The sequence below is a fragment of the cf. Phormidesmis sp. LEGE 11477 genome (assembly GCF_015207105.1).
Taxonomy (GTDB): Bacteria; Cyanobacteriota; Cyanobacteriia; order Phormidesmidales; family Phormidesmidaceae; genus Phormidesmis.
On sequence record NZ_JADEXO010000031.1, the window covers coordinates 1 to 53,725 of the forward strand.

Here is a 53,725-nt window from a genome sequence, read left to right on the forward strand (position 1 = left end):
GAATAGCGTTATTTTCTCTGACGAAAGAGGGCGATATATCAAGCCCTTTATTCCGTCCGGTCAGGCTCGCCGGATTGCGGTCGATGCTACCCTTCGTGCCGCTGCGCCCTATCAAAAAGCTCGCCGCGAACGTCAGCCCGATCGAAAGGTAGTGGTAGAACAAGCAGACATTCGTGCCAAAAGGCTAGCTAGAAAAGCGGGTTCTCTGATCATCTTTGTTGTAGATGCATCGGGTTCAATGGCACTGAACAGGATGCAGAATGCCAAAGGTGCGGTGCTCAGTTTGCTCACTGATGCGTATCAGAACCGCGATCAGGTGGCGCTAATTCCATTTAGAGGCGAGCAGGCGGATGTGCTGCTGCCCCCCACGCGATCGATTACAGCGGCTAAGCGCAGATTAGAGACGATGGCCTGTGGTGGTGGCTCGCCGCTGGCACATGGGCTGATGCAGGCGGTGCGAGTAGGGATGAACGCTCAAAAGTCTGGTGATGTCGGTAGCGTGGTGGTTGTGGCGATTACGGACGGTCGTGGGAATGTGCCGCTAGCTAGATCTTTGGGCGATGAGCCAGATGAAACCGAAGAGAAACCTGATCTCAAAGCAGAGCTGCTAGAAATTGCTGGAAGCATTCGCACAGCGGGCTACCAAATGCTGGTGATTGATACGGAACGGAAGTTTGTGTCTACTGGCTTTGGTAAGGAATTAGCGAAAACAGCCGGAGGCAAGTATTACCAACTGCCCAAGGCGACCGATCAGGCGATCGCATCAATGGCCCGTGGCGCTATGTCCGAAGCCAAGTCATAAAATCAGCCAAGCCATAGAATTTCTAGAACGGTAGGAACTCGCGTCGCTTGGCGGCGTAGTTCTCTGTCGTCTACGCACTTCGCAGTAATAACGCTGAGTCTTTACGTAGTATTTATCACTAAGGTATATACGGAAAGTACTGAGTCAGTATAGTATGAACACTTAGAACTTCAATAATCGAACTCTAATAGTCAAACTCCCATGATTATTAGAGCGATGCTTGTCAGTGTTGCGATCGCGGTGAAGAGTACCCCAGGAAGAGTGTAGCTATGCATAAGGTAAATACACGGGTCACTGATGATAGGCACTCCGCTACAGGCTCAAAGAAGTCAGGCTCAAAGAAGTCAGGCTCAAAGAAATCAGGATCTGCCTTTCATCTAGGCGCTTCGACGGTTAGCAACCTCCTAGGCTCCTTTATCAATCGGGTAGTGGACGAAAATATCACCACTTTATTTCGCCATCAGCCGATGACCAGTGAAGATCGGCTAAATCGGCGAAAGCAAGCGGTGAGAACTTCTTCGGTCGTAGGCAGAGCCTCCCAAAGAGAGTCTCAAAATTCTCAGAATCAAAACTCTCAGAAACAGACTGCTCCTACCGCTGTCCGCTCAGCCAGAACAGCAGCAGCTAAAACTGCACTCACCGAAACCACGCCCGCCGAAACTACCAGACAGCTCGCTGTTCAACGCCTGACTCAGGTCATCAAAACAGAAAAGCCACCAGTCGCGAGTACGGCCTCTCAAGAACGCTCTCTTAGATCCTCTCGTCATCAGACTACTCCACAGCCTTTTCCTAGGGCCCCCCACCCAGACAGAACTACAGCGTCTAAATCTACAACAGCAAAGTCTACAGCGTTCAGAACTACAGCATCTAGATCTACGCCAGCTAGAAATATCTCGGCTAAAGTGACATCAACCCGAACTGCACCCGCCGAAACCAAACCCACCGAAACTACCAGACGGCTGGCTGTTCAACGCCTAACTCAAATTATCGAAGCAGAGAAGCCATCAGCCAAGCGCGTAACCTCTCAAGAACGCTCTCTTAGAACCTCACCGAAGCAGACTGCCCACAAGCGCCCCCATTCGGCCAGAACTACAGCGGCCAGAAATACAGTCGCCAGAAATACAGTAGCCAGAGCTACAGTAGCCAGAGCTATGGCAGCTAAGACCACAGCGGCTAAAACTACGCCAGTTGAAAATACTCGACAGCTCGCCGCTCAGCGTGTGGCTCAAATTGTCAGAGCGGACAGAGCTGAGCTACGCAGGTAAATCCAGCGGCAGGTTCAGCGGCAGATTCAGCCGAACAACTAGAAAACAAAGGCGAGTTAGCGGTGCGTTAGAAATGCGATTCATCCGATTCGATCTGGCCATAGTCTAGCTTGATGATGCGATCCGCAATGTGGAAGTAGTGGTCGTCGTGGCTGATGACAATGATTGTTTTTCCTCGTGTGCTCAGCTCGCCTAATAGCTGGGTGTAGAAGATCTCTCGAAAGACAGGATCTTGGTCGGCAGCCCATTCGTCAAACAGATAGATCGGTCTATCTTCTAGATAAGCGGCTAGCAGAGCAAGTCTTTTTCTTTGCCCCTGCGAAAGCGCGGTGGTTGAAAGCTGCTGATTTTGAATAGAAACTTTCTTCTCTAGCTGTAGCTTCTCTAGATAGATTTGAGCAGTTGATTCGAGCGCGATTTCTTCGGTGCTGATCAACCGTTCAAACAAGTAATAGTCTGAGAAGACCGCTGAGAAAAGCTGACGATACCATTCTCGGTTGCTGTCTACAATCGGTTCATCATCTAGCAAAAGTTTTCCTGATTCAGGGATGTAGAGTCCTGCAATTAGCTTAGCAAGGGTAGATTTACCGCTGCCGTTGCCCCCGACGATGAATATCAGCTCACCTCTTTTGAGCGTCAGATCGATTGGGCCCACTGAGAAAGTGCTATCTGTTAATTCAGCGTGAGTTGTTTCACCGCGATAAGTGTGAACGACGTGTTTAAGCGTCAGGCTTTGCCATGCCGGTAGAGAGTTGTTCTTACGAGGAGAGCTAATTTCAGCCTGCTGCGAGAGCGTCAGCCCCATTTCGGTGACTTTGCGAACAGAGACATTGGCTTCAAGCAAATTAGGCAATCGTCGGAGCAGTCCTTCTATATAGCTGACAACGTATGTCAGCGTCAAAATATAGGCGGGTAGAACCGGGCGGATGGCGGGAACAACCTGTGGCACCCAAAAAATCATGAGGCCGATCAGCGTGAAGAATAAAAGCTGGCCGCTGCTAGTCGATATGGCGGATAGCTTGTAAGCAGTTTTAGTATAGTCGCGGACGATCGCAGCATTCACCTGCAAATCTTCCTCAAAGAAGCGCTGCTGTCTAAGCGTGTTTAGCTTCAGTTCTTTGGTTCCTTCCGTGATCCCTCGAAAGTTTTTGAACAGGCGATCGATCTCTTCGCGGGCAAGTTTCATATAGCGAAACGCCGCCGCGATCAGGATTTGAACAAGGGTGATCGCGGCTACAAAAAAGCCGACTACAATCGCCACTCCCCAGCCAGAAAGGGTTCCTAGATACAGGATGCAGCCGCAGATAACTGCAATATCAATACAGAGAAAAGGTAAGACAAAGATAGAATTTGAGATGATCTGTACGTCTTTAGTGAGAACGGCTAGCAGTTTGCTAGGGCCGAGCCTTTCTAGCTGCTGTAGGGGCGAAGAGAGAATTCGCCGACTGAGCTGCATCCGTAGCTGATAAACAGAATCTTGAGCCAGATCGACTAATAGAAACTGAGAAACTGAGCTGGTGACTAGAGCAAGCAAGGCTATACCGGCAAAGGGAAGGATGAGCGATCGCGGTGTTCCCTGTTCTATGGCCGTATTGATCAAAGCGATCAGCGCCGCGCTGCCAACGCCGCTAAGCAAACCAGAAACAACCGCCACTGTCACCCTGATCCAAGAAGATCGCAGCAGCAGCCAGATAATGTCCATAAGCTAACAAGCTAGTGAGAATGACACCTTCTAAGGATAGAGAAAATACGGAGACTATGGCACCGAGACTATGGCACCGAGATTACGGTATGGAGACTGTAGCTTGGAGACTAGGACAATATGCCAATACTAGAAAGCAGACCCTCGTCAGTTACAACAACGGTGATCGAATGAATATCGCCTGCTGCTGTCTGCGCCCGATAGCGCTGTCGAATGCCGTTAGGATGATCTGCGCGTTCGAGCAGGCTGAGGGACTCAATGGTGTGCGCCCTGGTGTATTGGCGGAACCTGTTTAGCATGGACTGACCGCGTAGCGTTTGCAGGGCGATGAGTCTTTCAGGGGTAGTGGCGATCGCCTGGTCATCGCCGTTCACAAAGGCCAAGATCTGCTCAGTGAGCGCCGGGTCTAGATCCGGGATAGCCGCCGCCTCTTTATCCTCTACAAGATCTGGAAGATATTGCCGGGCAATTTGCTGGGCAATACTATCAGCCAACGCTCCGTCCTTATTCATCAACACAATCACAGAAAGGCTGTCTTCTGGAAATCTCACAATGCTGCTAGCGTATCCCCATAAATTGCCGCCGTGAAAGATCATGTCATGGCCATTGACGGTCTTTAGGAACCAACCAAGCCCGTAGTCAGTCACTCGCCCACTGCTGAGCGTATTGAACTGTTGCATCTGTGCCTGCGACTCAGGCGTCAAGAGCTGACCTTTTTGAAGTGCGATCGCCCAATTTGCCATATCGAGCGCATTAGATGTGATGCTGCCCGCTCCTTGAAACATCGGCATCACCCGATGCAAAGCCGCGTAGTTGACATCGATCGCCTCAAGCTTCTGGTTTCTGGCAGTGGGTTCATAGCCAATCGCTAGATTGCTAGAAACGTAGGAGGCTCGCAACACATCGGTGTGAGTCATCCCTAACGGTTCAAAAATGCGAGCCTGCATGAAAGCCCCAAAAGACTGGCCGCTCACCGTTTCAACGATAGTTGCGGCTAGGTTATAGCCCGTGTTGCTATACATCCAAGCTTCGTCGGGTTGGAAATCTAAAGGCTCTTGGATCGCTTCAGCTAAGAAACTGACGGATGTTGTCAATCTACTGGGCCGTTGCATGTAAACCTTTTCAGAGAGTCCTGCTGTGTGAGCCAGCATTTGCCGTAGCGTTATGGTCTGCCAGGTTTCTGGTAGATCTGAAAGGTAGGTACTGATCGGCGCATCTAGATCGAGCTGGCCTGATTCAACTAGTAGCATCACGGCTGTTGCTGTCAGCGGCTTTGACACAGAAGCAATCGGAAAAATACTGCTAGGACGCACCTTAATTTCTCGTTCACGATCTAACAGGCCATATCCCTTTGTTTTGATTAGCTTTTCGTCATAGATGACGGCTACAGACAGACCCGGAATCTGGTTCTCTCTTATCATCTCTTCAATAAAAGCGTCAACACTTTCATCTTTTTGCTGAAACGCGAGAACTGTGTTGGACGTGGGTATTTCGGTAGACGATGCTTCGGGGCCAAATAGTTCAAGATTTGCCTGAGCCAGTGATGGCTGAATAGCCCACGGCAGCAAGCTGATTGAAAGAGCTGAAAGACCGAGCCGAATGAGTAAAGAGAAAGGGCGTTGCATAAAAAGTCTGTATGGCCTGCTGGTAGGGGCCGTGATTCGCTATGCCTAGATTAGGAGGAGGGCTTCCCTTTGGGCCAGTAGCATTTGTCATCTGCCGTCATGACATCTGTCACGATCTTTGCCTAGTTGCTATCAAACTTGCGATCGCAGTGCAAAATGAGGCAGGGTTCAACGCTATATTCGGTAACGCTATATCCAGTGACGCTATATGGATTCAACATTCACTCCCTCAAGCTTTGTCGTCTCACCGAGCATCCGCAAAATTCTACGCTGGATTGAATGGAGTCTATTGTTTCAATGTGGCGTTAGCAATCTGCTTAGAGCCGATCTCGATTATCTGCCATCCGCTTACCTAAGGGTCAGCTTTTGTTTATTGGCGCTGCTAGCGTTCAGCCTGATACCGCTACCTGTTTCTCACTCTCCTACCCGACGTAGGCTCTATATACTGTCTGGATTCTCCTTACTAATACTGGTTGATATTGCTCAGGTATACCATTCGTCGCTGTTCGATTTAGCCATTATCAAAGCCTGCCTGCTACTGTCTCGTAGAGACGCCATTGCTGCAACGGTAACAGCCGTCGGCCTCAACTTTTTGCAGAGTAGCTGGCGTCTCCCTACCCAGATCGAGAGAATCCGAGCGATTGGGTTAGAACCTTACCTCAATCTTCAGAAGCTTTTGGTTAACTCTTTCGTCGGTACGATTGTTTTCACGCTTTTTGTACTTCTGCTAGGGTTTGTGTTCGTAGCTGAGCAGCGCAGCCGCCACAGAGCAGAACAACTGTCTTTAGAAGTAGAGGCACTAGCGACAAAGCTAGAGCGATCGCGCATTGCTAGAGACATTCACGATTCTCTCGGGCACTCACTCACGACACTAGACATCCAGCTCTCTCTCGCTGAACGCTACAGCCAATTGCCAAACAGCTATCCCAAGCTACAAAAGGCACTAGGCAAATCAAAACAGCTCGCCGCCCAATGCCTGGCCGAAGCCAGACAGTCTTTGCAAACGATGAGAGACACTAGCTTTGACATGACATCCGCGTTGAATACGGTAGGAGAACAGATACGATCTGCTTTCTTGCTCAACCTACAGGTGCAGCTGCCGCCGCTGCCACAACAGCTCAGCTATCAGATCTATCTGATGGCTAAAGAAGGACTGGTAAATATTCAAAAGCACGCCAAAGCGACCAAGGCTAGTTTATCAATCACGGCAGCGGATGGCCAGATTGAGCTGATACTGATAGATGATGGCTGCGGCTTTGAAAGCAGCAGCAGCGTGTCTGGCTATGGTTTGCAGGGTATTCGAGAGCGATCGCAGCTATTAGGTGGCAAAATGGACATCCATAGCCAGCCGGGGAAAGGCACTCAGCTACGAGTCATCGTTCCACTTATCGAAGAAAATACAAGCTGCCTGAACCTATCAAGGTCAGCTTCTCAGCTATGATTCACTTACTATTAGCCGATGACCAAGTTGAGTATCGAAAGGGCCTAGCCGAGCTGCTGGCAATGGAGCCAGATTTGACTATCGTCGGCCAAGCAGAAAATGGACAGCGGGCGATCACACTCACCGGGCAGCATCAACCGGACGTAATTTTGATGGACGTGCGGATGCCCCTGTGTAATGGCGTCGAGGCCACGCGCATCATTCATCAGCGCTACCCTTGGATACGTATCCTGGTACTTTCTACCTTTGATGAAGACGACTATATCTGCCAGTCCTTACAGTTTGGCGCACTTGGCTACTTGCTCAAAAGCACGCCCGTTCCTCAGCTTACCGATGCTATTCGAGTCGTCTCGCAAGGCTGTAGCCAGCTCGGCCCTACGATTGCGCCCAAGGTCTTCTCGCAGCTCAATCCAATTACAGAAACCCAGCGCCGCGCTATCGAAAACGTATTAAGTGAAAGAGAAAGAGAAGTCATTCAGCTACTAGGCAAAGGAAAGAACAACAAAGAGATTGCTCAGACGCTGCACCTCAGTCAGGGAACGGTTCGCAATCATATCAGCCGAATCCTAAGTGGGTTGGAATTACGTGATCGCACTCAAGCTGCGCTTTGGGCACAGAAATATCTATAAAGCTTCCAAAGTTCTATACAGTTTCCAAAGCAATGCTAGGCCAGTTACATCATCACGGCTTTACTCACACAGCTATCAGCGCCTCTATATCAGCCTGAGTGATGATTTCTAGATTGCGTGTGATCTTCTCGATATCCCAATTCCACCAGGCAATTTGTAGCAGCGATCGCACCGTTTGATCGTCAAATCGCTGACGCAGGCACTTCGCTGGATTACCCCCCACAACCGTGTAGGGCTCCACGTCTTTCACAACAACAGATTTCGCCGCGACGATTGCACCATCACCAATCTTCACGCCAGGCATGATGGTTGCCTCGCAGCCAATCCATACGTCGTTACCAACTACCGTGTCCCCTTTGTACGGTAGCTCTCCGGCTTGCGGTGTCACTTTCTCCCAACCGTTGCCAAAAATGTAAAAGGGATAGGCTGAGAATCTATCTAGCTGGTGATTCGCGCCATTCATGATGAATTTTGGACGGCGGGCGATCGCACAGAACTTGCCAATAATCAGCTTGTCACCAATAAAAGGAAAGTGATAAAGAACATTTCGCTCAAAGTTCTCGGAATCTTCTAAATCGTCATAGTAGGTGTAGTCGCCAATGATGATATTAGGATTCGTCACCGTATTTTTGATAAAGCAGATCTGTGGAAACCCTGCCATCGGATGCTTGCTGTCAGCATTCGCTCCATACATCTCATCATTCGCTCTGAAACAGTAATCTAGAGAATAGTATTCTAGATCAGAAAGTTATTTACAGTATGCTCTCGCTATGATGACCTTATCGCAACTCAGATATAGCTATGCAGACGGGAAAACTGAACATACCATTCTTTGAAAAGAATCAGATGGGAAAAGTGACAGCGACGGTTACCGTAACAAATAATATAGACAAAATTCTAGCTGAAAGAGGATTTATCTCATCTGAAGAAGTTAGATCCATCACATTAGAAAACGTTTTAGTTGACACAGGTGCGACTACGCTAAGTTTACCTACTGCCATAGCAGAGAAACTCGGCTTAGCTGTTAAGGGCGAGACGTCTGTCAAGACTTCTGCTGGTCTGATCAAAACTCGTATTTTTAGAGAAACTCATCTAGAAATTAGTGGGCGAAGCAGTACGTTCGACTGTATAGAGTTAACAGAGATTGACATTCCTTTACTTGGCGTTTTACCTATGGAAGCGTTAGGCATTGAACCAGACTTACGAAATCAATGTCTAAGACTGCTGCCAATGGATGAAGATGATACTTATTTTTATGCTATGTGAGATATAGCAAAGCGCGGATGCATTCGCACTTTGCTATGGCACTTTGCGTTGTAGAACAAGGGATGTAGCCTTTCGTGGTGTAGTAAGCAAAGTGCGGAAAGCTATAACTCATACATCTACGCAGTTTGAGCTTTCGACATGAAACCTTTTACTCGACGACAGTCCCTAAACTAAAAAGCCCCAAACTCAAAAGAGTTCAGGGCTTGGATCGAGTCTGTCTAATTAATCAAACAGTTGCCTGATGCAAAGACCTAACGGCGAGGTTCGCGGGGCTTGGCTTTGTTGACACGCAAATCACGACCCATCCACTCAGCGCCGTCTAGCGCTTCGATAGCAGCGTCTTCTTCAGAATCAGAGCTGAGGTCAACGAATGCAAATCCGCGAACGCGCCCAGTCTCACGGTCAGTCGGCAAGGTTACTCGCTTGACAGTCCCGTACTCAGCGAAAACGCCGTTGAGGTCTTCTTGGGTGACATCATAGGAAAGATTCCCTACATAAACGCCCATAATCTTTAATCTCCAAAAAATAGGTGAAAGAACGAAAATTGAAAAAGTTGTTGAATACTTTGTAAGTAAGTAGGCTGTAAGTAAGCAGGCGCAAAGATTCTTGTTCGCACAGTCAATCTTTGGTCTGTAATCTCTAGCCTGTCATCGGCTTGCTATCTTCGACACAGCTACTTTACCTAGACAGAATGCTATCTAGGTAGCGTGCGCCAAAGAACACAACAAACCTCGAACTCAACAGAGCTCAAGGCTTCTCTTTGGTCACTCACGTATTCTCTAGCATGCAGATTCTTAACGACGCGGCTCACGTGGCTTAGCTTTGTTCACGCGCAAGTCACGCCCCATCCACTCAGCACCGTCCAAAGCCTCGATTGCCGCTTGCTCTTCTTCATCAGAAGCAAGATCTACAAAGGCAAAACCTCGTACGCGGCCAGTTTCGCGATCTGTTGGTAGGGTTACACGCTTGACAGTACCATACTCGCCAAAAACAGAGTTAAGGTCGTCTTGGGTGACATCATAGGAAAGGTTTCCTACATAAACGCCCATACAAGTAGTCTCCAAAAATTAAACAGGGTATTGAGAATGATAAGTCGGTCGGAAGCCTGTAAAAATTGAGGAAGATCCCTTTAAACAGAAAAGCAAACCTGTAGCCGATATCGATTTCTTCACCACCATCTTATATCCAATTCAGAGAATAGATCACAGATGCAATGCAAATATCGTCACAAATTGCTAAGTTCACTCTCATGTCCGCCTATCTTAAGGACATAAGCACTACGCCGCTGACCATAATGCTGGCACCTAGAAGGCGAGCCCTGAGTCCTTTTTCTCCAAAGATAAAATAACCGAATAAGACTGATAGTAACGCGCTCATCCGTTTGACCGCAATAACTTGGGCTACTGGCGCTATGGTGAGCGCCAGCATTTGGCAAGTGATGGCGATCGCATTAAACCCGCCTGTCACACCCAACAGCTGCCACTGCGACAGTAAGGGCGTCAGCCCAGCGCTAGAACTGCGCCAAAACACAAAGGGCACCATGCCGCCCGCAATCACTGCGAACAAAGACATCGCCCAAAACAAGGGTGAAGAATTGACAACGCCAATTTTGTCAAAGTTCGAGGTAATGCTCCAGATGAACGCAACGCAGAGCATTAGTCGACTGCCAGGGTTTTGGGCCATAGAGAGTAGCGGTGCCCAGATATTTCGGCGGGCAGGCGTGATATTGAGCACGTAGGAGCCGATCACTAGCAGAACGACCCCGATAGCATCGGCTAGGGTGGGCTGCTCATTGACGATCAGCGGTGAGGTAATCAGTAAGAATAGAGGCGTAAGCGTGACCAGCGGAACGGTGAGGGAAAGATCGGCGATTTTGATAGCGCGGACATAGAGAGTGAAGGCCAGAATATTGAGGCCACCGCCAATGAGAAGGGCCCACCAAAAATTGGGCTGTAAGGCTGGAATACCGCCCGAGAGCCAGAGGATTGGTAGCATTAGCACCACGCCTACAGCCATAAAGCTGAAGAGAACAGAGTACTCGTCTAGGGTTTTCAGGCTTTGCTTGCCAGTGGCATCTTTACAAGCCTCGAAGAAAGCGGTGAGCGAGGCGAAAAGGAACCACATAGTGGAGAACTAAGGATGAGTAATAGCGATCAATTCAAAGCAGTGGATTCAAAGCACGGAGAAAGCCATGCCTGCTAGCAGGATGAAGCCGATGGTAACGTTTTGACGGAATAGATTGCCAAAAACTTTTGGAGACTTGGGGCTGCGGGTGAGCTGGCGGTATTGGCGATACCAGAGATAAGTGGAGATGGCGATCGCGATCCAGTAAAAAAAGCCCAGCGACATGGTAAGGCCGAGCCAGAGGAGCATCAAGGCAGTGCCGATGTAGAACCCGCCGACGGCTTCAGGTGCGCGCGAACCAAAAAATAGGGCGCTGGAGTTGATGCCGAGCTGCCGATCGAATTCGCGATCAGGGATAGCGTAGATAGTGTCGAAACCTAACGTCCAAAAGACAGTAGCAGCCCACAGCAGCCAGGTAGCAAATTCGAGCGTACTGGTAACGGCGCTCCAACTAATCAAGACAGCAAAGCCCCAAGCGATTGAGAGCACGAGCTGTGGCACTGGAAATACTCGTTTGGCCAGGGGGTAGAGCACAATCACAGGCAGGGCAGCGACACAGAGCCAAAAGCTGAGTGGATTGAGATAGAAAGAGAGGCCCCAAGCGCAGATAAAAGAGACAAAAGCAACCGCGATACCTACTTTGACAGAGAGTGCCTTAGCCGCTAGGGGACGGTTACGGGTGCGCTCTACCTGCCCATCTATATCGCGGTCCCAAAGGTCATTGACAACACAGCCCCCGGCGCTGGTGGCCAGCGTCCCTAGCACAATCACACCAATCAAGGGGAGATCTGGCAACCCCCGCTCCGCTAAAAAGATGGCCCACAGCGCCGGAATCATCAGAATCAACCGACCTTCTGGCTTATCCCAGCGTAAAAGGCGAACGATTGACCCCCAGGTGGATTGACCCCAGGTGGATTGAGTAGTGGGATGGCGAGGATCTGGCTGAGGCGCTTTTTGGGCGGTGGGTTTCATATACAAACTTGGCGCAAGTGCAGAGGCCACCTTTCACCATACTTTAGTTTTTTCTTAGCGTCTGAAGGAATTTAATCGCAGCCCACGCGGTCGCTGTGTTTTGGTTCTCTTTACTAAATGAAGACAGACAAGATAGTGCTCCGTTTTGAAAAATGGGTCTTCATAGCGCCGAAAAATGTGATGAGGTCGTCACTTAAGTAGAAAATAAGTGGCGCTTTCAAAATATTTATGGTTAAAATAACCATAAGTCGTTGTAGTTAGCGTTCACGTTAACAAAGACAAATGGATTCTCAAGATAGGACTTCGATGCTAGCTTCTCAGGCTAATTCTTTGAGAACAGCTTTGGCTGCTGAAACAAACCTGGATACGCGGCGAATGCGATCGCACTCCATCGATCTGTCTGCCTCGCAGCTTTCAGTTTTTCCAGACGAGTACGGGCTGCTAAGCGATCTGTACCAGCTAACGATGTCGGCCTGCTATACGGGCGAAGAGATTGCGAACACGCCCGCTAGTTTTGAGCTGTTTACGCGCCGGCTACCAGCCGACTATGGCTATTTGATTGTCATGGGTCTAGAGCAGGGTCTAGACTATTTGCAGAATCTAAGCTTTAGTCCCAAGCAGATTCTAGACTTACAAAAGACGGCGCTTTTTGACGACGCCCCGAATAGCTTTTGGCGTCTGTTAGAAGATTTCCGCTTTGAAGGCGAAGTGTGGGCGATGCCGGAAGGCACGGCGGTTTTTGCTAATGAGCCAATGCTGAGGATAGAGGCACCGCTTTGGCAGGCGCAAATTGCAGAGACTTATCTATTGAATACGCTGAACTATCAGACGCTGATTGGCACGCGGGCCGCTAGGCTGCGTCAAGCGGCTGGGCCAAAGGCAAAGCTATACGAATTTGGCACGCGGCGAGCTTTTAGCCCCCAAGCCTCTCTTTGGGCCGCTAGAGCTGCGATCGCGGGCGGCATAGATGCTACTTCTAATGTCCTAGCCGCGCTGAAGCTAGGCCGCCAACCTGTAGGGACGATGGCACATGCGCTAGTCATGGCAATTTCGGCGCTAGAAGGCGGCGAAGATGAAGCGTTTGAAGCGTTTCATCGCTATTTTCCTGCCGCCCCGCTACTGATAGATACTTACGATACGGTGGCCGCTGCCAAGCGATTGGCTCAAAAAGTTGCTGATGGGCTGTCGTTGAACGGCGTGCGAATAGATTCGGGCGATCTGGTTCAGGTTTGCCAGCAGGTGCGATCGCATCTACCTGATATTCCGATTTTTGCCAGCGGCGATCTCGATGAATACGCCGTCGAACGGCTGCGCGCTGAAGATGCCTGTATTGACGGCTATGGACTAGGGACTAAGCTGGTGACAGGGGCACCTGTTAACGGCGTGTACAAGCTCGTTGAGATCGATGGCATCCCTGTGATGAAAGAATCTCATGGCAAGCTGACCTATCCCGGCTGCAAGCAGGTTTTCCGCCAGTACCAAGACGGGCAGATTATCGGCGATCGCCTGGCTTTGGCCATAGAAAGCACCCAGCAGGGTGAAGTGCCGCTCTTGAAAAGAGTGATGCACGATGGGATGCGAATCTCGGAATCTGAGAGCCTAGATAACATTGCAGCGCGCACCGCCGAAACTATGCAAGCCCTACCTGAGTCCGTTCGCCGCCTACAAACCCCTGAGCCGCTAACAATCGAACTTTCTAGCGGATTAGAAAGTCTGATTCAATCCACCCAAAAGCGATCCCTCTAATTATCCTATTTGTCTACTTCTCTTGGCTTCTCCGGTAGCTGAGCGAAGTTGAAGTTACTTCCTACTCGCCTCTCATGCGCTTCCTCTCGAAATCGCCTCGCATTGCTCTTTTTGGCACCAGCGCCGATCCGCCCCATCTAGGACATCAGAGCATTCTACTTTGGCTGTCAGCTCACTTTGACCAGACAGTTGTCTGGGCTGCTGACAATCCCTACAAAGAAGAACAGTCTCCCATTGGCGATCGCGCTCAAATGCTTCGCCTTTTGACCGATACGCTCTCTGTCTCAGAGACGATCAACAACATCAGCGTTAGCCAACAGTTAAGCGATCGCTATTCTATCAATTCTATTGCCCGCGCCCGCAGAATCTGGCCCAAAGCCAACTTCAGCTTTGTAATCGGCGCAGACCTGTTAGATCAGCTGCCCAAGTGGTATCAGGCCAAAGAAATTTTCAAACAGGTGAATATTCTAGTTTTTCCCCGGCCCGGATATCCGATCAAAGCCTCATCGCTCTTAGCCCTTCGACAGCTAGCCGATGTCGATATCGCTCAGCCAACAGCGCAGTATGATGTTTCATCTAGTACCTATCGCCAAACCCGCTGCGACCACAGCGAACAAACGGCTCATTTTTTCGATGACCTGCCGGCTGTCATCCGCGACTACATCACCGAGCACGACCTTTACCCATGCCTACAACAAACCACCAAAGCCAAGATCTCGACCGGTCGCTAGTCTCGTCTAAGCAGCCTTCTAAGCAGTCAATAGCGTCGATAGAACAGCCATCAAACCCTGCAAAGCTAGCTGATTTCAAAGTGGGTGTAGATACCGTAATCTTTTCAGTAGATACAGTGCAGCATCGTTTGTTGGTTTTGCTGGTGATGCGGCATCAAGCGCCTTTTACTGACTACTGGAGCTTGCCTGGTACGCTAGTCAGAGAAGGGGAATCACTAGAGGACGCCGCCGATCGCGTATTAACAGAAAAGATCCGAGTCAACAATCTCTATCTAGAACAGCTTTTTACCTTTGGGGGGCCGAACCGAGATCCGCGTGAGTCTGAAGCTGCATATAACGTGCGCTATCTTTCGGTGAGCCACTTTGCGCTAGTTCGCTTTGAAGACACCGCGCTGATTGCTGATGGTGTTAGCGGTATTGCCTGGTATCCGCTGGACAGGGTGCCGCAGCTAGCCTTCGATCACAATCAAATTTTGACCTACGGCTATCAGCGACTGCGAAGCAAGCTCGAATACAGCCCAGTTGCGTTTGATGTGTTGCCTGAGATGTTTACCTTAGGGGATGTTTATCAGCTCTATGCAACGGTGCTAGGCGAAGATTTTGCTGACTATTCCAACTTTAGAACGAGACTGTTGAAGTTAAGAGTGTTAAAAGATACCGGCATCAAAACTTCTCGCGGAGCCGGTCGACCGGCGAGTCTCTATCAGTTTGACGCAGAAGCGTTTGAGCCTTTGAAAGATAAGCCTATGGTGTTTCTATAGCTAGCGCCGAATGCCTACTCAAAGAGAGAACTTAAGCCTTTCACGCTATGAGATTCGAACATTCACTATTGCTCTCTCATGATTGCTTCAAAGTAATCTGTTTCTACTTCTAATCCAAACTTATGAAAATTGCGATCGCACAAATCAATCCCACCGTTGGCGATCTCATTGGCAATGCTCAGCGTATTCTTGAAGCTGCGGGGCAAGCGACTGAGCTAGGTGCCGATCTGATGCTCACCCCTGAGCTGTCGCTATGTGGCTATCCTCCTAGAGATTTGCTGATGCGTCCGAGCTTTATCACCAAAATGAAGGCTCAAGTAGAAGCGCTTGCCAAAGCGCTACCTCCAAATCTATCCACGCTCGTCGGCATTGCCGAAGACAATCTGAGTGCGGCTGAGCAAGGGCAAAAGCCCATTTTCAACAGCATGGCGCTCTTACAGCATGGCGAAGTAAAGAAGATCTTTCACAAGCGATTACTGCCAACTTACGATGTCTTTGACGAAGATCGCTATTTCGAGTCGGGAACAAAGGCGAGTAGTTTTGTCTTGCAGGTGAATGACGAGTCTATTCATGTGGGCGTCACTATCTGCGAAGACCTGTGGAACAACGAGACTTTTTGGGGAAAGCGGGCCTATCCAATTAATCCTACTCAAGAGCTAGTCGAAAAGGGCGTTGATTTGGTAGTGAATCTGTCGGCCTCTCCGTACGTGTATGGTAAGCAGACAGTAAGAGAAAACATGATTGCCCACGAGGCTAAGCAGTATCAAAGAGCGATTGTTTATGTCAATCAGGTGGGTGGAAATGACGATTTGATCTTCGATGGGCAAAGTGTTGCCTTTAGTCGTGAAGGACAGTTAATCAGCCGGGCAGCCGCTTTTTCGACGGATCTACAGCTAGTTAACTTTGATGTTGACAGACGAGATTTTCAAACGATAGCGGTTGAGACGCCACTGCTGTCGGCGGATGCAGAAATCTGGGCAGCGCTGGTGCTAGGCGTGAAAGACTATGCGCGTAAGTGTGGCTTCAAAAAAGCGGTCATTGGCCTCAGCGGCGGGATTGATTCTGCGCTGGTGAGTGCGATCGCCGCCGAAGCCCTCGGCCCCGAGAACGTGCTGGGTATCCTCATGCCTTCTCCTTACAGTTCCGAGCATTCTATCAGCGACGCCGAACAGCTCGCCAAGAATGTTGGTATTCCTATCCAGACGATTCCCATTGGCAAGCTGATGTCGGGCTATGATACGACGCTTGATAGTCTGTTTAAAGGTACAGAAAGCGGCGTCACAGAAGAGAATCTACAGTCTCGCATTCGTGGCAATTTATTGATGGCAGTCAGCAACAAGTTTGGACATCTGTTGTTAACCACTGGCAATAAGTCAGAGATGGCCGTTGGCTACTGCACACTCTACGGTGATATGAACGGCGGTTTGGCTGTAATTGCCGATGTGCCAAAGACGCGGGTTTACTCTATCTGCCGCTGGCTAAACCGAGAACAGGAGATTATTCCTGATAACATTATCACGAAGCCACCCAGCGCCGAGCTGAAGCCCGACCAGGTAGATCAAGATTCACTCCCAGACTATGAAATCTTGGATGATATCCTAGAGCGTCTAGTTCAAAAACAACAGTCGGCGGATGATATTGTCGCGGCAGGCCATTCAGCCGCTACCGTCGAAAAGGTTGTTCGCCTAGTCACCCGTTCAGAGTTTAAGCGGAGACAAACGCCACCTGTGCTGAAAGTGACCGACCGGGCGTTTGGCATGGGCTGGCGAATGCCGATTGCTAGCCGATGGTCGCTAGAGCTATCAGCGCAGTCATGACAATCAAAAAAGCCAGGACAATCAAAATAGAGATTCACCCGAGCTGCTGCTCTCTATAGCGTGAGATTTTAGACCAAGTCCCAGGCCCGACCTCCTTCTCAAACTCTTGGATTATCCACGCTTCTGAATCCCCGGCGCTTTTTCTGGCGCTGTTGCATAGATACTCAACAATATCGAGCTGCTCGTCCCAATTTGGCCTAGCGCCGTAGAGAGAGCCAAGGCACCACTCTGTTTTGGGCTCGCGTCCGCACTGATCCATAAAGGTTCTATCTGCCCACCCAGGGCCTCTACCCTGTTTGTAGGCTCGCCGTCGGTGTCCGTGATACAGCTCTATCAAAGTTGGCACATCTTTGATCTGTTGAGCTTGAGCGTTTGAATATATTTCCACCATGTTCTCGGTGTTGACAGGTCGCTCGCTAATCCACTGATGAGCGCAGTCTGGACATTTCACGATAAAAGAAAGAACAATCCTGCCACAGGCAGGGCAGGGCTTGGTCGGTGGTGCGCCGCCGCCGCCAGAAGACGCTTTCCTAGTCGGCAGTGAATAGCTCTCTATATCTTCAGGAAAGCCTAATCGCTGCAAGTTGCCAGCTTGATCAAGAATAATGCCGTACGCCTTGCCGGTTTGAGGCGAGATTCTCATTACCCGTCCTAGCTGCTGAAAATGCATAGCGCTAGACATGGTTGGGCGTAGCATCAGACCCACCTCTACGCTAGGCTCATCAAAGCCAATGCTAATTACGTTGCAGGAGGTCAGCACGCTCAGCTCTCCCGTTTTGAGAGCGTGATACAGCCGCTTACGGTCCTTGATAGAGGTGTTGCCATCGACTGTATCGGCGGTGATACCGGCTTTGCGAAATTCTTCGGCGACGTGGTTGGCATGTTCTATATCTACGCAGAAGGCGATGGTGCGTTTGCCTTTGCCAATGCGAAACCATTCTTGCACAATTTTTTCGACCAGTTCGGTGCGATCGCAAGCATTCTTCAAATCTTTTTCGTCATAGTCACCCCGCGAGGTCTTCACCGCTTCTAGATTCGCCATGCTGTCTCTAGGCATACTGTAATACTTCATCGTCGATAGATAGCCCATCTCTTGCAGCACATTGGGTACAGGCGAAGACACCAAAGTCTCTAAATAATCTCCTAACTGTTCTTTTCCCAACCGCAGCGGCGTTGCCGTCATCACCAAATGAACCGCATTCGCATGAGTCTTAGTCATGACTTTTTTGCCTACCTGACTAAAAAGCGTGATATGCCCTTCATCGTAAAACACCACATCTGCTGGCCACTTTTGCCACCATCTGCGTTTTGCCATCGTTTGGATACTGGCAATCTGAATTGGCGCATCCCGATTCTCTTCCCATCCAGCCTTGATAAAGCCGCACTGCAAACCAAATGCCTTCATCTTTTCGTAAGTCTGACCGACCAGCACATCTAGATGCACCAAAAACATTAGCCGCTTGCCCGCTGCCTCAGCATGGGCACAAATCTGGCCGCTGATAATCGTCTTTCCAGCCCCCGTCCCAGCAATAATGGCGACTCTTTTATGCCCCACATTCAGCTCTTCGTAGAGATCTTTGATCAGCTTTTCCTGATAGGGACGCAGCTTGGGGGGGCTAGAAGGTGTAGGCGCAGCGACGATAGGCTGTGCTTCATAGGTTTGGCTAGGCACAACGACACAGGATTTATAAATAGCTTGTCGTTCAATAGGATATACGCATAGAAGCCCAGTTTGCCAGATATCCAGATGCCAGATGTCGGTCTGCCAGATGCTTCTAGCTGCTAGAAAGACTAATTGCTACAGTCCAAAGTCGCTATGCTATTAGCCTAGACAGCGTTAGGTTTATGTCTGGGAAAATACCTGAGACTATCTTATCGTGCAGACGAAACTGTTGCTTGTGATAGCTATCGGCTTCAAGCTGGCAAACCGTTACGGTAGGATGTTTGGGTTTTCCAATAAACTCAAGCCCCCCCAATCCTCTAAGATCAACTATCCAGTATTCTTTAATTCCTAACACCAAATATTCCTCTACCTTTCGCGCATAGTCATCTTGCCAGTTAGTACTGACAATCTCCGCAACCATTACAATAGAATCACCAGAAGTAACAATAGGTTCTCTGTGCCAAAGCGGCTCTTGTTCGAGCTTTGATTTGTCTAATACGATGACATCTGGTCTTAGAGTGGTTGCCTGAGCAGCTAGCGGCTGGATCAGACAGTTCTTTGGAATTGTCCAATCTTTATTCAAACTGAGTAGCGCAGAGAACCAGTACCCTGAGACTTTCCCTGAAACCTCTTCGTGCGGGCCGGTTGGTTCCAAATCTCTTAGCTCTCCATCAATTAGCTCGTAACGAGGGTCATCTCCGTATTGCAGCAGAAAATCTTCTACGGTGAACGTTCTTACAGAGGCGTATGTCACGATTGCTATCCTGCGACTGTAGCCCAATCATAGCAAGTCGGCTCGCAGTCGTATCGAGTCCACTGATTTAAACAAAGGTGAATGCCTCACTTTGTATCATCAGACCGTTGTTCCCGCGAACGACCGCGATCAGCTCAGCTTCATCTGCTGTGTTTAAAAAGATTCCCTGACCGCCTTTGGTTGCTTTAGGGGCTCTCCCGATAGAATAGTCGCTGGCACTACCGTGAAGCTGAATACGATCGCCTTCATTTGATCGAAAGTCTGAAATAAATGCGTAGTCATCCGTTCCCACCGTGTCAGAGAGCCCATCGTCGTAGAAGACTCCGGCCTGACTTCCTAATACAAACAAATCGCCATGCCCCCCGCCTATTAACGTATCTTTCTCTCCAACGCCGCTGTCACCAGAGCTGCCTTCACCAGATCCTACGCCTATCAGCGTATCGCGCCCCTTTCGCCCAGTCAGGTAATCATCGCCGCTGCCACCAATCAACATGTCTTTTCCCTGACCGCCAACTAGGCTATCGTTACCATCCCCACCGTCGAGCAGATCGTTGTTGTCGTCGCCTAATAGCCGATCGTCGCCGCCTTCGCCTAATAGCTGATCGTTCCCTTTGTCACCAATAACAACATCATTGCCATCGCCTGCTCTGATTTGATCGTTGCCCCTTAGCCCCTGAAGCGTTTGCGCGCGATCGCTACCTAACAGCACGTCATTAGCCTTTGTTCCTAACACCAAAGCCGCATCGGACGGAGTTAGATCAGGGGTTGGACTAGGTGAGGTATTTGATCGATTGTCTAATGGATCAACTGACCCCTTTCCTTTTCCATACAGCGCCCGAATGCCCTTGATATCATCGTCATATAAGAAGGCCGTACCTAAACCCGAATAGATATCTGTTGCAAAAGGTTGCATAATAGCGTCTTCTTCAGATTCATGATCTAGGCCCAAAGTATGTCCGATTTCATGAACAGCCACCGCCAAGAAATCAAACGTACTGTTTGACCACTCTGTTGCCCACCTATCTTGGCTATCAAAGTCAACCTCTGTTGCCAAGTCTCCGAAATAGGTCAGGCTGGCCTCTCCTAAAGTACCGCCGCTGCCGTCAATCTCTTCATAGCCGAACCGAATATCTGCTGCATCAGGGTTGGTTTGAGACTTTCTCCCAGTGTCCTCGACCTCGACAAAATCAAGCGGCGCATATTGAGCCCATAGTTCAAAAGATTCTTCAATTGCGGTCTTTATCTCTGATTCGGTAATACCACCTTTGATTCCCCCATCGAGCAGATTGTCATAGCTGTAGGTCAGTGCGATATCAGATCCTTTGCCGTTAGGTTGATTCCACCGAAAGATCGGATCTTGCAGAGAGAATTTTAGTTTAACAGTGCTACCGTCTGAGGATAAAGCAGCGTTTGACTTATTAGTATTGGAGGAGTGCATTGAGTTCAATCTTTCGATATTGTTATACGTGGTCTTATTCGGATAAAACTTCAGCAAAAGTCACCTAAACGCTTGCAAGCTAATTTTTACGTTTGTTCTAGCGGCTGTTTTGACGGAAGTGCTCTAGCGAAAATAACTGCATAGGCTGCTTTCAAACGAAAAGTCTAGTGACAACTACAAAACAAAATCTCGCTTTTGCGGATCTTTTTAGCTCCGATGTTCGTACTTTAGGAGAAAGTAAAATCCTCCGAGTTTTACCTCTAGAATCTTGCCTCTTAGACACTTATCCTCTACCAATCTGCACTGTTATCAAAGAGATAGATCATAGAAGAGACAGAACTTCCTTGATTCTTTGACGGACTGTACTCAGGAGGCAGTATACTGCAAAACTCTCAGATTCTTAGTGAGAATAGCAATAGATGAAAGATAGCTGAACAGAGTTTAGATTTTTTTATTAGTCAACCTGTTCAAACTATACCGTATAAAAATTATTCGCTAAATATAGCGACCTACTCAACGGCACGTAGCAGAGAATTCGGCAGAATGCTAAGCATTTTAGCTTTATCTAACAAGAGATTTATTCGACAAGGGGCAGTTACTCTAGCACCAGAGTTGCTTTAAATGAGAGCACAAGCTAGATGCAGATTGCGCTAGATGCAGATTGCGCTAGCGCTCACTTTAATGATACTCATTTTAGAATTGATGGCTGTCTTACCTGATGAACATTACTTCAGTCGGCTCCCTGCAGAAGCGCCTATAATTTTGGTTCAATCACTTTGTCGGTAAGCTACCAAAGGGGTCTTTAGGATAGAGATCTCTATCAGACTATGCCATTCTCCCCGCTATATAGGCCCAGAGTAGATCTGCTAAGCTTTTTGCGCTCGCGCCTTTCTCAAAAAATAGTGCTTTCCATTTTTGGAAGTATCGTTGTGATCGAGGCGCTGATTCTGATTCCATCAGTCATCCGGCGACAGCAAGAGCTGCTACAAGGACTAGCTCTACAATCTTCTGCGAGTCTAAAAGTCGCAATGGTAGATGTCAAAACGACAGATGAGGTAGTTTTCCCTGAGCAGCTACTCGCTAAGCTCAGCCGGCTCGAAGCCATTCCTATCGTAGTCGGTGGCAGCCTCTACGACGTTAGAGGCAATTCAATCGGGAGCTTTGGCGAAGCACCGACCATGACCTTCACAGACTTCTCAGATGTAGAAGATGTAGCAGACTCTTTTGTGTCCAACTTTAACCCTAGAGCGGATAGATACGAGGTAGCGCAAACGTTTCCCCTAGTGGGTATTCCTCATTGGGTGGTGATTAATCACGATACTACCAGTGTGCGACGAGAGGTTCGCGCTTTTATCTGGCGTATCTTTGGATTGGTACTGCTGATTTCAGCCGTAGTTACACTCACTACAATGGTGGTTTTACGTGCCGTATTAATCTCGCCTGTGCTCGCACTCAATGATGATTTGTTAGAAGCAGCGCCTGCTGCCTTAAACGAAGAGAATGCGACAATGTATGCATTCAAATCGCTTCGCTATAGACACAAAAAGGATGAGATCGGTGCAGTTATCGGCGCTTTTCAACAGATGTTTGAGCGCATTTCTACTAACATTGCTCAGCGCCAACAAGCAGAAGATCGGCTCAGAGAAAGCGAAAATCGCTTTCGCACGTTGGTAGAACAGGCTGCAGAATCTATCTTTGTTTTAGATGAACATGCAAAAATCTTGGATATTAATCGATTTGCTCTCAACAGTTTGAACTATGAGCGAGCCGAACTGATCCATCACAATCTGTTTGAGGTTAACCCCGCTTTCACACCTCAAGACTACGACGTTCTTTGGCGAAGATTGCAAGCAGGGAACCCTGTCACGGTGGAGAGCATTCACCGCCGTAAAGATGGCAGTACTTATCCTGTAGAGGTTCGAGCCAATTTTATGGTGATGACGGGCAAACAGCAGGCACTGGCGCTGGTAAGGGATATCAGCGATCGCAAACAGGCCGAAAAAGCCCAAGCGCGCCTAGCAGAAATCGGTCAGCTTGCCGCCATGATTGTCCATGAAGTGCGTAATCCCTTTACCACCGTATACATGGCACTTTCTACTTTTCAGACCATGGATCTGCCGCCTAGAGGAAAAATGCGGCTATCTCTTGCGATGGAAGAATCTGAGCGACTGAAGCGGTTGCTCAACGAAATCTTGACCTACTCTAAGGAGCAAAAGCTGGTCGAAGAACGGATTGAAATTAACGATTTATCCAAAGAGTTACTGCGATCGCTGCAAGAATTACCCGCTGCAACAGACAAAACTATTCAGCTAATCACGCAGCCAGAACCATTAATAGTAAAAGGCGATCGCGACAAACTCAAACAGGTCTTCATCAATTTAGTCACGAATGCATGCGAAGCTATTTCCCCCAAAGAAACTGTCACTTGGCAATTGCAACGAGCTTTTGGGGAACACGTTTTTCAACCGCCTACCTCTTTGCAATCCAACTCAACACAGCACGTCAAAATCCAAGTGCATAACGGCGGCGATCCGATTCCACCCGAGGTTCTTCCTAAGCTGACCCAGCCTTTCATTTCTACAAAAGCCGACGGTAATGGTCTAGGTCTAGCCATTACTAAACGTATCGTTGAAGCTCACGGCGGCAGTATGACGATTGGCTCATCAGTAGAAAAAGGTACGACTGTTACAGTTTTCTTGCCATTGGTGATCGGAGATCCGGTGCTAGAACAATCACGCTGAATTTCGCTTACCATTACACGTATTGCCCGTAATCTCATAAGTTCGTAATCTCGTAAGTCCGTAATCTCATTAGAAAGTCTCTTTATCCAATTTCTTCAGCATTGTTTGACTCATGATCAAAATTCTGCATCTATCAGATATTCATATGGGCAGCGGTTTTAGTCATGGTCGAATCAACCCGGAAACGGGACTGAACACTAGGCTAGAAGATTTTTCACGGGCGTTGTGTCGGTGCGTAGACGATGCGATCGCCCAAGAAGTCGATCTCGTTCTTTTTGGGGGTGATGCTTTCCCTGATGCCACCCCGCCACCTTATATCCAGCAGGCATTTGCAAAGGAATTCTGCCGCCTGGTCGAAGCGAGCATTCCCACTGTTCTATTAGTCGGCAATCACGATCAGCACGCTCAAGGGGCTGGTGGTGCCAGCCTTTGTATCTACCGTACGCTGGGTGTTCCAGGGTTCATTGTCGGCGATACGCTGACAACGCATCAAATCGAAACTCAAAGTGGCCCTATTCAGATTGTGACGCTTCCCTGGCTCACCCGCTCTACGCTGCTCACCCGCCCAGAGACCCAAGGACTTTCGACCGAGGAGATCGCAGAGCTGTTATTAGAAAAGCTCAGAGTTGTTCTAGAAGGAGAGATTCGTAAATTAGATAGGGCGGTTCCAACGGTGCTCTTGGCGCATGTAATGACTGATACTGCTCGCTATGGGGCAGAAAAATTTTTAGCGGTTGGGAAAGGATTTACGGTGCCTATGGCGATTCTAGCGCGTGACTGCTTCGATTACATTGCCTTAGGGCACGTGCATAAATACCAGCAGGTCAATCAGTGCCCGCTAGCCATCTATCCTGGCAGTATTGAACGAGTAGATTTTAGCGAGGAAAAGGAAGAGAAAGGCTACGTCATAGTTGAGATCGGCCAGGGAAAGACAACTGCGGAATTTCAAGCCCTGCCAGCACGGACGTTTAAAACGATAGAAGTCGATCTGACAACATCAGAGAATCCACAGTCGCGCTTGATCGAAGCCATTGAACAGTCGGCAATCGCGCAGGCAGTAGTCAGAGTGATTTACCAAGTTAGTGCTAGTCAGATAGAGACGATAGACAATACCCTGCTCGGTGACGCATTAGCCACTGCTCATAGCTACACAATTCAGCCGCAGCTCGTTAGCCAGACCTCTAGGCCCAGACTGCCCGAGCTTGGTACAGACAACACGCTGCTGCCGATGAGCGCACTGCAGGCTTACTTAGATAATCGACAAGATTTAGCCGCGATCGCCCCCGATATTCTCCAGGCCGCCCAAGCGCTCTTGAGCCAAGACCCGAACGGCGATAAGACCATAGGAAAGACTGTCGAGGCAGCCACAGACTCTCAGGAACTGCTCGCCATAGCAGAAGACAGCCATCAGCTTAGGCTTTTGTAGAGATTTGACCTGTAAATGCTAACTGACCCTTTACCGTTCACTATTGATCGCGTAAGCTGCCCTTTGCTTCCCTAGTGGTCATCACCTGTTCTAGACGCGGCAGCGCACTCTCTGCTGTTTCTCTTACGTAGCTGTCAACTGAGTTATCGGCGATCAGCTGGCGCAAGACCTCAAGCGCTCGCGGGTCACCAATAGAACCTAGCGTATTCGTGATGGTTAGCGCGATCACTACATTGTCTGTTGTCTCTAACGCCTCTAGCAGGGTGTCGACCGCCGGCACTCCCACTTCACCTAGCGACATCACCGCCGCGATCTGCACAACTGGATAGGGATCATTCATCGCCTGACGCAATCCCGCTAGCCCCTCAGTAGGAAAAGGCTCTTCAGGATGATAAACCGCAATCTGGGCCATCGCTTTTGTGCAGCTAGCTCTCACCGTATCATCTTCGCTATTGAGCATTTGTTCGACCACCACCGGAACAGAGGCCATGCCAATTGCACCTAGCGTTTTTACACAGGCGCGGCGATAGACCACATCCTCTTCTGCCAGTGCTGCCATCAGTTTAGGGATGGTCTGCTGATCGCGATTATCCACGATCTCTATCATGGCTCGCTGCCGCATAGCCGGATTGGGATGCTTGAGCTGAGCGAAAACGGAATCGGCCACCATAACAACTCATGAAAACTAATGATAATAAGGCTACAAAATCATAAAAAAGGCTTCTGGAAAATCCCTAGTCATAAGGCATTAGCCAGAAGCTCTTGTTTTTTAACGTTTCGGTTTTTAACGTTTCACGTTTTTTAACGTCTTTCAAGCCCTAGGCCAGGGAACTGAACCAGGCTCGATGACTCTCTTTGGTAGGTGCTATGAACCTAGGATATAGACAAGCGTAGAACCTACCGACAGAGCCCTATGAGAGGGAGTTGATCACGTAGTCGAGCAGAGCGCGGAACTCAGTAAGCGCCTGAGGCGACATATCACGAGGCGCACAAGCGCGATCACGAGTGAACTGCATCGCAGTCACATAAGGCGCTGTAGGCAGGTTCAAAGAACGGTACACTTCACGCGCACCAGCAATGCCCCACTCATCTAGAGGGCCTGTACCGCCAACAACTAGACAGTAGTTGATCAGACGTAGGTAGTGCTTGATGTCGCGAAGGCACTTGTCCTTCTTGCCCTGGTTGCCGCCTGCTTCACCTTCGTTGGTGAGGTAAGGGTACTTCTTAAAGGCAGCGTCATAAGCTTCTTGAGCAACCTGGTCTAGACCAGAGTTTAGTTTTTCAGCAGCCTCTAGGCGAGCAGCCGCCCGCTGCAATCCACCTTGAACAGCCTGCAGGTCAGCAGAGCCAGGAAAACGTCCGGCAGCATCAGCCGAAGCAATAGCAGAAGTAACAACTGATTTCATTTCTCAAATCTCCAAAGTTTAGTTATGTTTGATCGGTTAGGTTCGGTAAACAAGCTCAAAAGCTAATTGCCAGGCGGCAACTAGGAAAGAGCAGATACAACGCGATCAAAATAGCCAGCAGCTTCAGAAGCGAGAGCAGAACAGTCGCCCTGGGGTGCATCGTTCTTGTTGTAGCGAGCGCCGCCGCCTTCAGGAGTATTCGTACCCTTGAGGTGAGCGATGCTAGAAGCCTTCATGATGTTGACTGCGCGAGCAGCAGAACCAGTTGGCACGCCCAGAGCAGCATAGGTCTCTTTCAAACCGTTGAGGCAGCGGTCATCAAGCACAGAAGCATCACCTGCGAGCAATGCGTAAGTGACATAGCGCAAAACAATCTCGCCATCGCGCAGGCAAGCAGCCATGCGACGAGTGGGGTAGCAGTTACCACCAGCTTGAATCAAGCCAGTGTTCTCACAGATCATGCCGGAAACAGCGTCAGAAACGATGCAGCTAGCGTTAGAAGCGATCGCGTTAACAGCGTCTAGACGCTTGTTCCCTTCGGAAACAAAGCCCTTCAGCGCTTCGAGTTCGTCGCCACCAATAGTAGCGGTCTTAGAATCAGCCGAAACAACGGCTCTAGAGAAAGCGTCAAGCATCAAGCTCTCCTTCTTCGTAATACAGCAACTGACCCGCTTATGTGGCCAGTGATACAAGACTACGAGAAGACCTGTCGCCTAGTCTGCTTTATTAAAAACAAAGCAATAATCCGTTACAATCTCACGGCAGTTTTCTTCAACCCCTTTGGCAGCAAGGCGATACAGCTCCTCATAGAAGTCTGTTCCTTGTTACATAAACGCATCAATCCTTAACACTTCGCATTATCCAGAGGGCCTAGTCAAAGCGCGCCTGATCAGAGCACTCACCCACAGCGTCTGATCAAGGCAATCAAGTCAAAGCAATCAAGTCAAAGCAATCAATAGAAGCGCATGGTCCACAGCAGATAATCGCTAAATCCCCCTAGCAATTAGAAGATCGCATTGCTAACTAAACGGCTATGGCTGTTGGTGCGGCCTCCTTAATTAGATTGAGGACCATACCTTCTTTGGCAACAACGCTACCTGGCATAGCAATGGACGTTTGACGGGCGATATCGTCCATAAAATCGTCAGTGTGTCCGGGGTCGTGATGGAAGATGATCAATTGTTTGACCTGAGCTGCTTTGGCTACTTTGACCGCCTCTTGCCAAGTAGAATGCCCCCAGCCAACTTTGCCCGAGTGCTTATGATGGTATTCGTCATCTGTATAGGTACAGTCATAGATCATGACGTCGGCATTGCGGGCCAGGTGTAAGACGTTCTCATCTAGTCGATTGGGAAAATGCTCGGTGTCGCTAATATATGCCGCCGAATGACCGCGATAGCTAACGCGATAGCCAATGGCTTCGCCTGGATGATTGAGCATAGCGTTACTAATCTCAACGTCACCGATTTTGACAACTTCTCCGACTTCAATATCGCAGAACTCTAGGGTCGCACCCATAATCTGCAGCGGCACAGGGAAGTTGGGGTGCAGCATCTGGTCGTTGAGGCGCTGTTCGATGGTAGAGCCATTGGGTGCGATCGCCCCATGAATCTTGAACCGGTTGCCTGGAATAAAAGCCGGAACAAAAAAGGGAAACCCCTGAATATGATCCCAATGCGAATGGGTGAAGAACATATTCGCTTTGATCGGCATTTGGGCAAGCATCTTTTGCCCCAAGTTACGCAACCCAGTACCGCCATCAAAGATGAGCTGATGTCCGCCGACGTTCATCTCAATGCAGGCCGTGTTACCTCCATAGCGAACTGTATCCTCCCCTGGGCAGGCAACGCTCCCTCGGACGCCCCAAAAGCATATCGAAAACTGATTTTGCTGATCTGACATGAGCTTTACGCGAAGTGGTTTAAGCGGAATCGCAGTGTATTTTTAACAGTTAGCAGCACCCTTCATTCGGCTAAAGGAGTCCTTCAGTACTCGACTAAAAAATAAATTCCTGCTTGCAGAATGCCCAAGCAAGGTTATTACCTTTCGATATTCACCTATTCGTTATGTGTGCAGCTTATTTAAGTACACCCATAAGACTTCATCGCTAAGTCGTCGCTATCAGAACGGTCCTTCGATTCCTTGTTTTGCAAAAGTTTTGTTATTTAGTAATGAGATCGAGATCACAACAAAATGAAAAATGTTGGTGTTTATACCTTTTCTCTACGTTTCTCTCACCTTTTTATGCTCTTTTCTTCTTTATCTACGATCTTATCTGTGCGAGCTGTACTCTTTAGAGCTTGATCCATGTTTTGTAAGCTTTGCTTCTTCCAGCCATCGATAAACGTCAAGGCTGTGTAGGCTGTCAAATTTCCCTGAAGCGGGGTGATCGTGATGTGGTTTTGCTTGATTGCCTGTACGTCTGTCATAAACTGCTGGCTGACTTCTATGAGTGCTTTGCTTAATGCGTTGCGACTCGGTGAGCTAGATGCCTGCTCGGCTGGCACTGGGATTTCAGCGTCTTCTTCTTCCATGACCTCTCCTGCTAGCCAGTAATAGATCCTGCCCCTAGGGTCCACTCGTTTCTCAAACTGATCGAAATACCGTCGTACACCCTGGCGAGTGATGACTGGCGGCTGAATTTTTGCAGCTTCTACAGGCGGAATATTGACATTTAAGAGCACAGGAAGGCGTAGAGGCTGTTTTTCTAACTCAGTAACGAGCTCAACAGCAAAATTAGCCGCAGGCTGAAAGTTTGGGTAGCCGCTAAGCAGGCTGATTGCGATCGCGCTAACGCCTTCTAGTACGCCTTCCATCGCCGCTGACACTGTGCCTGAATACAGCACATCCGTTCCCAGGTTGGCACCGTGATTAATTCCTGACACTAAAAAGTCTGGCTTGTCAGATAGCAGCGCGTCTAACGCCAGCTTCACGCAGTCCGACGGCGTTCCAGAGCAAGCCCATGCCGTTACTTCTGGTGCGAATACCCCTTCTGCCTGCTCCACTCGCAACGGTTCATGTAGCGTTAATCCGTGTCCCGTTGCCGATCGCTCGCGATCAGGGCAGACCACAGTTACTTGATGACCCGCCTTCGCTAGCGCATTCGCCAGCGCTCTGATTCCCAAAGCGAACACACCATCGTCATTGCTCACCAATATCTTCATAGCTTATTCCCTGTGAAAGCCTATGAGCGTTTCTCACGTGGCTGAAGTACATGATTACAGGTTAGAAGCCTTGTAGTACAACAGGCCAACTGACTCGCGTGTACCTAATGCAGCAGGTACACGCGAGTCACGCTCTAGATTCCTTGGGCAAGTTAACGTAGACTAATTGGCGACTAATTGGCACAATTAGCAAGGTCTACCCCCTATTTCGACTCTGTTTGTTTAATTCTGTTTGGAGTAGCCGTGAGCGCCACCACCTCAACCGAAATCGAATCCCAGCTAAGTGCCGTTCAGCAAAGCGCCATAGCAGACATTAACGCCGCTAGCAGCCTGGAAGATTTAGAAACGGCCCGTGTTAAGTATTTAGGAAAGAAAGGCGATCTCTCCAAAGTGTTGGGCGGTATGGGTAAGCTGTCAGCCGCAGAGCGGCCCAAAGTTGGTGCAATGGCGAATCAAGCCAAGACTGCTTTACAGTCGGCTATCGACCAGCGTAAGTCAGATCTGCAAGTCGCTGAGATTCAGGCTCAGCTAGCAGCCGAGACCATAGATGTGACGATGCCAGGCGTCTACGTACCTCAAGGTCGAGTTCACCCGATTAACAGCATCATCGACCAAATCACCGATATTTTTGTTGGGCTAGGCTACACTGTCGCCCAAAGCCAAGAGATTGAAAGCGACTATTACAACTTTGAAGCGCTTAATTTCTTGCCAGATCATCCCGCTCGCGATATGCAAGACACGCTGTATCTACCCGGTGGTCAGCTCATGCGTACGCACACATCCAATACGCAAATCCGCTACATGGAGAACAACCCACCACCGATGCGGGTACTGGCCTCTGGGCGCTGCTACCGTCGTGATACGGTCGATGCTACCCACTCAGCGGTCTTTCACCAGATTGAATTCTTTGCGGTAGACACAGACATCACGTTCACCGACTTGCGTGGTACGGTTCAGCTATTTTTAGAAGCGCTGTTTGGCGATATTGAGGTTCGCTTTCGCCCTAGCTATTTCCCCTTCACAGAGCCTTCTGCAGAAGTCGATGTTCGCTGGCAGGGGCAGTGGCTAGAAGTGATGGGCTGCGGCATGATCGATCCTAACGTGCTCAAAGCAGTAGGTTGTGACCCTGAAGTTTATTCTGGGTTTGCGGCGGGCTTAGGCGTAGAGCGGCTAGCAATGGTTCAAAGCAAAATCGACGACATCAGACGACTATATAAGAGTGATCTTAGATTTCTAAGACAGTTTTAGAATGCTTTAGGCTGTGGCCGGCTTGTAGAGCTTGCAGGGGATGCGGATAGTTTCGATAGAACCCTCTTTGGCGGGCAACGCCGGTTTTTTCGGCGCGTGGGGAAGGTCTAGCTCGCTGAGCTGTGGCGGAATCAGCTCTTTGAGCAAAAGATCGGCTGGCTCATCCCCTTCGGCGGCGTAGTCGGCAAAATGAGTAATGATTGAGGATGCGTCTGTCGTCATGGGAGTTTCGTGCGCTTCAAATACTGTGATGGCTCATGGTTCATTGAGCCTGCATTCAAAGTTCCCAGCAGGTAATATTTGTATCTGAGTATTTACATGGATATACGGAGACGCATCAAGTCCGATGAGTCTATAGCTTCTCCTAGAGTATGCATTTGGTACAGGCTACATACCTTCACCGCAACGCCCGTCTGCTATTCCCAATCAAAGTGAGTGTGTATCCATTTCTTGGCTTGGGCGATCGCACGTTCGGGGCTGTCTGCTCTTGGTACAGCAACAGCGCTACCAGTGTCGTAGGTCACCCAGGCTGAATAAATCTGCTGCTCATAGTGCGTAGATGTCGTCACCTCGACTTTCATCCCTCGGTAGACGAAAGCCCAAGTAACCGCTGGATAATCAGGGATGGCGATGTGTTCATGCATAGTGAGACTTTTACCTAGAAAAGTATTTTAGTTAAATTAGGAGTCACATTAGACATACAAGTTGGCGATGTAGTCACCATACCCGTTGTATAAGGGTGTAGGCTGCTTTTTCCAAGCGGTAATGTGGCTGATTTGAGTGTAGTGAAGGAAAAAACTTTGCCAGACCCGCTTAATTTTCGACTAGGCTGTGCAGTCTGGGCATTTAAAGATTGGGTAGGTAGTTTCTATCCAGCAAAGAGCCAGTCGACTAACTTTTTGAAGCTCTATGGTGAGCGGATGTTAAGTGTAGAAGGTAATACCACCTTTTACTCGGTTCCTTCACCAGAAATAGTGAAGCGCTGGTCGGATAATACGCCCGCAGACTTTCGCTTTTGTCCAAAGCTGCCTCGTCTGATTACTCACGCGGGTCCGTTAATGGCGCATTTACCAGCAGCGCAGACTTTCTTATCTTTGATGCAGCAGGGGTTAGGTACACACTTAGGTCCGATAATGATTCAGCTACCGCCTAGCTACGCTCCAGCTGCGTTTAACGATCTAAAGAATTTTCTAGAGGCTTGGCCCCAGGAGTCTGTACCAGTGGCTGTAGAAGTGCGGCATTTAGATTGGTTTCGGCCACCCTTCGCAGACCGGCTAAGAGCGCTATTGACTGATCTAAATGTAGGGCAGGTATTGCTAGATAGCCGGATGATGTACATCCATGAAACCGAAGGCGATATCGATCCGCAAATGCGCTCTAACCGACGAAAGCCAAAGGTTCCTTTGCAGCCTCAAGTGACGAGCGACTTTGCGATTGTGCGCTACATCAGCCATCCGAGGATATTACGCAATCAGGACTATCTCGCTGAATGGGTAAGCCAAGTCAATGAATGGTTGAGCATAGGTAAGCAGGTTTACTTTTTTGTACACTGTCCGATGGAAGTAGAGTCGCCTAGAGTCGCCCGGCATTTTCAAACGATGCTAGAAGAGGCGAAAGTGAAGGTGCCTCCCTTGCCATGGATGCATCTAGAGCAGCCTTTAGAGCAGCTGAATCTGTTTTGAGCTATTTTGATTTTTGCAGACGTTGGTTAGCTAACTCGATGGCTAAGTCCAGCGCAGCTTCTGTACTTTGTGACCTCGCTATTCCTTTGCCAGCGATATCAAAAGCGGTTCCATGGTCTGGTGATGTGCGAATGAAGGGTAGTCCGATGGTCGTGTTGACGGCCAGGTCAAAGGCCAGTAGCTTGACGGGGATTAATCCCTGGTCGTGGTAGAGCGCTAGGTAAGCGTCGTGCGCTTTGCTTTGAGCTGTGTTTGGATCTGTGTTCGAGGAGATATTTGAGCTGTGCCAAGCTTGGCCGGGCTTGACCCACATCGTATCTGGTGGAATCGGCCCATCTAATTGGATATGCGGAAATCGCTGCTGTTGTTGAAGCAGCCACGGAATTAGCCAGTTTTGTTCTTCTTCGCCTAGCTGTCCTTGTTCACCGCTGTGAGGATTTAAACCTGCGATCGCAATCCTAGCTGCATTCAAGCCAAAATCTGTTTGCAAGCATTCAATCAAAAGCTCTAGCTTCAAGGTCATGAGTTCAGGTGTCAGCGCCTGCGGCACGTCTCGTAATGAGATATGCGTGGTTGCCAGTAGCGTTCTCAACGCCCAGCCATTCTGCGGAGACTTCGCAACGAATAGCATCCCAAATCGATGCGTGTTTGACATTTCGGCAAGCAGTTCGGTTTGCCCAGGGTAGGCGTGACCGGCTGCGAGCCAGGCTGATTTGGCAATGGGCGCGGTGACAATACCGTCGAACTCACCGTCTAGAGTGCGGGCGATCGCGCGCTCTAGCGTCCGAAAGCTGATTTCCCCGCTATGGCTGCTTTCAAGTCCGGGGATAACTTTGGCAGTAATCGCTGATGACACGCCGATATCAATGAACTTTAGGCTGTTTGGTTCTATAAGGTGAGGGTATGTGGCCTTGAGGCTGGCATAAGCGCTTTGGTAGAGGGTGCGATCGCCAATCACAGAAATATCTGCTCGTTCTAAAAAGGCTGGATTACTCAGCGCTTTGAGCACAACTTCTGAGCCGATGCCAGCAGGATCGCCCAAAGTAACTAAAAGACGGGGTTTCATAGGAAAAGCGGTCGATGCAGAATTTGCTATGGGTGCGGCTAGCTCACTATTGGAACCCTTTGAATTATCGCTGTTTGAGGGATGTCGATTAAGTGTGATTGCCGATACCAATGTCATGAGAGGTTCCAAAACGCTCTAAAATAAGCCTGATATTCAAAGATATTCACTATAGAGACAGGAGATAGTTGTATATGGGCGGCGAAATTTTTTCTACGGCAGTGTTGGTATTTGGCATGATTCTAGTTGGCCTTAGCGTTGGCTTTTTAATGCTCAAAGTGCAAGGTGGCGAAGAATAGTCGATTCGTCTTTCGCGTACAAGATTCAGACTATAAACAAGACTAGGACTGGCTCCCACTTGATTCAGTCCTGGAGATATTTGTGTCAGCGACGACTTCTGCTAAACTGAGAAGCATATTAAGTTTTGTTTACCTTAACTCATGGTCTTACTAGTCGTTGGCGCAACTGGCACTTTAGGCAGGCAAATCGTTCGCCGAGCCCTAGATGAAGGCTATGAAGTTAAATGCCTTGTCAGAAACTTTCAAAAAGCAAGCTTTCTTAGAGAATGGGGAGCCCAGTTAGTCAAAGCAGACCTAACAGGGCCAGGTAGTCTGCCGCCTTGCTTTGAAAATGTGAACGCTGTTATTGATGCGGCGACGTCTCGTCCGGCTGAGAAAGAAGGCATCTATGATGTTGACTGGCATGGCAAAGTTGCACTGATAAAAGCTGCTAAAAAGGCCGAAGTAGATCGCTTCATCTTCTTTTCTATTTTAGGTGCAGGCGAGTATCCCGACGTGCCATTGATGGAAATCAAAGAGTGCGTTGAAGCTTTCCTCAAAGAATCAGGCTTGAATTACACCATCTTTAGACCCTGCGGCTTCATGCAGGGCTTAGTAGGGCAGTACGCAATTCCTATCTTAGAAAGACAGTCCGTTTGGGTGATGGGCGAAGCGGGGTCTATTGCCTATATGAACAGCCAAGATATTGCCAAATTTGCGGTCAAGGCGCTAGAGCTGCCTGCCGCCGAAAACAAGACGTTCCCACTGGCGGGCCAGAGAGCCTGGGGGGCGTACGAAATTATCAGGCTGTGCGAGCGTCTTTCTGAGCAGAATGCCAACGTTTCTAATATGCCGCCAGCTCTGTTAAGAGGCGCTCGTAACGTGGCGGCTTTCTTTCAGTGGACATGGGATTTGGCCGATCGCCTAGCGTTTACAGAGGTGAGTGCCAGCGGCAACACTATGGATGCGCCGATGGCAGAGGTCTATGAAACGTTTGGCATCGACAAAAGTGAGATCACGACGTTAGAAGACTACTTACAAGAGTACTTTACTCGCATTATGAAGAAGCTCAAGGAGCTTGATTTTGAGAGCGGTCGCGACGCTAAGAAAAAAGTTCCCTTCTAGGGCTGGTTTTCCGGTGGTTCTTGATTTCTGCAGTCTATTTTTGCAGTGGCTTTCCTACACACTTTTGTAAGACCGTGTTATGTTTGTAGCCAAGCAGCCAAGGTTGCTTGTCCACTAAACAAAATCCGTTTAGGAATACAGGAGGTGATGCCCATGAACGTTAGTGATATGTGCGTGGGTCTCCAGGTTGATGTAAGCCGGCTGTGTGCCGGGGCTGTCCTCTAGGACCTGCTAAAACATCAGTTCTAGCTAAGGTGCAAAGGGTTCCTCCCGGCAGTTTGGTTTTTGACCTGAAGATCCGACTAGACCGCTCCTATCCAAAGATGCTTGTTCAACTATTGAGACAAGCTTCTGAGGGTAGGAGCGGATAGTTTTTTTAAAGCAAAATGCCTTAGCGAAAATTGATGTCGAAAACTTTCTGACAATTGACGTCCTACAGACTCTTACTTCCTTCTCATAAGAGTTCAGTCGGAAAGATAGTGTCAGCCCTGTCAACTTGTGATCAATAGGGCGAGCTGATGTGTCAGTTCTTAGATAATTAATTCCGATGGTTGCTAGTTGAGCCGATGACTATTGGGCCTAGCGTACGAAATATCTTTTCCGCAGAAGTGTACGTATTAAGCTGCGATCGCCCGCTACAAGCCTGACTCAAGTACGCTTCATTACAAAAAAGCACTTCGATATCTATGCCGGAATACAGTCAGCCATAGATGGCTAAAAAATGGATGCCTCAAAAGAGCTAAGAAAAAGTGCCTAAAAAGTGTCCTGGGGGATTGTATCTGGCCAAAAGGATCTGCTAGCATTGCCGATAAGTTAAAGAAGTATTGGCATGCGAGTGCTTTGTACGTGTGTCCACTGCCGCCCTTTATCTTGGCAAACAAGGTCAAACTTTTTTGCTTATTAGTGTGAGGAATAAGAGAAAAATGAAAAATTTGAAAGCATTGCTTGCCGTGCCCGCTGCTTTCGGTGCAGTTTTAGCTGTATCCGGTAATGCCGTAGCCGCAGAAAGTCTGGTTGAAGAAAATCTGGTTGAAAGTGTAGCGGTTGAAAGCGTTGCGGTTGAAGCAGCAGATACAGTTGAAGCCGCAGATGTAATGGTGGCAGAGCCTATTCAGCTCGCACAGGTTACCAGCGTTTCCGAGCTATCAGATGTTCGTGCAAGTGACTGGGCGTTCACAGCGCTACAGCGTTTGGTCGAAGAGTATGGCTGCTTAGAAGGCTACCCTGACCGTACCTTCCGTGGTAACCGTGCGATGACTCGCTACGAGTTCGCCGCTGGTTTGAACGCATGTTTGGACGTCGTCATCCAGCTCATCGGTGGCGGTGACCTGACTGACGTCAGACGTTTGCAAGAAGAGTTCGCAGCCGAGCTCGCAACTATCCGTGGTCGCACCGACCTGCTAGAAGCTGATGTTGCAGAGCTAGAAGCTAATCAGTTCTCTACAACAACTAAGTTGCGCGGTCAGGTGGATGCTCATTTGGTTGTTCCTTTCGGCGAAGCTGACGGTGAAGTTCCTTTGCTAGATGACGATGGGAACCAAGCTACGGACCCCGATGGTACGCCGCTGACCACTCGAGACACACTAGAAGAAGCAGATGCGACCTTTGAGTATCGCGCTCGTTTGAACTTTGACACTAGCTTCACTGGCGAAGATAGACTACGCCTTCGTTTGCAGGCATCTGACTCTGCTAGCTCCCTGGTCAATGCAGGCGGTCTAGCTAGCCAAAGTGGTCGTCGAAATGGCTTTGAAGACAATATTGGCCTAGACGATGTCTACTACAGCTTCCCGATTGGTAATCGTATCAGCGGTATCATCGCGGCTAACAGCATCGTGACTGATGATTTTGTAACTAGCACTATCGTTCCTTATGATGGTCCTGCAGTTGCTGATGTCAGTGGCCCTGTATTCTATGACCAGTTCGCAGGCGGCAACTTCGGTGCTGGTGTAAACTTTGCCTTCACTGATAACTTGGTTCTAGACCTTGGGTATTCCTCCGAGGCGAGCAATGTTAATACCGACGATGGCGGAATCTTCGAAGAGTACAGCTACATCGCGCAGTTGAACTTCTTAACAGATGGCTTGTTCAATGCTGCGGTTACCTATATCGATGGCGAAAGTGATGAGCTAGATACTCCTGATTACACCATTGCAGGTCTGCTAAATCTCGACTTTGGCCGCGTTGAAGTAGGTGGTCACTATGCCTACTCGCCTTCTGATGACGGCGACCAAGACTCTTACGGTTTAGGTGTCACCGTGCCTGACCTCTTCGGTGCTGGCAATCAGCTCGGTCTCTACGGCACTATCTTGCCTGATGATGAGGATGAGCCTTTGGTAGTAGAAGCTTACTATCAGCTAGGTCTTAACGAGTACTTCTCGATTACGCCTGCTGTAATCTACGCTGACAACGACTCCGGTGATGACAGCGAGAACATCTACGGTGCTCTCCGCGCTACCTTCAATTTCTAAACTTCGAGTGACCTCAGATAGGTTCTAGACCTTGAAGAAGTGATAAGTTAGCGAAAAAGGCTCTACAGATTTGTAGAGCCTTTTTTGTTGCATTCTCTAAAGAAACAATCCCCACCGTGGAACCGGAGTATACTAGAAATTGTTGGGCCAAACCTTTGTTGACTGGCCTGCATCTTGGCTGGTCCTTCTCCCCTAAATAGCTGTGGAACTATCGTGCAAAAGTGAGTACGCGCTGCTGGCTTTGATAGAGCTGAGTTTGCACTACAGCAAGGGTGAACCGTTAAGAATCTGTCAGATTGCAGCAGAGCAGGGGATTCCCGATCGGTATCTAGAACAGCTATTAGCAACGCTGCGTCGGGGTGGATTTGTCAAGAGTCAAAGAGGGGCGAAGGGCGGATACTTATTGACTCGTGAGCCTTGGAAAGTAACGCTGTTAGATGTGGTGAGCTGTATTGAAGGGTTTGATGCCAAGGCTAAAGAAGTGAAGTCGCCACAGACAACAGAAGGCGCGGTGGTCAGTGAAGTTTGGCAAGAGGTGCGGCGATCGGCTGAGTCGGTGCTAGAAGGATATACGCTGCAAGATCTAGTGGACAAGCGCAACGCTCGACAGCAGGTTGATCTGATGTATTACATATAGCTATTAGCCGTTGGCAATGAGGAGAGGGTTGTGATGAAGATTGCGAATAATATGACTGAGCTGATCGGGCGTACGCCGATGGTGCGTCTAGATCGGATCCCTAAAAGTGAGGGATGTGTCGCTCAGATTGTGGTGAAGCTAGAGGGGATGAATCCGTCGGCTTCGGTAAAGGATCGGATTGGCATCAGCATGATCGAGGCGGCTGAAAAAGCAGGCGATATCGTCCCAGGGAAAACGACTCTAGTAGAGCCGACTTCGGGAAACACGGGAATTGCGCTAGCAATGGCAGCGGCGGCGAAAGGGTACCGACTAGTATTGACGATGCCAGAGACGATGAGTTCTGAGCGGCGAGCAATGCTGCGAGCCTATGGGGCAGAGCTAGAACTTACGCCCGGCATAGAGGGGATGAGCGGCTGTATTCAGCGAGCGCAGACCTTGGTAGATACGCTCCCGGATGCTTATATGCTGCAGCAGTTTGACAATCCTGCTAATCCATCAATCCATCGACGTTCGACAGCGGAAGAAATTTGGCAGGATACTGAAGGTCAGGTGGATTTTTTGGTCGCGGGTGTAGGTACGGGCGGCACCATTACCGGAGTTGGCGAAGTAATCAAACAGCGGAAGCCTAGCTTTCGCGTAGTGGCAGTAGAGCCTGTCAATAGTGCTGTGCTGTCTGGCAAGATGCCTGGTCCGCACAAGATTCAAGGAATCGGCGCTGGCTTTGTGCCAAAGGTGTTGAAACAGGAGCTGATTGATGAAGTGGTCACGGTAGCGGATGACGAGGCGATCGCATTCGGTAGACGCCTTGCTAGAGAAGAAGGCATTCTCTCTGGAATCTCTAGCGGTGCGGCTCTGTGTGCAGCGGTAAGAATCGCAAAACGGCCTAAAAATGCAGGCAAGCTGATTGTAATGATTCAGCCTAGCTTTGGCGAGCGATATTTAAGTACGCCGCTGTTTCAAGATCCTGAGCCGATGGGGTAGGTTGCTCTTATAGCTTGCATCGTTCGCATCTGTACGGTGGCTATAGCTCTGTAGTAATCCGCGCTTAGCTTAAGCCATATCTAGAAGCTGTAGCTCTTGCCCCATATAGCGCTAAGCACATAGCAATCCACTGATGCATCAGCGGATTGCTATACAACGGCTTCGACCCGATGCGCTCTAAAGTGAACCTTAAAACAAAGCCCTAAACCACAGGGCTCAGGGTTCTGATAAATATCGAGATGCCAGGAGGCGGACTTGAACCGCCGACACGAGGATTTTCAATCCACTGCTCTACCAGCTGAGCTATCCCGGCTTGCGCGTTTTGCGCCTATCTAAGTTAACAAAATAGGGGGACGGTAGCAAGACATTTTTCCAAGGCGTTTTACGGTTCCACGTCGGCAGCACACCCCTTGAAACGTCTTTATTGTCAACCCGTCTGAACGATCTAGCGTTTGTTTAGAATTCGATTGGACGTAGACGGGCGACTTTGATCGAAAAGGGACCAGAGCCTTCGCCAGCATAGGACCGAACGCGGATAGTGTATTTGCCCGCTTCACTGATTCTGGCGAACAGCAGAGAATTGGTGCTGCCGTCGGGGCCATCGTCGTTTTCGCTGACGGTAATGCCATTGGCGTCCATTAACATGACTAGCGTGTCAAATTCTTCTGAAATGGCATCGACGGTGATCTGATCGCCTGCTTCTAGATCGACAACATAGTCTTTGGCAAAGCCACCTAGACCAGTGGGGATATCGCTACTAGAAAGGGTGTCATTGACTTCTTGGCCGTTAATGACGGGTGGATTGTATAGCTCAGCGGCAGCTTTGCCTGTACCCAGACCAGCTGTGAGTAGGAAGGCCGGAACTGCGATCGCTAGGAATTTAGTCGGTTTCATAGAATTTAGCTAGATTGCGTTAGATCAAGTTGACAAGCGCTGCGGCCAGGGTCACTAGCAGTCAGAGTTTTGAGAAGAGCTAGGTAGAAGGTGCATCTTTGTAGTAGTCATCCGCGCTGATGCTTTCATTCTTCCCCTGTTCATTAATGCATCCAGCCTTTTTATTGTACTGACAGACTCTAGCCCATAATTTGGCTCGGCTGCCCTGAGGGCCGGTAGAGAAGATGACGCGATCGCCTCCTGCAGTGCCAGTGATTATCTTGACGCTGCAAACGGAACACGTCTGAGTAGTGGGATCTGCCATGATGCGGTTAGAATGATTTGCCGTCTAGCCTAGCAAACAGACGCTGAACCATAATTTAAGAACTTTGTACCTTGACCTATTTATAGCAAAGTCCAGGCAGAAGCTATACATCTTCAAATTCTATGCATTGAAGGTGAAAATCATGTCTTCAGAGTGAAGGTTCGAGCGGTTGATCGCGCTAGCTTAGCAAAATCCAGCAATAGATACTCGCTGCCCCATTCTCATGGCTCCTTTTTATGTCTTTGCCGAATAGCTCTTCTGTAAACAAGCCTGACATAGCGCCTGCTTCGCTTAAACGCTTGCAGCAGATGAGTCATGTCTTGGATAAAGCGATCGCCATTCCAGGCTCAGATATTCGTGTGGGCCTCGACCCGATTCTAGGACTGCTGCCAGGTGGGGGAGATGTCGTGACGGGCTTACTCTCTGTCTATATCGTATTTGAGGCAGCGAAGATGGGTCTGCCGGCACAGACGTTAGGACGGATGAGTTTCAACATTTTGCTCGATGTCCTCAGTGGCATGGTGCCTGTGCTAGGCGATCTGTTCGATGTGGGTTGGAAAGCTAATAGTCAAAATGTAGCGCTGATAGAAAAGCATGTAGCTGCGCCTAAGCCGAGCCGAGCAGCGGATAAGGTATTCGCAGTGCTTGTGATTGTAGGGTTGGTAGTGCTGGTTGTTGGTGTAGCTGCGCTATCGGTATGGGTGGTCAGCCAGGTATGGGCGTTGCTGTTTCGATAGGCTGGGGAGCTTTGGTTGCATTGGCCAAGTCCTTAGCTAGCCAATCACTCGCAAACTTGGCGTGGGTGCGTGTCATAATAATTCGGCTTCTTTTTGACTAGCGTTTCTATTTGCCTAGTCGGGGCTTTCTTCGCATAGCTTTCTTCGTATAGGTATTTCAATGACGACCGCTGAGCAGTTTACCGTAGATATCTCTGAGTCAGACCAGTCAGTAGATTTGGGGATTGCGGTACCAGCGGTGGACAGCGATCTGTCGGACTATGAATTTCATCAGCGAGTAGAAGTGGCCTGGCAGGTGTGCGATCGCTTTGATTTGCAAACCGATATCTGGCGCGGGCGAATTTTGAGGGCAGTGCGCGATCGCGAGAAAAGAGGGGCTCACAACAGCGCCGATAGTCTTTCTAACGGCGACACTAAAACTTCCAGGTCCAACGCCTCCTCCAACGCTTCTTCGTCAAAAAGTGGTTCTGGCTTTTTGAACTGGCTAAAAGATAGAGACTTGAGCAAAAGCCAAGCCTACGTCTTGATCGATCTCGCTAACAGCGCCGATCAAATGCTAGAAGACGGCCTGATCGAGACTCAAGATGTCAACCGTTTTAGCAAACGTGCTTTTTTAGAGACTGCTCAGGCTTCTCCAGAGGTGCAGCAAATTGTCAGCGATGCCGCCCGCCGAGGCGATCAAATTACCCGCAAAGAAGTTCGCAGCTTGTCGGATGAATGGACCGCCATGAACTCAAGCCTGGTGCCCGAGTCTGTCCGTGCGAAGGTCTCTGATCAGACCATTCCCACTCGCTACTTAACGCCGATGGTGCGCGAAATGGAAAAGCTGCCACCAAGCCATCAACAGACGCTAAAAAATGAAGTTGACGAAAACCCTGATGTCGATACCCTAAAGCAGGTGACTGCCGAAGCTAAATACCTATCTCGCTATATAGAGGCGGCTACGCAGGTGCAGACATTAGATCCTGAACAGGTCGATTTAGAGCTGGCCTTAGACGAAGCGATGAGAGTCGGCTGTCTAAATTCCACTGCTGATCTAGTCAATCAGGCGACTCAGCTAGAGCAGGCTGCCGTCAAGCTATACACTGCCTGGAAGCGGATGAACAAGCTCTCGGACCGGGTGTTTGTTGACAGCGGTGAAAGCACACCCAATCTGCGATCGCTCCTAGCGGTGCTCAGTCCTCTTTGTAGCGAGGTAGTCGAAGTACAGCTAGGTGAAACCAACAGCGCCACTTCTAGACAAATCAGGCTAAGAATACTCTCTGATGAGATGAGTGTAGAAGAGGGATAGCAAACAGCAGAATGCATTTTTCTAGGCTCAATCCGATATCGTAGCTGTTTCCTAATCGGCCTACGCTGTTTTAGAAGCTATCACCATTCCTAAAAATATCGACTGGCCTATAGCGATCATCGCAATTAATCAATAATTCTCATACCAGATTTCCTACCCTAGGCTACTCCTTATCTAGGATGATTCTGATAGGCTAGTAAGGACAGAGATTGGTAAGAACTATTAAGAACTCTTGAGCGTTTGCCGTCAGGGGTCTAATGGATCAAACACGTTTAATGCAACCTAGGATAGTACAGCTATGCAAACCCTTGAAGTTAGCCCAGTAATGGATTTCCAAAGTGAAACCTATAAAGACGCTTACAGTCGGATCAACGCGATTGTAATCGAGGGTGAGCTAGAAGCGAACAACAACTACAAGCAACTATCGGAGCACCTAAGTGATTTCAAGGATGACTTGCTCAAGCTAGCTCGCATGGAAAATCGCCACATGAAAGGGTTTCAAGCCTGTAGTAGGAACCTCAGCGTTACCCCTGATATGCCCTTTGCTAGAGACTTCTTCGCTCAGCTCCACGACAATTTTCAAACAGCGCTAGCCGAAGGCAAGATGGTCACCTGCTTGCTGATTCAATCTTTGATTATCGAAACCTTTGCTATTTCTGCCTACAACATCTACATTCCAGTCGCAGACGACTTTGCTCGCAAAATTACAGAAGGCGTCGTCAAAGATGAGTACATGCATCTGAACTTTGGAGAAGAGTGGCTAAAAGCAAACTTTGAGGCATCCAAGGCCGAGCTAGAGACTGCAAACCGCGCCAATCTTCCCCTGGTTTGGAAGATGCTTAACCAGGTAGAAGATGACGCGGCTGTTCTTGGCATGGAGAAAGACGCCCTGGTTGAAGATTTTATGATCACTTATGGTGAGGCGCTTTCCAATATCGGTTTTAGTGCTCGTGATGTGATGCGCCTATCTGCTCAAGGGCTTGCTTCTGCGTAGACGCTTAGTGTCTATGCGGTGTCTGCAAGCGACTCCATGCATGGAGTCGCTTGCAGCTTTTTACTATTTCAGTATTGCTTCCTTTCCTTTCCTTTCAAAGCTGGCCTCCTCTGATTTTGGGGCTACTGACCAGCAGGACGGAATAAAAATTAGGATGCACGTAGCGAAGTATCCATTTTCTTTTAACGCACAAGCCGTTAGTAACTCCTGAATGTTTGGTTTAATTGGTCATCTCACCAGCCTAGAACATGCTAAGTCCGTCGCTCATAAGCTGGGCTACCCTGAATACGCAGAACAAGGCTTAGATTTTTGGTGTAGTGCCCCGCCGCAAGTCGTCGATCACTTCAAAGTAGTGAGCGCTACGGGGCAAACGATCGAAGGTAAGTATGTCGAGTCTTGCTTTTTGCCAGAGATGCTGGCGAATCGGCGGATCAAAGCTGCCACTCGCAAGATCCTCAATGCGATGGCGCATGCTCAAAAAGAAGGGATTAACATCACAGCGCTAGGCGGCTTTTCGTCCATCATCTTTGAGAACTTCAAGCTAGAGCAAATCAAGCGGGTTCGGAACTTGGATTTGGACTTTAGCAAGTTTACGACTGGAAATACGCACACAGCCTATGTGATCTGCAAGCAGGTAGAGGATGCTGCGCCCGGTCTCGGTATTGATCTGACCGAGGCGACAGTTGCAGTCTGCGGTGCGACAGGAGATATTGGTAGCGCAGTCTGTCGTTGGTTGACGGGTCGCACAGGTGTTAAGGATTTGCTGCTAGTCGCTCGTAATCAAGAGCGTTTGGAAAACTTGCAGGCAGAGCTCAAGTTTGGCCGGGTGCAGACATTAGATGAAGCGCTGCCTCAGGCGGATGTGGTGGTATGGGTCGCTAGCATGCCCAAGGGTGTGGAAGTGAATCTAGAGACGCTGAAGCAACCTTGCTTGATGGTAGACGGTGGCTATCCAAAAAATATGGACGCGACGTTTTCGTATCCGGGTATTACGGTACTTAAAGGTGGCATCGTAGAGCACATGCTAGATATCGACTGGCACATCATGAATATTGTGAATATGGATGTGCCGGGCCGTCAGCTATTTGCTTGCTTTGCAGAATCTATGCTGCTGGAGTTTGAAAAGCTGCATACCAATTTCTCTTGGGGACGTAATCAAATCACGCTAGAGAAGATGGATTTGATCGGCGAAGCGTCTAGGCGGCATGGGTTTAAACCGCTGCTGACCTGATGTAGTGGTTGCTACAAATGCGATACGCTAGTACCGCTAGCTGAGCGTCTGGTTCAGCTTTTGACTGGACCCTTTATTTAGCCCTTAAACCCCCTATGGTAACGACTGAACGCCGGCCAATTCTACTGGATTTTGAGAAGCCACTAGCCGAGTTAGAGTCGCGAATTATTCAGATTCGTGAGCTAGCTGAAGATAATGATGTTGACGTGTCTGACCAGATTCATCAGTTAGAATCGCGGGCTCAGCAGCTGCGTCAAGAAATTTTTACGAGTCTGTCTCCGGCTCAGCGCATTCAGGTGGCTCGGCATCCGCGTCGGCCTAGTACCCTAGATTACATTCAGGCAATTAGCGATGAGTGGGTAGAGCTACACGGCGATCGCAGATCTGGCAAAGACGACCTCGCCTTGGTCGGCGGCGTTGCTCGCTTTCAGGGCCGCCCGGTGATGATGATGGGTCATCAGAAAGGGCGTGACACCAAAGATAATGTAGCGCGCAACTTTGGCATGCCGGTTCCTGGCGGCTATCGCAAGGCCATGCGGCTAATGGAGCATGCCGATCGCTTTGGCATGCCGATTTTTAGCTTTATTGATACGCCCGGTGCCTGGCCAGGCTTTGAAGCAGAAGAGATGGGTCAGGGCGAGGCGATCGCCTACAACCTACGCGAGATGTTTCGTTTAGATGTGCCTATTATCTGTACGGTAATTGGTGAAGGTGGCTCTGGTGGTGCTTTGGGCATTGGCGTCGGCGATCGCCTGATGATGTTCGAGCACTCTGTTTACTACGTGGCTAGCCCGGAAGCCTGCGCGTCTATTTTGTGGAAAGATGCGGCGCGATCGCCTCAGGCTGCTGATGCCCTAAAAGTGACCGCTTGGGATCTTAAAAAGCTTGGCATTTTAGATCAGCTGCTGCCCGAACCAATCGGCGGTGCCCATGCTGCACCTATTGAAGCCGCAGACACCTTGCAGCAGGCTCTAGCACAAAATCTCAACGCCCTATTAGAAATGAGCTCGGAGCAGCGCCGCAACCAGCGCTATGACAAGTTCCGTCAGATTGGCGTGTTTTCTAGCTGAGGTGTCTTCTGGCTGAGGCTGCGTTTCCCATTCGGGATGAATAAAGTTAATATTTGTTAATAGTAGTGCTGAACTCTCTCATATTCTGTGGCTAATTACTAAAAGGCAATTAGCTAGCTTTGAAGCCTATGCCAGCTAGTCGAAAAATCCCACCATCGGATCATTCTGATGGTCACTCTCTAGGCAGTGCTTTAATTACTGGTGCTAGTTCTGGAATAGGGGAAGCAACAGCCAGAGCATTTGCTCAAGCAGGATTTGACCTGCTGCTAATGGCTCGATCGAAGGGCAAGTTGTTCACTTTGGCTGAAGAGCTAGGTGCTTTGGGCGTGAAGGCTGAAGGGGTTGCGGTCGACCTAGCCAATTGTGAGAAAGTGAATGCATCAGTGGAGGCTGCGATCGCGCGCTTTGGCCCGGTTGACATTCTGGTGAACAGTGCGGGTATGGGATATACCGGACCCATAGGCGATATGCCCCTAGCCGATTGGCAGCGGGTGATGGCGCTAAATGTGACTAGCGTTTTTCAGATGGTGCAGTCAGTTCTACCAGGGATGCGATCTCGGTCTAGAGGATTAATTATCAACATCGCCTCAATTGCTGCTCAGCAAGCTTTTCCAAACTGGGGCGCGTATGGCGTCAGCAAGGCAGCGCTGGTGCAACTGTCGAAGGCGATCGCGGCTGAAGAATCTACTAACGGTATTCGAGTGGTCACCCTATCTTCTGGAGCGGTCAACACGCCCCTTTGGGATACCAACACCGTTCAAGCCAATTTTGATAGGTCGGCTATGCTCGCCCCAGAAACCGTTGCCCAAACCATTTTGCAGACGGCTTTGCTACCTGCTAATGCAGTCATTTCTCATTTGACCATCACGCCTAGCGTCGGCGCGCTGTAGCCTATGAGCGTGACCAGTGACTCATAGCCAGTGAACAAGCCATTAATTTGCTTCCTATCGGTGCTGGCCTACAGAAGAACTTCATAGTCGAACTTTATACTCAACTGCTCAGTTCCACTACCTGTTTTTTAGTCTCGCCACTACTACTACTACCACTACTACTTTCATTTCGGGTTTTAAGAGGACCTTTTCTATGACTACTTCCGACGGGATTTCGAGCATTGATGGCCGCGATTTTAGTGAGAGCGTATTGGACAATAGCGCCGCTAATGGCGATAAGCTCTCTAACCATCAGGTGCGTCCCGATCGCCAGACCAAGCACGGCAAAGTCATTCCTCGTCGCCCTTCTAAGATTAGCCCTGATGAAGATAATGGCCCAATGATGGACGCCGTACGCACCATGCTGCTATCCATCGGAGAAGATCCTGAACGAGAAGGTCTGCTCAAGACGCCTCATCGCGTCGCTGAAGCTATGCGCTTTCTAACTCAGGGCTATTCCCAGTCATTAGAAACCATTGTCAACGATGCCATTTTTGATGAAGGCCACAATGAAATGGTGCTAGTGCGCGATATCAACTTTTTCAGCCTGTGCGAGCATCACATGCTGCCTTTTATGGGCCGAGCTCATGTGGCCTATATCCCCAATCAGCGGGTGGTCGGTTTGAGTAAACTAGCCCGGATTGTAGAGATGTACGCTCGCCGACTGCAGGTGCAAGAGCGCTTGAATCGTCAGATTGCTGAAGCCGTACAAGAAGTTCTCGATCCTTTAGGTGTGGCGGTTGTAATGGAGGCGAGCCACATGTGTATGGCTATGCGCGGTGTTCAAAAGCCAGGGTCTTGGACTGTCACTAGCGCTATGGTCGGCGTATTTGATGAAGACGCGAAGACCCGTGAGGAGTTTTTAAGTTTGATTCGTCATCAGCCTGGATTTGCTAATTATTAAAGCTCGCTATCGAGTCTACCTATCTATCGGGGTTAACTACGACTAACTATGGCTGCTACTATCTGCTCTACCGAGGAAAGATATAGCAATGTTTCGACTCGTTAGGACGCTTGTGGGTCAAGGTTACCTATGGTAGCTAAAGGCTCTTAGCCGACATGGATGTTCTAATCAGCCTGTCAGATGCTATGGCTTTCTTTTTCGGGAGAGCAGCGATAGAGTTGTGATAGCTGTTTGTATTTGAAATTATTGATATGACTACTGCGCCTGCTGCTGAGTCTCTTTCAGCCCTTCAAGATAGTTCTGAAGAAGACATGACTTCTCCTTTAGACGTGATTGAGACAGTGATCTCTAGCCTGGAGCAAGAAGGCACAGCAATGGTGAATCATTCTGAAGATGGACACCTATGGAAGTTCAAGTACGGTTCGGTGGATGTATATGTGCAGCTTTCGGGTGAAACGGATGACGATACGTTGACGGTCTGGTCACCTGTACATCAACTGCCGGTTCAAAACGAGGCTGCTATGATGCGTAAGCTGCTAGAGATGAACTGTGGCAGCACATTTGAAGCCTGTTTTGGCCTACTGGACGATAGTGTCGTTGTATTTTCAGCGCGGACTCTAATGGATATCAATCCTAGCGAGATTTCTCGTCTGATGACGATTGTGGCTTCTATCGCAGATGACAATGACGAAGAGCTATTGAAAAACTATCCGGCAGCGTAGTCTTTTTGTGGGGCTGTCTATATGAGCTTTGCTTTTCCTATCTCAGTTATTTTGATAGTTGTTGCAACTGGAATCTCGCTCGCAAAGCTAGTCTTCCTGCTTCGGCTGCTCATTCGAACCAAGCGAGTTGCTGTACTGGCCTACATGATTTATTTGGTTTCGATAGCAGCTCTAGGTAATTTTGGAGAAGGGGCGATCGCCAACGTCTTTCCTCCCGTTTCTCAACCAGATGCGTGGCAAGTAAGTATGCTTGCTCTCAATATGTTGAACGCATTAGCAGAAACGACTCTCTTCATCTGGCTTTTGTGGCCGTTGTTCAAGCGAACTAATAGAAATGGCTCACGATACCTGGCGAATGATACCGCTGATGAGCGCAGCAGGCGCTGAGCAAATGGCGATCGATAGCTGGCTGCTAGATCAGCATGTGAAAGGGCTGCAGCCGCCTTGCTTGCGGTTCTATACATGGCGATCGCCCACAATTTCGCTAGGCTATCACCAGCATCAGTTTCCAGACCACTGGAAGAACTTAGAATACAAAGGTCGGTCTGTAGACCTAGTTCGCAGGCCAACAGGCGGCAGAGCCGTTCTACACCAAGGTGATCTAACTTACGCTTTGGTGACTTCAGGCTTTAAAAGTTCACGGAAAGAAACGTATCAGCAACTGTGTCAATTTTTGATCGAAGGCTGGCGAGACTTAGGCGTGGAGCTTAGCTTCGGCAATGCCAAGCGAGGCTATATCAAGAATCCAAACTGCTTTGGCACGGCCACCGCTGCTGATCTCGTCATGAACGATGGCTACAAGCTAATTGGTAGCGCTCAAGTCTATCGTGAGGGCTGCGTCTTGCAACATGGCTCTATGCGATTGCAGCCAGATAGCAAGCTGTATGAAAAAGTCTTTGGCGAGAAAATGCTAACGCCTGACCTCTCAGTCGTCTATCGGAAAGCTAGTGGCTTGGCTCAAATCACAGAGACTTTGGTGAAAGACGCTATGAAGTGCTTTTGCATCGAGCTAGAGTCTCAGGTTCTAACTCCAATAGATCGGAAAAGCGCTATGACAACCCACCTGTCAGGATCTCATCAGCACTCAGACCAAAATTAGTAAGCATAGGCGATCGCAGCTTCTGAGCGCCTCGAAACTTGTTTGACGTATACATTCCGTCTTCTAGAACACAGATAGTGATCATCTCATCTGTCGGATCAACTATCCAATATTCTGGAATGTCACGAACGCTGTATTCTGTCCACTTAGCCTTGTAATCTTCTTTCTTTGTAGACGGGCTAACCACTTCGACAACGAGCAGCGGCGGTGGCTGATCAAAGCCAATAATCGCTTCTCGGTTGAGAAGCTGTTTTGCTTGTTCTAGTGGCAGAACAGTAATATCAGGAATTCTAGAAGTATTCAGTCGTCCGCCTCTAGGCGATCGCACCCCAATCGATCCAGAGAATGTTTCGTAAGGCTCATCCAAGTCAGACAGTACGATAGCAATTTGAGCGGCTAGGAACTTAATAATGAATGCATGTATTCCAGTTCCTAAGCTCATCGCTACCAACTCTCCATTCACCAGCTCATAGCGCGTATCAGTACCATCCTCATAAGCAAGATATTCCTCAAAAGTAAGTTTCTGAGTCGTGACCGCCATGGCGCTATTTCATCCTTCTTCGATGTTCGACTAATGCCCAGAAGCAGGCTTGTAGCTCTAGGCTTTTTCAATAGACTGGACAATCGCCCCTAGCTGCAAGCCTGCTGGGTAGACGCCATCTTGCTTAATCTTGGCGATAATCGGCTCAGTGATCGGTAGCTTGAGCGCTCTAGCGACGGCGCGAACGATGTCGCCTCGATCTAAGGTGCCTGCAACCGCATCGGCTGGCGTCAGCACAGTCAGACGAGAGATTTGCTTGTCTTCTAGGGTCTGAATTGCTTCGGTTAGCGGAGTGTTTTCGTCCACGTGAGGAATTTCTAGCAGGGGGCGAGCAATGCTGTGCAGATTGCGATATTCCCACTCGCTGCGTTCTACTTGACGCAAGTCTTCGACCGTGACCATGCCTCGATAGCGACCATCAGAAGAGGCAAAATAAACGGGCGCTGTCTTGTCTTCAAGCAGGTACTCATCGGCAAACTGTCGCAGTGACATGTTGGCATCGAGAACGCGGAAGTCGCGAATGGCCGCATCGCCAGTCTTGAGCTTAGCCAGCTCTTCTTGCAGGGTGTTCATCCGGTTGTAGGCACCCGCATTTCGCAAGATGAATAGACCGATGAGCACAGGCCAAAGGGCGGCAAATAGACTGCCCGTAGAGAAGAAGGCGATCGCACCTAGCAAAAGCCCACTCCAACCCACTACCTGACCAGACTTAGCAGCCCACCTCACACCTGTAGTTCGGCTATTTGTAGCTTTCCAGACAGCGGCCTTAAAAATCTGTCCGCCGTCTAGAGGGAGCCCCGGTAGCAGATTGAACAAGGCCAATACTAAGTTGACCTGTGCAACCTCTCTAACGAGTCCATTAGCAACTGGCGGTAAACTACCCGCATTTCCCAAGAGTGTTAGCAGCACAAACAGCGCAATGCTAACGGCTGGCCCAGCCGCCGCCACCTTGAACGCGCCACCGGGCGTTTTGGATTCGCGCTCGATAGAAGCTACGCCACCAAATAGGAACAGCTTGATCGAATTGACCGTGATTCCCTGTGACTGAGCCACTAAACTATGGCCTAGCTCATGCAGCAAAACAGAGCCGAAAAGCAGCATCGCATAGATAAAGCCAACTGCCCACGCGCCACCTACACCCAAAAGCTCAATCCGGTTGGGATCGCCACCCTGCGAGAGGGTGATAAAAAGCACAATAAAGAACCAGGAGTTGTCGATAAATAGTGGGATGTTAAAGAGAGAGCCTACTCGCCAGCCTGTCTGCATAATGGAGCGTTTTCCTTCGGTGTGGGTTGTTCGGTATTGGTGAAGAAAGGTTTATGAAACCTGTTTAGATGCTTCTATTGTACTGAACATGCCGATGGTCTACGGCTGATGCGTTTGGGGATAACCGTCTATCATCCGGGATTCTACTGACCTGCTTATCAGGCTAGCGCTATAAGCTAAGGGTCATTTTTGGAAAGCACTTTTGAAAAGTCTAGAGGAAAGTCTAGATTGAGTCGTCTGAGAGTTAAAGCCAAGGAAAGCAATGTTACAGGTGAAGATTTGTGGGATTACCCAAGTAGAGCAAGCGCAGGCGATCGCAAGTCTAGGGGCAACAGCACTTGGCTATATCTGCGTGGCGCGATCGCCCCGGTATATTTCAGCTGAAAATATCGCTCCGATTGTTGCCACCGTTTCTAGATCCGCCCCCCAGATCGAGCACTTTGGCGTATTCGCAGATGCGCCTCTTCCACAGATACTCAACGTCACCAAGACAGCGGGTCTAGGCGTCATTCAGCTCCACAGCAACGAGTCGCCAGCCACCTGTCAGCGGCTGCGCGATGTCCTAAACCAGGCTGATCTGTCTGCTGTGAAGATTGTCAAAGCTATTCGAGTTCGCACCTCTAAAGATCTAGAGACCGCGCTCAGCTACGAAGCCTGTGTCGATAGCTTGCTGCTAGACGCCTATCATCCTGAGCAATTAGGGGGCACAGGTGAAACTTTGGACTGGCGATCGCTTCAATCCTTTTCACCAAATCGACCTTGGTTTTTGGCTGGAGGTCTGAACCCAGGTAATGTTCTGACTGCGCTTACGCAGCTTGCGCCCAACGGCATTGACCTCTCTAGCGGAGTAGAGAGGTCACCAGGGAACAAGGACTTATCAAAGGTTGCTCAACTATTCGACCAGCTAAGAACATACAACAACACTTAGCTCGCTAAAACGTCATTCTACGCAACTGGCTTGATCGCTATCCAGTACTTACTCATGAAGTGAGTAGTCGTGCTCACGTCTGTGAAACCTGCCGACTCTAGACGGGCAACTAGATCGTCACCAATGTAATGACGATAGTAGGGCTCATGGAACATGACTGGAAAGTTTTCCATCAGCGGCTCAAACTCAGGCGCGTCGATCTTTTGAATCGAATCGCAGATCACAAAGACACCACCGGGCTTAGTCACGCGGAACGCTTCGTCGATGACGTTTTGACGCGCTTCAGCAGGCAGCTCGTGGAAAAGGAAGGTGCTAGTAGTCGCTTCAAAAAACTCGTCTATGTAGGGAAGCTCTTCGGCATTAGCTTGAATTAACTGCGCTGGAACCCTTCCTTTGATGCCAGATAGGTTTTCGTTGGCCTTGCGTAAATAGGCAGGTGAGAGATCGACGCCATACAGAGCGGCCTGGGGAATTGCCTGGTTTATCCAGGTCAAACTGTTGCCTGTACCACAGGCAATATCCAGAATTTTGACTGGCTGCGGTGTTTCACCAATGGGCATCTCCATCTGAGCTAAATGCTGCTTTAGCGGCGCTAGGATACGACGGCGCATGGGAGCGGCGGTGCCGTTGAAGAGCACTTCAACTTGCAGATCGTACATCTGAGCAGAGCTATCGCTAAAGTAGCCGTCTGTTTGATGATGGAAGTTCTGGGCGTAGTAGCTAGGATATCCGCTGATGTCGATACCCTCACTAAAGTCTTGATAGCGCTTTTTAGTAGCTCTGTCCCAAATTTTTGGCAGGTCTAGCCATAGCTCTGGGTAGTAGCGGAAAAAGTCGTCCCAGCGATTTTCGAAGAGTGCCTGCTTGGGATAGATACCGTCTTCCGCATCTTGCCAGTCTGCTTCTAAAAGGGCGTCGATTCTGCTCTGCATCAGCAGGAGAAGCTGAGGATCGGGTGGATTAGGCTCTTCTCGCTTTGTGCCAGAAAGGACGTTGAGTAGCTGAGTACTAAGGGTTTTATGAGCAACGCCGAAGTACTTTTTGCCTTCCTGGAAGGTTTGATATGCGGTCTTTGTAAGTGTGTCTGGCATAGAACTTGCGTTGGCTAATGCTTATTTTTCAGTGAGGAAAGTACTCATATTGTAAAAGAATGTTACGAAACCTGCTTGCTTCCATAGTGAGAAATGAGTGGGGAAATAAGGACTTTAAGAAATAGAAACAGTAAGCATGAAGAAAGCCACCTCGTCAGAGATGGCTTTGATAGCGTTTCTCGGCTGCATATTGTCCGAAGAGTCTTGTACGGTGAAGCGCCTTACTTGATAAAGAGCATCTCTTCATAGGTGGGCAGCGGCCACAAGTCGTCGGCAATCTCACCTTCGAGAGTATCTGCGGCTTCGCGAACAGCGTTCATCATGTCGCGAATAGTGCCCGCACAGTAGGCCATGTGCTCTTCGGTAGATCCAAAGTCATGCTTGGCGATCGCACCCTCTAGCTCATTAGCGCCGTCCAACAGCGATTTGGCTAGACCCGCTACCTTCTCGACCGGCGATTTATCGACGCTGACGCCAATATTGCTGAGATTTGCAACCGCGCCTGCAGCTTCGCTCAGATGACGCATTATCGCTGGGTAGATCAGCGTCTTGGCCATATCTATGACTAGCTTTGCTTCCACCTCAATAGAAAGGATATATTGCTCGGCGTAGACTTCAAATCGGCTTTCTAGCTCGGTGGGAGACAGCACGCCTGTGGTCTTGAACAGCTCTACGACACTGGAATCTTTCAGGTAGGGAAGGGCATCGGCTGTCGTCGGAATATTCAAAAGCCCCCGCTGCTCAAGCGCCTCTTTGTGCCCCTCATCGG

52 protein-coding genes, 1 tRNA gene and 1 pseudogene are annotated in these 53,725 nt (G+C 49.3%); 29 read left to right on the forward strand and 25 right to left on the reverse strand.

The window, feature by feature from the left end; all coding sequences use genetic code 11:
- Positions 1-802, forward strand: an 802-nt coding sequence (locus IQ256_RS11080; RefSeq protein ID WP_193855614.1) for a VWA domain-containing protein, incomplete at its 5' end; no start/stop codon positions are given.
- Between the two features lie 269 nt (positions 803-1,071).
- On the forward strand, positions 1,072-2,067 hold the full coding sequence (locus IQ256_RS11085; RefSeq protein ID WP_193855615.1) for a hypothetical protein: 996 nt from the start codon (positions 1,072-1,074) through the stop codon (positions 2,065-2,067).
- 67 nt (positions 2,068-2,134) lie between these two features.
- On the opposite strand, the gene IQ256_RS11090 is transcribed toward IQ256_RS11085, so the two are convergent.
- Positions 2,135-3,769, reverse strand: coding sequence for a cyclic peptide export ABC transporter (locus IQ256_RS11090; protein ID WP_193855616.1), 1,635 nt, complete (start codon positions 3,767-3,769; stop codon positions 2,135-2,137).
- A 110-nt stretch (positions 3,770-3,879) separates the two neighbouring features.
- Complete coding sequence (locus IQ256_RS11095) at positions 3,880-5,394, reverse strand: serine hydrolase (RefSeq protein WP_193855617.1); 1,515 nt, start codon at positions 5,392-5,394, stop codon at positions 3,880-3,882.
- A 208-nt stretch (positions 5,395-5,602) separates the two neighbouring features.
- On the opposite strand from IQ256_RS11095, the gene IQ256_RS11100 reads away from it, so the two are divergent.
- Complete coding sequence (locus IQ256_RS11100; RefSeq protein ID WP_193855618.1) at positions 5,603-6,835, forward strand: sensor histidine kinase; 1,233 nt, start codon at positions 5,603-5,605, stop codon at positions 6,833-6,835.
- Positions 6,832-7,464, forward strand: a complete 633-nt coding sequence (locus tag IQ256_RS11105; protein WP_193855619.1) for a response regulator transcription factor — start codon at positions 6,832-6,834, stop codon at positions 7,462-7,464. Before IQ256_RS11100 ends, IQ256_RS11105 begins: the two co-directional genes overlap by 4 nt.
- Before the next feature lie 64 nt (positions 7,465-7,528).
- On the opposite strand, the gene IQ256_RS11110 is transcribed toward IQ256_RS11105, so the two are convergent.
- Positions 7,529-8,158 carry a Vat family streptogramin A O-acetyltransferase gene (locus tag IQ256_RS11110; protein ID WP_193855620.1) on the reverse strand — a complete coding sequence of 210 codons (630 nt, stop codon included), beginning with the start codon at positions 8,156-8,158 and terminating at the stop codon, positions 7,529-7,531.
- Positions 8,159-8,265: 107 nt separating this feature from the next.
- On the opposite strand from IQ256_RS11110, the gene IQ256_RS11115 reads away from it, so the two are divergent.
- Complete coding sequence (locus IQ256_RS11115) at positions 8,266-8,730, forward strand: aspartyl protease family protein (RefSeq protein ID WP_228024778.1); 465 nt, start codon at positions 8,266-8,268, stop codon at positions 8,728-8,730.
- A gap of 251 nt (positions 8,731-8,981) precedes the next feature.
- Here the strand turns inward: IQ256_RS11115 and IQ256_RS11120 are convergent, their stop codons facing one another.
- The 4 genes from IQ256_RS11120 to ubiA form a co-directional block, all read right to left on the reverse strand.
- Complete coding sequence (locus IQ256_RS11120; protein WP_006455807.1) at positions 8,982-9,236, reverse strand: RNA-binding protein; 255 nt, start codon at positions 9,234-9,236, stop codon at positions 8,982-8,984.
- Between the two features lie 288 nt (positions 9,237-9,524).
- Positions 9,525-9,779 (reverse strand): RNA-binding protein, encoded by a 255-nt coding sequence (locus IQ256_RS11125; protein ID WP_193855621.1) that lies wholly within the window; start codon positions 9,777-9,779, stop codon positions 9,525-9,527.
- 208 nt (positions 9,780-9,987) lie between these two features.
- Entirely contained in the window at positions 9,988-10,854 is an 867-nt protein-coding gene (locus IQ256_RS11130; protein WP_193855622.1) for an EamA family transporter, read from the reverse strand.
- A 48-nt stretch (positions 10,855-10,902) separates the two neighbouring features.
- Entirely contained in the window at positions 10,903-11,826 is a 924-nt protein-coding gene (gene ubiA / locus IQ256_RS11135; protein ID WP_228024779.1) for a 4-hydroxybenzoate octaprenyltransferase, read from the reverse strand.
- A 306-nt stretch (positions 11,827-12,132) separates the two neighbouring features.
- Here ubiA and IQ256_RS11140 point away from each other — a divergent pair, with 306 nt between their 5' ends.
- From IQ256_RS11140 to IQ256_RS11155, 4 genes are all read left to right on the forward strand, one after another.
- Positions 12,133-13,572 carry a nicotinate phosphoribosyltransferase gene (locus IQ256_RS11140; RefSeq protein WP_370623416.1) on the forward strand — a complete coding sequence of 480 codons (1,440 nt, stop codon included), beginning with the start codon at positions 12,133-12,135 and terminating at the stop codon, positions 13,570-13,572.
- Positions 13,573-13,646: 74 nt separating this feature from the next.
- Entirely contained in the window at positions 13,647-14,303 is a 657-nt protein-coding gene (locus tag IQ256_RS11145) for a nicotinate-nucleotide adenylyltransferase (RefSeq protein WP_193855624.1), read from the forward strand.
- Positions 14,258-15,064 carry an NUDIX domain-containing protein gene (locus tag IQ256_RS11150; protein WP_228024780.1) on the forward strand — a complete coding sequence of 269 codons (807 nt, stop codon included), beginning with the start codon at positions 14,258-14,260 and terminating at the stop codon, positions 15,062-15,064. The genes IQ256_RS11145 and IQ256_RS11150 overlap by 46 nt, the downstream gene beginning before the upstream one ends.
- 122 nt (positions 15,065-15,186) lie before the next feature.
- On the forward strand, positions 15,187-16,881 hold the full coding sequence (locus IQ256_RS11155; RefSeq protein ID WP_193855625.1) for an NAD+ synthase: 1,695 nt from the start codon (positions 15,187-15,189) through the stop codon (positions 16,879-16,881).
- 34 nt (positions 16,882-16,915) lie between these two features.
- Here IQ256_RS11155 and IQ256_RS11160 read toward each other — a convergent pair whose 3' ends face one another.
- The 3 genes from IQ256_RS11160 to IQ256_RS30215 all read right to left on the reverse strand — a co-directional run bounded on the left by IQ256_RS11160 (position 16,916) and on the right by IQ256_RS30215 (position 20,736).
- Positions 16,916-18,553 carry a DEAD/DEAH box helicase family protein gene (locus tag IQ256_RS11160; protein WP_193855626.1) on the reverse strand — a complete coding sequence of 546 codons (1,638 nt, stop codon included), beginning with the start codon at positions 18,551-18,553 and terminating at the stop codon, positions 16,916-16,918.
- Positions 18,554-18,695: 142 nt separating this feature from the next.
- Positions 18,696-19,298, reverse strand: coding sequence for a Uma2 family endonuclease (locus IQ256_RS11165; RefSeq protein WP_193855627.1), 603 nt, complete (start codon positions 19,296-19,298; stop codon positions 18,696-18,698).
- A gap of 67 nt (positions 19,299-19,365) precedes the next feature.
- Positions 19,366-20,736, reverse strand: coding sequence for a matrixin family metalloprotease (locus IQ256_RS30215; protein WP_193855628.1), 1,371 nt, complete (start codon positions 20,734-20,736; stop codon positions 19,366-19,368).
- 902 nt (positions 20,737-21,638) lie between these two features.
- On the opposite strand from IQ256_RS30215, the gene IQ256_RS30385 reads away from it, so the two are divergent.
- Both IQ256_RS30385 and sbcD read left to right on the forward strand, forming a co-directional pair.
- Positions 21,639-23,477 carry an ATP-binding protein gene (locus tag IQ256_RS30385; RefSeq protein WP_193855629.1) on the forward strand — a complete coding sequence of 613 codons (1,839 nt, stop codon included), beginning with the start codon at positions 21,639-21,641 and terminating at the stop codon, positions 23,475-23,477.
- 112 nt (positions 23,478-23,589) lie between these two features.
- On the forward strand, positions 23,590-24,903 hold the full coding sequence (sbcD, locus tag IQ256_RS11180) for an exonuclease subunit SbcD (protein WP_193855630.1): 1,314 nt from the start codon (positions 23,590-23,592) through the stop codon (positions 24,901-24,903).
- Between the two features lie 40 nt (positions 24,904-24,943).
- On the opposite strand, the gene IQ256_RS11185 is transcribed toward sbcD, so the two are convergent.
- From IQ256_RS11185 to surE, 5 genes are all read right to left on the reverse strand, one after another.
- On the reverse strand, positions 24,944-25,573 hold the full coding sequence (locus tag IQ256_RS11185; RefSeq protein WP_193855631.1) for a HEAT repeat domain-containing protein: 630 nt from the start codon (positions 25,571-25,573) through the stop codon (positions 24,944-24,946).
- Positions 25,574-25,814: 241 nt separating this feature from the next.
- A complete protein-coding gene (locus tag IQ256_RS11190) occupies positions 25,815-26,309 on the reverse strand; it encodes a bleomycin hydrolase (protein WP_006455006.1) in 495 nt (164 codons plus the stop codon).
- Between the two features lie 80 nt (positions 26,310-26,389).
- Entirely contained in the window at positions 26,390-26,944 is a 555-nt protein-coding gene (locus tag IQ256_RS11195) for a bleomycin hydrolase (RefSeq protein WP_193855632.1), read from the reverse strand.
- A 388-nt stretch (positions 26,945-27,332) separates the two neighbouring features.
- Complete coding sequence (locus tag IQ256_RS11200; protein WP_193855633.1) at positions 27,333-28,211, reverse strand: MBL fold metallo-hydrolase; 879 nt, start codon at positions 28,209-28,211, stop codon at positions 27,333-27,335.
- Between the two features lie 332 nt (positions 28,212-28,543).
- The gene (surE, locus tag IQ256_RS11205; RefSeq protein ID WP_228024782.1) at positions 28,544-29,473 is read right to left on the reverse strand and encodes a 5'/3'-nucleotidase SurE; all 930 of its coding nucleotides are present in this window, start codon (positions 29,471-29,473) and stop codon (positions 28,544-28,546) included.
- Positions 29,474-29,740: 267 nt separating this feature from the next.
- On the opposite strand from surE, the gene pheS reads away from it, so the two are divergent.
- Complete coding sequence (gene pheS / locus IQ256_RS11210; protein WP_193855659.1) at positions 29,741-30,721, forward strand: phenylalanine--tRNA ligase subunit alpha; 981 nt, start codon at positions 29,741-29,743, stop codon at positions 30,719-30,721.
- Positions 30,722-30,727: 6 nt separating this feature from the next.
- Here the strand turns inward: pheS and IQ256_RS11215 are convergent, their stop codons facing one another.
- Complete coding sequence (locus IQ256_RS11215; RefSeq protein ID WP_193855634.1) at positions 30,728-30,943, reverse strand: hypothetical protein; 216 nt, start codon at positions 30,941-30,943, stop codon at positions 30,728-30,730.
- 194 nt (positions 30,944-31,137) lie between these two features.
- Positions 31,138-31,365, reverse strand: coding sequence for a hypothetical protein (locus IQ256_RS11220; RefSeq protein ID WP_193855635.1), 228 nt, complete (start codon positions 31,363-31,365; stop codon positions 31,138-31,140).
- Between the two features lie 123 nt (positions 31,366-31,488).
- Between IQ256_RS11220 and IQ256_RS11225 the strand changes: the two genes are divergently transcribed.
- Entirely contained in the window at positions 31,489-32,403 is a 915-nt protein-coding gene (locus IQ256_RS11225; protein ID WP_193855636.1) for a DUF72 domain-containing protein, read from the forward strand.
- Between the two features lies 1 nt (position 32,404).
- On the opposite strand, the gene pdxA is transcribed toward IQ256_RS11225, so the two are convergent.
- A complete protein-coding gene (gene pdxA, locus IQ256_RS11230; protein ID WP_228024783.1) occupies positions 32,405-33,469 on the reverse strand; it encodes a 4-hydroxythreonine-4-phosphate dehydrogenase PdxA in 1,065 nt (354 codons plus the stop codon).
- A gap of 191 nt (positions 33,470-33,660) precedes the next feature.
- Here pdxA and IQ256_RS11235 point away from each other — a divergent pair, with 191 nt between their 5' ends.
- The 5 genes from IQ256_RS11235 to cysK all read left to right on the forward strand — a co-directional run bounded on the left by IQ256_RS11235 (position 33,661) and on the right by cysK (position 38,955).
- A complete protein-coding gene (locus IQ256_RS11235) occupies positions 33,661-33,765 on the forward strand; it encodes a PetM family cytochrome b6-f complex subunit 7 (RefSeq protein WP_071776904.1) in 105 nt (34 codons plus the stop codon).
- Between the two features lie 141 nt (positions 33,766-33,906).
- Positions 33,907-34,869 (forward strand): SDR family oxidoreductase, encoded by a 963-nt coding sequence (locus IQ256_RS11240; protein WP_193855638.1) that lies wholly within the window; start codon positions 33,907-33,909, stop codon positions 34,867-34,869.
- Between the two features lie 923 nt (positions 34,870-35,792).
- Entirely contained in the window at positions 35,793-37,337 is a 1,545-nt protein-coding gene (locus tag IQ256_RS11245; RefSeq protein WP_193855639.1) for an iron uptake porin, read from the forward strand.
- Positions 37,338-37,539: 202 nt separating this feature from the next.
- Positions 37,540-37,974 (forward strand): Rrf2 family transcriptional regulator, encoded by a 435-nt coding sequence (locus IQ256_RS11250; protein ID WP_193855640.1) that lies wholly within the window; start codon positions 37,540-37,542, stop codon positions 37,972-37,974.
- Between the two features lie 33 nt (positions 37,975-38,007).
- A complete protein-coding gene (gene cysK, locus IQ256_RS11255) occupies positions 38,008-38,955 on the forward strand; it encodes a cysteine synthase A (RefSeq protein ID WP_193855641.1) in 948 nt (315 codons plus the stop codon).
- 240 nt (positions 38,956-39,195) lie between these two features.
- Here the strand turns inward: cysK and IQ256_RS11260 are convergent.
- From IQ256_RS11260 to IQ256_RS11270, 3 genes are all read right to left on the reverse strand, one after another.
- A tRNA-Phe gene (locus tag IQ256_RS11260) sits at positions 39,196-39,268 on the reverse strand.
- Between the two features lie 143 nt (positions 39,269-39,411).
- Positions 39,412-39,849, reverse strand: a complete 438-nt coding sequence (locus IQ256_RS11265) for a PPC domain-containing protein (protein ID WP_193855642.1) — start codon at positions 39,847-39,849, stop codon at positions 39,412-39,414.
- A 79-nt stretch (positions 39,850-39,928) separates the two neighbouring features.
- Positions 39,929-40,153: a hypothetical protein gene (locus tag IQ256_RS11270; RefSeq protein ID WP_193855643.1), complete on the reverse strand. Its 225-nt coding sequence runs from the start codon at positions 40,151-40,153 to the stop codon at positions 39,929-39,931.
- A 236-nt stretch (positions 40,154-40,389) separates the two neighbouring features.
- On the opposite strand from IQ256_RS11270, the gene IQ256_RS11275 reads away from it, so the two are divergent.
- The 10 genes from IQ256_RS11275 (at position 40,390) to IQ256_RS11320 (ending at position 49,130) form a co-directional block, all read left to right on the forward strand.
- Complete coding sequence (locus IQ256_RS11275; RefSeq protein WP_193855644.1) at positions 40,390-40,890, forward strand: DUF4112 domain-containing protein; 501 nt, start codon at positions 40,390-40,392, stop codon at positions 40,888-40,890.
- A 160-nt stretch (positions 40,891-41,050) separates the two neighbouring features.
- Positions 41,051-42,181 carry a hypothetical protein gene (locus IQ256_RS11280; RefSeq protein ID WP_193855645.1) on the forward strand — a complete coding sequence of 377 codons (1,131 nt, stop codon included), beginning with the start codon at positions 41,051-41,053 and terminating at the stop codon, positions 42,179-42,181.
- Between the two features lie 298 nt (positions 42,182-42,479).
- Positions 42,480-43,175 (forward strand): aldehyde oxygenase (deformylating), encoded by a 696-nt coding sequence (locus IQ256_RS11285; protein ID WP_193855646.1) that lies wholly within the window; start codon positions 42,480-42,482, stop codon positions 43,173-43,175.
- A 211-nt stretch (positions 43,176-43,386) separates the two neighbouring features.
- The gene (locus IQ256_RS11290) at positions 43,387-44,406 is read left to right on the forward strand and encodes a long-chain acyl-[acyl-carrier-protein] reductase (protein ID WP_193855647.1); all 1,020 of its coding nucleotides are present in this window, start codon (positions 43,387-43,389) and stop codon (positions 44,404-44,406) included.
- A 95-nt stretch (positions 44,407-44,501) separates the two neighbouring features.
- Complete coding sequence (locus tag IQ256_RS11295) at positions 44,502-45,476, forward strand: acetyl-CoA carboxylase carboxyltransferase subunit alpha (protein WP_193855648.1); 975 nt, start codon at positions 44,502-44,504, stop codon at positions 45,474-45,476.
- A 128-nt stretch (positions 45,477-45,604) separates the two neighbouring features.
- Positions 45,605-46,366 carry an SDR family oxidoreductase gene (locus IQ256_RS11300; RefSeq protein WP_193855649.1) on the forward strand — a complete coding sequence of 254 codons (762 nt, stop codon included), beginning with the start codon at positions 45,605-45,607 and terminating at the stop codon, positions 46,364-46,366.
- 379 nt (positions 46,367-46,745) lie between these two features.
- On the forward strand, positions 46,746-47,309 hold the full coding sequence (gene folE, locus IQ256_RS11305) for a GTP cyclohydrolase I FolE (RefSeq protein WP_228024792.1): 564 nt from the start codon (positions 46,746-46,748) through the stop codon (positions 47,307-47,309).
- Between the two features lie 251 nt (positions 47,310-47,560).
- Entirely contained in the window at positions 47,561-48,031 is a 471-nt protein-coding gene (locus tag IQ256_RS11310; protein ID WP_228024784.1) for a YbjN domain-containing protein, read from the forward strand.
- Between the two features lie 21 nt (positions 48,032-48,052).
- Positions 48,053-48,418, forward strand: a complete 366-nt coding sequence (locus tag IQ256_RS11315; protein ID WP_193855651.1) for a hypothetical protein — start codon at positions 48,053-48,055, stop codon at positions 48,416-48,418.
- Positions 48,366-49,130 carry a lipoate--protein ligase family protein gene (locus IQ256_RS11320; RefSeq protein WP_228024785.1) on the forward strand — a complete coding sequence of 255 codons (765 nt, stop codon included), beginning with the start codon at positions 48,366-48,368 and terminating at the stop codon, positions 49,128-49,130. The genes IQ256_RS11315 and IQ256_RS11320 overlap by 53 nt, the downstream gene beginning before the upstream one ends.
- Here IQ256_RS11320 and IQ256_RS11325 read toward each other — a convergent pair.
- Both IQ256_RS11325 and IQ256_RS11330 read right to left on the reverse strand, forming a co-directional pair.
- Positions 49,081-49,671 carry a Uma2 family endonuclease gene (locus IQ256_RS11325; RefSeq protein WP_193855652.1) on the reverse strand — a complete coding sequence of 197 codons (591 nt, stop codon included), beginning with the start codon at positions 49,669-49,671 and terminating at the stop codon, positions 49,081-49,083. The genes IQ256_RS11320 and IQ256_RS11325 overlap by 50 nt on opposite strands.
- Before the next feature lie 57 nt (positions 49,672-49,728).
- Positions 49,729-50,937, reverse strand: a complete 1,209-nt coding sequence (locus IQ256_RS11330) for a site-2 protease family protein (RefSeq protein WP_193855653.1) — start codon at positions 50,935-50,937, stop codon at positions 49,729-49,731.
- Positions 50,938-51,199: 262 nt separating this feature from the next.
- Here IQ256_RS11330 and IQ256_RS11335 point away from each other — a divergent pair, with 262 nt between their 5' ends.
- Complete coding sequence (locus IQ256_RS11335) at positions 51,200-51,865, forward strand: phosphoribosylanthranilate isomerase (RefSeq protein ID WP_193855654.1); 666 nt, start codon at positions 51,200-51,202, stop codon at positions 51,863-51,865.
- Between the two features lie 17 nt (positions 51,866-51,882).
- On the opposite strand, the gene IQ256_RS11340 is transcribed toward IQ256_RS11335, so the two are convergent.
- Both IQ256_RS11340 and IQ256_RS11345 read right to left on the reverse strand, forming a co-directional pair.
- The gene (locus tag IQ256_RS11340; protein WP_193855655.1) at positions 51,883-52,956 is read right to left on the reverse strand and encodes a class I SAM-dependent methyltransferase; all 1,074 of its coding nucleotides are present in this window, start codon (positions 52,954-52,956) and stop codon (positions 51,883-51,885) included.
- Positions 52,957-53,177: 221 nt separating this feature from the next.
- Positions 53,178-53,725, reverse strand: a pseudogene (locus IQ256_RS11345) (glutamine synthetase type III); the annotation flags it as partial.

What these genes read in the sequence shown, in the direction of transcription:
- IQ256_RS11155 (WP_193855625.1), top strand. Translation starts at nt 15,187, where the DNA reads ATGAAAATTGCGATCGCACAAATCAATCCCACCGTTGGCGATCTCATT.
- IQ256_RS11310 (WP_228024784.1), top strand. Translation starts at nt 47,561, where the DNA reads ATGACTACTGCGCCTGCTGCTGAGTCTCTTTCAGCCCTTCAAGATAGT.
- IQ256_RS11295 (WP_193855648.1), top strand. Translation starts at nt 44,502, where the DNA reads ATGGTAACGACTGAACGCCGGCCAATTCTACTGGATTTTGAGAAGCCA.
- IQ256_RS11245 (WP_193855639.1), top strand. Translation starts at nt 35,793, where the DNA reads ATGAAAAATTTGAAAGCATTGCTTGCCGTGCCCGCTGCTTTCGGTGCA.
- IQ256_RS11320 (WP_228024785.1), top strand. Translation starts at nt 48,366, where the DNA reads ATGGCTCACGATACCTGGCGAATGATACCGCTGATGAGCGCAGCAGGC.
- sbcD (WP_193855630.1), top strand. Translation starts at nt 23,590, where the DNA reads ATGATCAAAATTCTGCATCTATCAGATATTCATATGGGCAGCGGTTTT.
- pdxA (WP_228024783.1), bottom strand. Translation starts at nt 33,469, where the DNA reads ATGAAACCCCGTCTTTTAGTTACTTTGGGCGATCCTGCTGGCATCGGC.
- IQ256_RS11265 (WP_193855642.1), bottom strand. Translation starts at nt 39,849, where the DNA reads ATGAAACCGACTAAATTCCTAGCGATCGCAGTTCCGGCCTTCCTACTC.
- IQ256_RS11100 (WP_193855618.1), top strand. Translation starts at nt 5,603, where the DNA reads ATGGATTCAACATTCACTCCCTCAAGCTTTGTCGTCTCACCGAGCATC.
- IQ256_RS11220 (WP_193855635.1), bottom strand. Translation starts at nt 31,365, where the DNA reads ATGCATGAACACATCGCCATCCCTGATTATCCAGCGGTTACTTGGGCT.
- IQ256_RS11300 (WP_193855649.1), top strand. Translation starts at nt 45,605, where the DNA reads ATGCCAGCTAGTCGAAAAATCCCACCATCGGATCATTCTGATGGTCAC.
- IQ256_RS11130 (WP_193855622.1), bottom strand. Translation starts at nt 10,854, where the DNA reads ATGTGGTTCCTTTTCGCCTCGCTCACCGCTTTCTTCGAGGCTTGTAAA.
- IQ256_RS11270 (WP_193855643.1), bottom strand. Translation starts at nt 40,153, where the DNA reads ATGGCAGATCCCACTACTCAGACGTGTTCCGTTTGCAGCGTCAAGATA.
- IQ256_RS11190 (WP_006455006.1), bottom strand. Translation starts at nt 26,309, where the DNA reads ATGAAATCAGTTGTTACTTCTGCTATTGCTTCGGCTGATGCTGCCGGA.
- IQ256_RS11340 (WP_193855655.1), bottom strand. Translation starts at nt 52,956, where the DNA reads ATGCCAGACACACTTACAAAGACCGCATATCAAACCTTCCAGGAAGGC.
- cysK (WP_193855641.1), top strand. Translation starts at nt 38,008, where the DNA reads ATGAAGATTGCGAATAATATGACTGAGCTGATCGGGCGTACGCCGATG.
- IQ256_RS11240 (WP_193855638.1), top strand. Translation starts at nt 33,907, where the DNA reads ATGGTCTTACTAGTCGTTGGCGCAACTGGCACTTTAGGCAGGCAAATC.
- IQ256_RS11095 (WP_193855617.1), bottom strand. Translation starts at nt 5,394, where the DNA reads ATGCAACGCCCTTTCTCTTTACTCATTCGGCTCGGTCTTTCAGCTCTT.
- IQ256_RS11215 (WP_193855634.1), bottom strand. Translation starts at nt 30,943, where the DNA reads ATGACGACAGACGCATCCTCAATCATTACTCATTTTGCCGACTACGCC.
- IQ256_RS11290 (WP_193855647.1), top strand. Translation starts at nt 43,387, where the DNA reads ATGTTTGGTTTAATTGGTCATCTCACCAGCCTAGAACATGCTAAGTCC.
- IQ256_RS11150 (WP_228024780.1), top strand. Translation starts at nt 14,258, where the DNA reads ATGCCTACAACAAACCACCAAAGCCAAGATCTCGACCGGTCGCTAGTC.
- IQ256_RS11325 (WP_193855652.1), bottom strand. Translation starts at nt 49,671, where the DNA reads ATGGCGGTCACGACTCAGAAACTTACTTTTGAGGAATATCTTGCTTAT.
- IQ256_RS11315 (WP_193855651.1), top strand. Translation starts at nt 48,053, where the DNA reads ATGAGCTTTGCTTTTCCTATCTCAGTTATTTTGATAGTTGTTGCAACT.
- IQ256_RS11235 (WP_071776904.1), top strand. Translation starts at nt 33,661, where the DNA reads ATGGGCGGCGAAATTTTTTCTACGGCAGTGTTGGTATTTGGCATGATT.
- IQ256_RS11280 (WP_193855645.1), top strand. Translation starts at nt 41,051, where the DNA reads ATGACGACCGCTGAGCAGTTTACCGTAGATATCTCTGAGTCAGACCAG.
- surE (WP_228024782.1), bottom strand. Translation starts at nt 29,473, where the DNA reads ATGAAGATATTGGTGAGCAATGACGATGGTGTGTTCGCTTTGGGAATC.
- IQ256_RS11275 (WP_193855644.1), top strand. Translation starts at nt 40,390, where the DNA reads ATGTCTTTGCCGAATAGCTCTTCTGTAAACAAGCCTGACATAGCGCCT.
- IQ256_RS11125 (WP_193855621.1), bottom strand. Translation starts at nt 9,779, where the DNA reads ATGGGCGTTTATGTAGGAAACCTTTCCTATGATGTCACCCAAGACGAC.
- IQ256_RS11115 (WP_228024778.1), top strand. Translation starts at nt 8,266, where the DNA reads ATGCAGACGGGAAAACTGAACATACCATTCTTTGAAAAGAATCAGATG.
- IQ256_RS11335 (WP_193855654.1), top strand. Translation starts at nt 51,200, where the DNA reads ATGTTACAGGTGAAGATTTGTGGGATTACCCAAGTAGAGCAAGCGCAG.
- IQ256_RS11185 (WP_193855631.1), bottom strand. Translation starts at nt 25,573, where the DNA reads ATGGTGGCCGATTCCGTTTTCGCTCAGCTCAAGCATCCCAATCCGGCT.
- folE (WP_228024792.1), top strand. Translation starts at nt 46,746, where the DNA reads ATGATGGACGCCGTACGCACCATGCTGCTATCCATCGGAGAAGATCCT.
- IQ256_RS11285 (WP_193855646.1), top strand. Translation starts at nt 42,480, where the DNA reads ATGCAAACCCTTGAAGTTAGCCCAGTAATGGATTTCCAAAGTGAAACC.
- IQ256_RS11090 (WP_193855616.1), bottom strand. Translation starts at nt 3,769, where the DNA reads ATGGACATTATCTGGCTGCTGCTGCGATCTTCTTGGATCAGGGTGACA.
- IQ256_RS11085 (WP_193855615.1), top strand. Translation starts at nt 1,072, where the DNA reads ATGCATAAGGTAAATACACGGGTCACTGATGATAGGCACTCCGCTACA.
- IQ256_RS11145 (WP_193855624.1), top strand. Translation starts at nt 13,647, where the DNA reads ATGCGCTTCCTCTCGAAATCGCCTCGCATTGCTCTTTTTGGCACCAGC.
- ubiA (WP_228024779.1), bottom strand. Translation starts at nt 11,826, where the DNA reads ATGAAACCCACCGCCCAAAAAGCGCCTCAGCCAGATCCTCGCCATCCC.
- IQ256_RS11140 (WP_370623416.1), top strand. Translation starts at nt 12,133, where the DNA reads ATGCTAGCTTCTCAGGCTAATTCTTTGAGAACAGCTTTGGCTGCTGAA.
- IQ256_RS30215 (WP_193855628.1), bottom strand. Translation starts at nt 20,736, where the DNA reads ATGCACTCCTCCAATACTAATAAGTCAAACGCTGCTTTATCCTCAGAC.
- IQ256_RS11110 (WP_193855620.1), bottom strand. Translation starts at nt 8,158, where the DNA reads ATGTATGGAGCGAATGCTGACAGCAAGCATCCGATGGCAGGGTTTCCA.
- IQ256_RS11105 (WP_193855619.1), top strand. Translation starts at nt 6,832, where the DNA reads ATGATTCACTTACTATTAGCCGATGACCAAGTTGAGTATCGAAAGGGC.
- IQ256_RS11330 (WP_193855653.1), bottom strand. Translation starts at nt 50,937, where the DNA reads ATGCAGACAGGCTGGCGAGTAGGCTCTCTCTTTAACATCCCACTATTT.
- IQ256_RS11120 (WP_006455807.1), bottom strand. Translation starts at nt 9,236, where the DNA reads ATGGGCGTTTATGTAGGGAATCTTTCCTATGATGTCACCCAAGAAGAC.
- IQ256_RS11195 (WP_193855632.1), bottom strand. Translation starts at nt 26,944, where the DNA reads ATGCTTGACGCTTTCTCTAGAGCCGTTGTTTCGGCTGATTCTAAGACC.
- IQ256_RS11200 (WP_193855633.1), bottom strand. Translation starts at nt 28,211, where the DNA reads ATGTCAGATCAGCAAAATCAGTTTTCGATATGCTTTTGGGGCGTCCGA.